Source organism: Pseudoalteromonas sp. SR43-7 (assembly GCF_014163785.1).
Classification (GTDB): Bacteria; Pseudomonadota; Gammaproteobacteria; order Enterobacterales; family Alteromonadaceae; genus Pseudoalteromonas; species Pseudoalteromonas distincta.
Genome location: NZ_JACJDY010000004.1, coordinates 57,672 through 115,342, shown reverse-complemented (window position 1 = coordinate 115,342; position 57,671 = coordinate 57,672). Strand labels below are relative to the sequence as shown.

Below are 57,671 nucleotides of genomic sequence, written 5' to 3'. Positions count from 1 at the left end.
GTGTTGATGAGCTTAACCACGGTATTATTATTCAATCAGGTAATGATGCATGTGTAGCAATGGCTGAGCATATTGCTGGAAGCGAAAGTGCATTTGCTGATTTAATGAATGCCCATGCTGCTAAATTAGGTATGAGCAACAGTCACTTTATCAACAGCCACGGCCTTGATACTGACGAGCACTTCACAACTCCACGCGATATGGCGACACTTGGTGCTGCTCTTATTCGTGATGTGCCAGATGAATATGCACTTTATAAGCAAAAATCGTTTACTTACAACGGCATTAAGCAATATAACCGTAACTCATTATTATGGGATGAAAGCTTAGATGTTGACGGCATTAAAACAGGGCATACATCAGAAGCTGGTTACAGCCTAGTTACCTCAGCAACTAAAAACGATATGCGTTTAATTGCTGTTGTTATGGGTACCTCAAGCGAACGAGCTCGTAAAGTAGAAAGTAAAAAGCTACTTAACTATGGTTTCCGTTTTTATGAAACAATTACTCCGTACAAAGCAGGCGATAGCTTTGCAGAACAACGTATTTGGATGGGTAACAAAGAGAACGTATCTTTAGGTATTTTAGAAGATACACCAATTACTATCCCACGTGGTCAGCATAAAAACCTTAAAGCTAACTTTGAGCTAGATAATACGCTTGAAGCACCACTTGCTAAAGGTACTAAAGTAGGTACGTTATTCTTACAACTAGAGGGCGAAGATATTGCTCAATACCCACTAGTTACACTTGAAGAAGTGGAAGAAGGCAGCTTCTTTAGCAAAATTTATGATTACTTACGCTTACAGATCATGCAGTAATTTATATCTCCCCTATTAACTAGGTAACTAATTTAAACGTCTCCACTGTGAGGCGTTTTTTTTTGCTTGAAAAATGTTAGAATGCGCCCCATATAAGCAAGACTGCTAATTGCCTATCTGTATTAAGCTTCAAGCTTGCATAGAGTCCACACTTTTGTATGAGGAGTCACCGTCGTGGTTCAACCTGTTAAAGATACTAAATTTGATGAGTACCTAGAGTACCCTTGCCCATTTACATTCAGAATAATGGGTTTAGCTAACGTAAACTTAACTGATCAAATTTTAGCTAAGTTACAACCAATAGCACCTGGCGATTACGCCCCTAAAGTAAAACCAAGCAGCAAAGGTAATTACGAGTCAGTAAGCCTTGTAGCAACAGTTACTAGTGGCAAACACATTGAAGAAATTTACAACGTGATCAGCAATATTGATGACGTACGCCACATGCTTTAATCCATAGTTGAGATTTGTTGTGAACGAAAACACTTTGATCGTACGCCAACTGGGTCGTCAGCGTTATATGCCAATTTGGCAAAAAATGCAGGACTTTACCGACACCCGTGATGAAAATACGCCAGATGAAATTTGGCTTGTAGAGCACGAGAGTGTATTCACCCAAGGTCAGGCTGGTAAGGACGAACACTTACTAGCTCCTGGCGACATTGAGGTGATTAAAGTTGACCGTGGCGGGCAAGTAACTTACCACGGCCCTGGCCAGCAAATGATGTATGTATTATTTAATCTACGTCGTTTAAAGATTGGTGTACGTGAACTGGTTACTTGGCTTGAAGAGTGCATTATTGAATCACTCGCCGAGTATGGTATTGAAGCTTATGCTAAAGCTGATGCACCAGGTGTATACGTTAATGACAGTAAAATTGCATCCCTTGGTTTAAGGGTTCGTCGTGGTTGCTCGTTTCATGGCTTAGCATTAAATGTTAACATGGACCTAAGTCCATTTTTACGCATTAACCCATGTGGTTATGCGGGCATGAATATGGTGCAAACTAAAGAATTAGATGGTCCTCAAAACCTAGAAAGTGCGGGTGAAGGATTGGTGAAACACATGATCAAGAAGCTTAATGCAACACAGGTTAAGCATACTGAAGGGTTTGAAAACGAATGAATAAACCAGTCAAAATGGAACCAGGTGTAAAACTACGCGACGCAGAAAAAATGGCGTTGATCCCAGTAAAAGTTTTACCTACAGAAAAAACTGAAATGTTGCGTAAGCCAGAATGGTTAAAAATTCGCTTACCTAAATCAACCGATCGTATTGACGGTATTAAAAAAGCGCTACGTAAGCATGGTTTACACTCGGTATGTGAAGAAGCTTCGTGCCCAAACCTATCTGAATGTTTTAACCACGGTACAGCTACCTTTATGATTTTAGGTGCTATTTGTACTCGTCGTTGCCCATTTTGTGATGTTGCTCATGGTCGCCCATTAAAACCTGATGCCACTGAACCTGAAAAGCTAGCACTTACTATTAAAGATATGAAGCTAAGCTACGTTGTAATCACTTCAGTTGACCGTGATGATTTACGTGATGGTGGTGCACAGCATTTTGCCGATTGTATTCGCGAGATTCGTAAACATAATCCAACTATTACTATCGAAATTTTAGTACCTGATTTTCGTGGCCGAATGGACCGCGCACTAGAGATACTAATCGAGACGCCACCAGATGTGTTTAACCACAATCTTGAAACTGCGCCACGTTTGTACAAGCTAGCTCGTCCAGGTGCTGACTATAAATGGTCTTTAGAATTACTTCGTCGCTTTAAAGAAGCTCACCCAGAAGTAAAAACTAAATCAGGCTTAATGGTTGGTTTAGGTGAGGAAATTAGCGAAATTGAAGAAGTGCTTCGCGATTTACGTGCTCACAACGTTGACATGCTAACTGTAGGCCAATACCTACAACCTTCTAAGCATCACTTACCGGTTAAGCGCTACGTGCCACCAGTAGAGTTTGACGGCTTAAAAGCGTATGCAGACGAAATTGGCTTTACTCACGCGGCTTCTGGCCCGTTTGTACGTTCAAGCTACCATGCTGATCAACAAGCAGCGGGTAAAGAAGTGAAGTAATCACTTTCTCAAAAAATTAAAAAAGCCGTTAATGATGCATAATCATTAACGGCTTTTTCATGCTAATTGATAAAATAGCTACTGCGCTATCTTACCTTTTGTAATAGAAAAATCAGCAAACCTAACACGTTCTTCATCAGCGCGAAGGCTGTCGGTTTCAACAATTGAGCGGTATATTCCCCACTTAGGACGAGCAAAATCAGCATCACTAAAGCCGCGCCACATATCTATGTTTTGCTCGCTTATATTAAATATCTCTGCATTATCGCTTAAGCGCGTTAACGTCATATCAAACTTGCCATTTTCACTAAATGTAGCTTGTACAAATACCTCGACCCATTCATCTGTAATGAGTGACCAGTCGGTTTCAATGAGGTTTTTATCAAGCCCTGTGCTGATACCGTTTTCGTCAAAGCCTGCACTATATCGCACTTGCAGCTGGTTACCTGTACTATTTTTTTGCGCACCCGAGAGCGTAATAATAGGCTGCTCGTCATTACCATTGGTGTTGTCGTTACTTTCGTTACGGGCTTTTATTTGAAAAAAATGGCTAAACTTACTCGTAAGCTCAAGCTCGCTGCTTACTTTAAATTTCCAGCTATATTGAAATGTCTCACCCTCAAACGCCAGTGTTTCTTGTGGTGATTTATCGTAGGTTTTTATTTCGTTACGTTGTCTATCACTTACGCCTTTGTCTTTATCTTGGTCATCATCTCGGTGAGCTAAAAAGACAAAATGGTTACCAATTATCGTATCGGTATCTTCAATAATATGGACAACACTTTCATGATTGCCACCATATAAGTCTGGAGATTCAATTGACCCTTCGCCGAAGGTATTTTCAATAAGCGTGTATGCGCCAAGCCCCGAATTAACGCCATCTGATCGCAATAAAACGTGTGATATTTTCTCAAAGCCATCAGCTTGAGCTATTGGTGCACCTACAATTGTTATGATAATTTGTGCGCTGGTACCATCTACAGAGTTTACTGTTATTGTATCTTGTAGTGTTTCACTTTCACTTAAAGATGTTATTGAAGCGTTTAAATCGTCAAGTGTGTATGACCAATCTCCACCAGCATTTAAGCTAAAAAAACCATAGCTTGTAGCGCTATTTTCTTGTGCTACAAAAGCAGCTTCACCTGATTGTTGATCCGTAATAGTTAACGAGCCTGTTATTGCATCATAACTATCGCTAATAACTTCACCTAGAGTGTTACCACCAATTGTTGCAGGAGTTTGTGAAGAAATCGCTTCATTATTTTGCACCGTAGGATCAGAGCCTGAGCTGCCACAACCAGTAACTAAACAAGATAGAAGTATAGCTGTAACTGTATTACAGGGTTTAAGGGTATATTTAGACATGAGTAGTTCTGCGGTTAATAGTAAGTTAATTAAATATGAATTTACCAATTTATTGTACAAATAACCACAATTCAATTACCAATTAACATTACCAATTTACTGGTATTTTAAATTTAATTATAAAATCTATTATTTTCATAGTGATACAAAAAATTATTTCTATAGAGTGTTTATTTATATTTGTTTTAAAATAAAATTAGGTTAAACCTGAGTTACTTGAGATAATTAATACTGACATAATTATTTAGGTTCATTATGAAACTATTAGTTCGTAACTTGTCTCGTGCTACCACTGAGCATGAGCTTCGTACTTTATTTGCAGAGCACGGTAAAGTGACTACCTGTAACTTGGTACTTGATAAAGAAACTGGCCAATCTAAAGGTTTTGCCTTTGTAGAAATGCCAAACGACATAGAAAGTAAAAGCGCAATTACTGCACTTAACCAATCTACTGTTGATAAAAGTAAGATCCGCGTAAAACTTGCAGACGCATAAAGCTAACTGCAACCTATGCAAAAAAACCAGCTAATGCTGGTTTTTTGCTTTTAGTGCCAAGTATTGTATTTAAGCTTTATATTTAGCTAAAAAAACTAAGCGGTTATTCAATCGCTTTTTTTATACTTATAGTGCCCAGTATTATAAAAGAAGCAGACAGCACAAAAAATGTCTCCTGCTCAGCTAATATTGCAGCAGAAAAAAATGCAATGCCACTAGCTATAAATACCCACTTTTTTACATTGGCCCATTATGTGCTCCTTTAGATTGTTCGTTATTTATACGCCTTATAAAATCAATCTGCAATTGAATGAAAAGTTCTCTATAAAAATTCGACATCGCTGCGGTGCTTCCTTTATATTGAAAGCCTAATTAAATAACAATATGAAGACTATGGCATCTACTCTTTTAAAAAGCGCTAGCCTAAGCTTGCTAGTTGCACTCTTTGGCTGCTCAGAGCCTGCAAGCGAACAAACTCCATTAGAAAATACAGCAGGTGTAAGCCTTAGCAATATTAAACAGCATATTAAAACGCTAGCCTCTGATGACTTTGAAGGCCGAGGCCCACTTACTCATGGTGAAGTAAAAACCGTAGGCTACTTAAGCGAGCAATATAAAGCGCTGGGTTTAACCGGTGCTTATAAAGGTAAATACTTACAGCCTGTAAAAATGGCAATGGTGACAGCTAATCAGGATATGCAGTTAAAGGTAGGTGATTTAAGCTTTGAATCAGGTAAAGACTTTACCGCACGTACCGAGCAACTTCAGCCATTAATTGATGTACGCAATTCTGACATTGTATTTGTTGGCTATGGTATTAATGCACCAGAATATAACTGGAATGACTATAAAAATATTGATGTAACTGGTAAAACTGTGGTTGTGCTAGTTAACGATCCAGGCTTTGCTACTCAAAACGACGCCCTTTTTACTGGTAATGCAATGACCTACTATGGTCGTTGGACTTATAAATATGAAGAAGCCGCTCGCCAAGGTGCAAAGGCTGTATTTATTGTTCATGAAACAGCACCTGCGGCATATCCTTGGGGCGTAGTTGAAAGTTCAAACACCGGCACTAAATACACGTTAATGGATAACAATTTAAACGCGTCTAAATTACCGGTTATGGGCTGGCTAACACTTGATGCGACTGAGAAAATGTTTAACGCCGCAAAGCTTAACTACCAAGATTTAAAACAAGCAGCATTAAATGATGACTTTAAAGCGACGCCACTTAACTTAAAAGCAAACCTTGCCTTTAAAAACGAAGTATCACATGCAAAATCGCATAACGTAGTTGCACAAATTACAGGTAGCGAATCACCTGACGAATACGTTGTTGTCAGCGCTCACTGGGACCACTTTGGTACTAAACAAACTGATACCGGCCCTAAGATTTATAACGGCGCGGTAGATAACGCTTCAGGCACTGCAGCAACGCTTGAAATAGCACGTATAATGAGCAAAATGAACAAGCAAAAACCATTTAAACGCTCAATTATTTTTGCTAACTTTACAGCAGAAGAAACGGGGTTAATTGGCTCTGAAGAATTTGCATCGGGTGCGGTTGTACCTACAAAACAAATGGTCGGTCTATTAAATATTGATGGCATGAACGTGCTTGATGGCACTGACTACATTTTACAATACGGTAAAGATTTATCGACAATGGAAAACTATTTAGCAAAGGCTGCAAAATCACAAGGCCGTGTTGTTAAAATGGACCCTCGCCCGCAAAATGGCTTATTTTTTAGATCTGATCATTTCTCGCTTTCTAAGCAAGGCGTGCCTAGTTTATTATTTATGAGTCTGGGTGATACCGACCCTGAGTACATTGCGCATAAATACCATAAAGAAGCAGACGACTACTCAGCTGATTGGTCGTTAGGTGGTGTTAAGCAAGATATAGATCTTATTGTTGATATAGCCACACAGCTTGCAAATAATGGCGATTGGCCAAAGTGGACGAGCGAGTCTGACTTTAAAGCCAAACGCGCGCAAGATAAGCAATAAATAGCTATTAAATAGTTATGTAATATAAAAATCCTCCTACTTGGAGGATTTTTGTTTTAAACGAGCGCGCATTAATAGCGTTTCGGCCTTTGCACCTAAATAAACATAAATAGCCAGTGCAATTAAAAGCCCCACTACTGCAAGCATCATCGCTATTGCAGGCATTAAATACTCCGATTGCCCCAACGCCGCTTTAAACATAGTTAACAGCGCCTCAATTGATATAGCAATTAACACGGTAGATATAAACCGTGTAATAGTGCGCCGCGTAGATGAGTGCCTAAAAATATCCTTATGCATAAGGATTTCTTCTTCGAGTATTGTTTTACCTAAATCGAATACTGCTAATGCTAGGGTGATGTAAATAATGATACTAAAGGGTTCAAGTGGATCTGATGAGGTATCTACATGGGTTAATAGCGCGTATATATCACTAAAAACGATATTTAGTAGAAATAATACTAAACAAAATAAGCACGCCACAATAATACCGTAACCCGCTTTGAAGTAAGGCGACATATTAGCGCGCGCAGTATCACCCATTACAAACTCAATAAGCTGCGTTAAGCTCACATCGACGACCAAGTAATGTTGATTATTAATTGGTTTTTTTAGTTCTTTAATCGCCGATATACATAAATGGTTAGTCGCTATAGAAATGTAGGGATCAGTAAAGCACACTCTATCACTTGTTTTAGCGTTCAAAAAATAGGGTCGCTCGCTTAAATCTTGTTGATTACCACTTTCACCTAGTTTTTTGCTATATGCCCGTTTAAAGCAGACATTATTACCCTGCTGCAAACCTTCTGCATTTAAACAATATTGTAATTCTAAAAATGGGTACTGCTTAATCAGGTAGCGGGTATCACGCTCTTTAGTTAACCCATCCTCAATACTCATTAAAATAGATTCAAGTAAACTGTGTATTACATGCTCATATTCGTGGTAGCGCTCAACACTACTGATATAACTCATTCGCGCCATTTTAAATACTCATTAACCTAAGTTATAAATAGATTTGCAAGTTTAAAACCAACAATAAAATAACTTAAAAATCAGTAACTTGATACTATTCAAACTCAACTTTTGCACTATTTTGGTGACTAAACAGTAATATATTAAGTTAAATGCACAAAAAAGCAGCTAAGTATTAATTACTTAGCTGCTTTGTGAGTATGACTGGTAAGGCTTTACGACTAACTTAAATATAGAGCCTGTTACTGAACCTTCGAAAACTCTTCTTTAGATAATTCGCCATTTCCATCTGCATCTAATTGATCAAAAAGCTGTACTAGTTGCGAGTTAACTTGGGCTTCTGTTTTACTAATTACGCCGTCGCCATCTGTATCAAAAGAATCAAAATCTACCGCAGCAAACGCCGCTGAAGAAGAAGCTAGGGCTACAAGAGCTAGAGTTTTATGTAAAGTTTTCATAATCGTTTCCTTAGGCTTTGGGCCTGATTAGGGGTGACCTGATTAGAGGTAAGAAGTCCTTTTCAAAGATCCTTTAGGAGTAAAGTGTTTATAAATTAATATTCAAAAAAATCATTTTCTGTCGGACCACCGCTACTTTGAACATTCAGCTCGTCAAATTGCTTTATCACTTGCGCCGATTCTTCAGCTTGGCTAATTGAAGCGTTGTCGTCTGCGTCGAGTGTTTCAAAGTCTGTGTTTGCAAATACTACTGACGAAGAAACAATAGCCATAAGTACAAATGTTGATTGTATCTTTTTCATAATTTAATCCTTCAAAAGTATGCGGTGTCCTAAATAAATTTGCTCTATAGTGCTCTCTAGTCACTTCCTGGTTATTCTTTTTAGTAGGCTCCCTTGCCTACTTAGGTTGTCTTTGGCAACTCAGAATTTAGATAACATCACAGAGCATTAACTGCTTAAGGCTTTAATTTTAGGCCTTAGAAAACTCATCTTCAGATAGCTCACCATCTTGGTTTGTATCGAGTTCTTCAAATTTGCTTAAAAGCTCAGCATCTACTGAAGCTTCGGCTTGGCTGATTGCGCCATTACCATCTACGTCTAGCGTATCAAAATCTGTTGCTGCAAAAGCCGCTGATGAAGAAGCTAGCGCCATTAGTACTAATGTTGATTGAAATGTTTTCATAATAGTATTCCTTCATTGGGTTGTTGCGATTAAGGCCTTTGGCTTTCATCACGTTTTGCTTAATACACTCTAGGTATTACAACTTCGGTGCCACTTTTTATTTATTATTTAAAAACAATAAGTTAAATGATACAAAGCGAGAAAAGCTTAATTTGGGGAGGTGTTATTGTTGCTATTTAGCAACAGTCATTTAACTAAAAAAAATAAACCCATAAAAATCAATTGGTTAAGTTTAATTAAAAAGACACACTTTTGCTAAAAAGCCAATAAGGGGGCGTTTAGGTTAGCCTTCAAAATAAACTGAATATGAACATGGAAATTACATCGGATTTATTTGCGGCTATTAAATAATTAATTTACTTATAATCAGTAAGTTACATTGTTTTTGAAATTTATTATAAAAATTTTGGAAAGATATTTTGAAATTAACTGTTTTGTTGCCAAATGGCGAATTTATTTAGGAAGGTTTCAATGCTAAAGCTAAGTTGTAGCATTCAACTCATAGTTTAATGCGCTGTAAAACATAGGTTCGCTTGAGTTAATCAAACCTACATCGTGTGCCAGCTATTGGAGTGAGGTAAATTATATAGATTTAAACTACTTCCACCCTTGCAGCCACTTTTGGTTATCTTTTAAATCTCGCCAACTAATTGGATATTGATTTTTTGACATAACAGCCTCGGTAATACATTCAATTACATTACCGTCTTCATCAAATTCCACCTCAACAATAATGAAGTGTTTTTCTTTATTTATAGCAGGTGTTGCGGTCCATTTACTATTCAATAATTTTTTAGGGTTTAGTTTATTCATTTAGTATAACGACTCCTACTCATCTATTTATACAGCTTATATAAGGCAATTATACGACCCCAACACCTACTTAGTTCAGGTTACTGAGCAACTAGCTTACCTTTGTACATTTGCATTTGGCAATGAAAGTCATACTCACCGGCTTCAAGCGCAGGTAGTTTAACCGTATTGCCATCACCCATTGTTAGCGTTTTACTTATATCAAGCTGTGGAAATACCACTGTTTCGGCGCACGGCGCGCTGTCTTTTCTATCAAAGGTAAGTACAACCTCTTTGTTGGCTGCCACTATAATATGTCCTGGCTTATAAACACCGTTATCAACGACTATCGTTACTTTGTTGTCATCACTTTGTGTTTGCTCTGGTTTGTATAGCCAAAACCAATAAATAATTGCGGCTATTAACAGTGCACCACCTATATTAATCATCAACATAATGTACTCCTTAGCTGAAATTACGATTTATTTGGTTTGAAAAAACGTAAGCGATTAGCGTTACTTACCACTGTAAGCGATGAAAGTGCCATAGCTGCACCTGCAACAACAGGGTTAAGTAGTATGCCAAAAAATGGATACAACACGCCGGCTGCAATCGGAATACCCGCCACGTTATAAATAAAGGCACCAAATAGGTTTTGTTTAATATTTGAAATAGTTGCATTACTCACTGCAATTGCATCAGCAAGGCCATGTAACGAACCACGCATTAAGGTAATGTCTGCACTTTCTATTGCAACATCGGTACCTGTACCAATTGCAAATCCTACGTCGGCTTGTGCAAGTGCGGGGGCATCGTTAATACCATCCCCTGTCATACCCACTATTTCACCATTTGCTTGGCGCTTTGTTACTTCGTTTACTTTGTCATCGGGCATTACTTCTGCAATAAAGTCATCAATACCGACTTGCTTAGCAACGGCTTGTGCAGTGGCTTTGTTGTCACCTGTTAGCATAACTAGGTGGATACCTTTATCTTGCAGGCGTTTAATAGCTTCAACTGAATCCTCTTTAATTGGATCGGCTACTGCAATAATAGCGTGGAGCTTATTATTACTTGCAAAATACATGGGTGTTTTAGCATCACTGGCAAGTGTTTGAGCTTGCTCGGTTGCATCATCAACGGCCACGTTGTATTTACCCATTAGCGCTTTATTGCCAAACAACAATGTTTGCCCGTCAACACTGCCAGTGACACCTTTACCTGTAATTGCGTTAAAGTCGGCTACTTTACTTAAAGCTAAGCCCTGCTTTTTAGCGTGTGCCGTAATTGCTTGGGCCAGTGGATGCTCTGAGCTACTTTCAAGGCTTGCAACAAGTTGCATTACTGTATTTTCATCACTGTTATTAAAGGTAACTACATCGGTAACTTGCGGTGTGCCTTGAGTAATAGTGCCTGTTTTATCTAAAATCATGGTGGTGATTTTAGATGTTGTTTGCAGCGACTCACCATTTCGAATTAATATTCCTGACTCTGCAGCTTTACCAATACCCACCATAACTGACATAGGGGTTGCGAGTCCTAACGCACAAGGACAAGCAATAATAAGTACAGTGGTAACCGCAACAACGGCATAAGCAATTGATGGCTCAGGTCCAAAGTTTAACCATGCAAGGCCCGCAAGTACTGCAATAATCATGACCGTTGGTACAAATATTCCTGATATAACATCAGCTAAGCGCCCTATTGATGGCTTTGAGTTTTGTGCACGCTTTACCATATTGATAATATTGGCAAGTGTGGTTTCGCTACCAATGTGCGTGGCTTTAAATAATAAAGTGCCACTTTTATTAATACTTCCGGCAACGACTTTGTCGCCCGTTTTTTTGCTTACAGCCATTGGCTCACCAGTAAGCATTGACTCATCAACCGTACTGCTGCCTTCAATAACATCGCCATCCACAGGGATTTTTTCACCCGGGCGTACGCGTACTTCATCATTTTTTACAACATCACTAATGTCGATGTCTTGCTCTTGACCATCGCGAATTACGCGTGCAGTTTTTGGTTGCAGGCCAATTAAGCGTTTAATTGCTTGTGAGGTGCGCCCACGTGCTTTTACTTCAAAAGCGAGCCCTAAACTAATTAAACCGATGATCATCGATGATGCTTCAAAATATACGTGTCTTGCAACTTGTGGTAATAAGTTTGGTGCTATTACCACAAACATTGAATACAGCCACGCAGTACCTGTACCAAGCGCTATTAATGTATCCATATTGGCAGCATGGTTTTTGAATGCCTGCCATGCACCGTTGTAAAATTGTTTACCTGATATAGCCATAACCACAAGCGTGACTATACCCACTAAAAACCATGCTATTCGTTGTGTGTCGGTGGTCACACTCATGTCAAAAATAAGCCCGTATATCATTAACGGCGCACCGACCCCTAACGCTAATATCATATTACGCATTAGCTTTTTATAATGTGCCTCATCCGACTTTGCTTTTTCATCAAGTGCATCTTGATCAGACTCGTTACTCATTGGCTTAGCTGAATAACCAATGTTTTCGACTGCTTTAATAAGCGTGCTTTCGCGGGCTTTACCTTCTACACGGACAGTACGCTCAGCAAAGTTCATTTCCACGTTTTGCGCGCCTTGCACGCTATTAAGAGCTTTTTCAATTTTAGCCACACAACTGCCGCAATTAGCACCCTCAATAATAAAGTTTTGCGCGGTGTCTTTTGTATTAGTCGTCATTACGCTGCTCCTTATTTGCAGAATCGTTTATTGGATCAACAAAAGATTCTATTAAACTACATACGTCACTGGCATTTGCACCATCGGCTGATGTATCCCATTGCGCCAGAGCTGCATGCATTCTGTTTCGTAATTTTAATGTTTCTTGAAATAGTGCTTCGGTTTCTTCTAGGCGTTTAGTAATGAGTTTACGCGTTAACGGACAAGGACAATTCCCCTGCTCTGACTCGCCTATAATGTGTTGAATATCTTTGAGTGAAAAACCAAGTTGACGAGAGCTAATAATAAACTTTAAACGTTGCTGGTCTTGCTTTGTATACTCTTGATAGCCATTTTCTTCACTGCGTATTGGATTAAGTAACCCAACACGTGTGTAATGACGAACAGTATCGGCAGTCACGCCCATTAACTTGGCGAGTTGTTTAACATACATAATTTAGCCCCGTCGTGTTTCAGTAGCTTCATAATAAACCTAGGTGTAACACATAGGTCAATGACTATTTTAAAACTAATAAAATAATACTAATTGGCTTAATTAAGTGCTTTATTTGAGACAATAAAATAGTGTTGATAACAGAGCAAAGGTTTCGTTATTTAGTTGTTATTATTAATTGCCCCTGCATCCATGCAGTTGTAAATAAAAATGTTTTACGCAGTTAGCGCCGAATTTAATCCCTTAAATTTATTGAGTATTGTTGCTCATTGGTATAGTGACACAAACATAATTAACTTAAGCTGATATTGGCCGTGTATTATCTGAAGGGGGCGTAATTTAGCACAGAAGCGCCTAAGTAAGGCGCGTATTAATCTAAGGGCGTGTTGATCATTGGTGATTTAATTTATGCAGACTGTTTGGTCTTTAGGCAAGCCAGAGCCTATGTAGTGTGGTTATCCCCCATAAACAGGCGATAACGCAGCATAAATACCAAACATGCGCTGCCCTAGTTTGATTCGCTACGGCTTTGCTCTAATTCGTCGCTTAGTTGCTGCGCTAAAGTTTGTATTTTAGGCATAGCATCTTTCATTAAGCTTTGTGACATTTGCATAGACTCTTGCATTACAACAGGCATTTTTTCGAGTATTTTTTGCCCTGTATCTGTTTTATAAAATGCTAACATATCGGCAATTTCTTGCTCACTAAAATGCTTGTCGTATACATTGACCATCATTGGCTGCATTTTAGCCCAACTCATCTCAGTTTTTAATACCGTCGTCATGTCGCCGTAGTACTTATCAAAAATTGCTTGATCAGAAGGCTTAACACCCATTTGGTCTGACATGCCTTTCATCATACCTTCAACCTGGCCGTACATAGAGTCAACCATTGAATCTAAATTCATTACTTTAATGAGTTCATCTATTTTTTGCTGCTTAGTATTTTGTTCAGCATATAAACTACTAGAAAAAATTAGCAACGATAAAAGTAGTACCTTACCCATAATAATATCCTTTCATATAAATAATGGATTTATAGTCACATGAATAATTTGTATTGTAAATGGTACAAGCACTCATTAAAAAGGCCGAATAAAATGAATTTATTCGGCCTTTTATAAATTAATTTTTGCGTTAGTCGTCTTCTACATTATCTAGGCCTTTAGTGCCTTCTTTGGCTTTTAGCTTATGATGAATAGCTGACTTTATTAGCATGTAACCACTAATCGGTGCTGTAATTAGTAAAAATATAGTGATGAGTATTTCTTTAACACTTAGGCCATGCTCTGAACTTGCAAAATAAACCATAGCCGCAATTAACATACTCGCCATGCCTAACGTGGTTGCTTTAGTTGGTCCATGTAAACGCATAAAAAAGTCAGGTAGTTTAATTAAACCTATTGAGCCAATTAAAATAAACGTACCACCAAATAACAATAATATTGATACAACCCATTCGCTGATCATGTTTTCACCTTATTCAATTATATCGCCACGTAGTAAATACTTACACACTGCAACCGTGCTTATAAAGCCGAGCATGGCAATAAGCAGTGCAGCTTCAAAATAAAGCCCTGTATCCATACTAATGCTGTATAAAATAATCAGTGCGATGACGTTAATGTACATAGTGTCGAGCGCTAAAACACGGTCAGGCACTGACGGACCGATGATTAATCGCCATAAATTAAGCAATAATGATAAGCCAATCATCGAAAAAACAATGAGTAATATGGTGTCTAACATTGAAATATCTCCTTTAGTGGAGCTTCGTAGCGTTGTTTTATTTGTTTGATAAGTGCTTCTTCATCTTTAAGGTCAAGCACATGTATTAATAAGTAGCGTTGCGTTGGCTCTTCACCTTCAGGTAACGACTCAGCAATTGGATAAACCTCTGCACTCACAGTACCAGGTGTAAGCGATACACAACTAGCCAATATAGTAATTGGCATGTCGTGTGTTAAATCTATAGGAACTTTTATAAAGGCCGGACGCAATTTTTTTGATGGTCCAAGTATAAGTAAAGCCACTTGTAAATTTGCAACAACAATATCGTATAGCACTATAAGTAACTGCTTAAGCGCCAAGCCTGGCTTTAAAATCAGTGGCTGAGGGTCTCGAAACGAAAAACTTAATATAGGGATAAGTATCGCAAAAATAGTCGCTAATACTAAGTGCCCTACCGATACGCTATTGTTTAACAATAACCAAACCATAAACAAAAATAAGCTACGAAATGGCGTTGGTAACCAACGAAAACGGGCTTGTAATCTCATCACATGCCTCCTTTAAGTACAGCATTAATACCGCCGCTTAGATCATGTAACTGAGTAGCAGCATTTAGCATATATTCACTTATTGGTCCGCCCAAAATAACGAGCAATGGCGAACATGCAAGTAAAGCTATGATTACAGTTACCTGCAACGGGTGTGCACTTGCACAATCGGCATTTTCGCTACTTTTGCTTCTATGCTCCCAGAACAAAGTTGTGCCAGCGCGCGAAAGCGCTACTAACAACGCAAAACTTGTTACTAAATATACTGGCCAAAATAGTAAAGCTTGCTCACTGTTTAATGTCGCTTTAAGTATCCAAATTTTACCTACAAAGCCTGATAGTGGTGGCATACCAACTACCGTCAAAGACGCAATAATAAAGCACACACCTAATAAAAATGGCTGTTTTACAGAGCGACCTGCTACTAGTCTATCGCCAACTTTACCGCGCTGGATTGAAACTAAGTCTGCTAGTAAAAATAGTGCGGCACTAACAAGTGTTGAATGCACTAAATAATATAAAAGTGCAGCAGTGGCATTTACATTTTGCAATGCTATTAGCGCAACCAGCGTACCTACCGATACTAATACTAAGTTAGAGGTGAGTTTACGTAAGTCTTGTGCTGCCATCACACCAATTGCACCTACTATAATGGTCGCAATTGCTAAGCCCCAAAGCCAAGGCTGCGCCATGTGTTCAAGCGCTCCTGCTTGTTCGCCAAATATCACCGTATAAACACGAAGCATAGCGTAAACGCCTACTTTAGTCATAATCGCAAACAATGCAGCAACCACAGGTTTAGCACTTGCGTAAGTATTTGGAAGCCATAAATGCAGAGGTAATAGTGCGCCTTTTAAAGCAAATACTATTAATAGTAGTAAGCCGCCTGCTTTTGCTAGATAGACATCATCACCTGTAAGTAGTGATACCTTTTGCGTCATATCTGCAATATTAAGCGTACCAAGCACACCGTACAAAATACCCAAACCGATTAAAAATACGCTTGAGCCAACTAAATTCAATATTACATATTGCAATGCCGCACGAGTATTTTGTTTATCACCTGCGTGCATTAACAATGCATAAGATGCAATCAGTAGCACTTCAAAAAATACAAATAGATTAAATAAATCGCCAGTTAAAAACGCGCCATTTACACCTAATATCAGAAAGTGAACAAGTGGGTGATAAAAGCTGCCTTTTTCATCATCGCCAGCACTACCATATAAAATAGCGCCCAAACCTAAAAATGAAGTTAACGTAACCAATAAGGTAGACAACATATCGGCTACTAAGACTATTCCAAATGGTGCAGACCAATTACCAATAGCGTAAACGTTAATACCCGTATTATTAATATGTACAAGTAAAAGCACACTAATGGCAAAAGTAGCTATTGCCATTACAATTGAAACTAAGCGGCGAATTTTAACGCTTTTACCACATGGCGGTAGCAATAAAATTACAGCCGTCAGCATAGGTAATAAAATAGGGAGCGAAGCTAAATGTTGGATCATTTTTGCTCCTTATTATCTGCCGAGGTGTTAGGCACATAACCATCAACATGGTCGCTACCTAAATCGGCGCGTCCACGTATTGCCAAAATAACCACGAATGCGGTCATCGCAAAACCAATAACAATAGCTGTAAGCACTAAAGCTTGAGGTAATGGGTCGGCATATTCTGTACCAGTACCAAGCACTACCGCTTTATTAATAGTAAGGCGACCTGCTGAAAACAAAAATAAGTTAACAGCATATGAAATCATAGTAAGCCCAAGTACTACAGGGAACGTACGAGCTCTTAGCAGTAAAAACACACCGCAACTGACCAATACTCCAACGCAAGATGCGTACAATAATTCCATTAAATATTTACCTCTTTTTTCTGGGTATCTGCCGTCATATTACCTAAGCTTGCCAAAATCATTAGCGTAGCGCCTACAACCGTTAAGTAAACACCTAGGTCAAATGCAATCGCGCTGGCAAGCTCTGTTTTACCGACAAACGGAATATCAAAGTAGTCAAACCAAGTTGTTAAAAATGGCTTATCAAAGAACCAGCTACCCACACCAGTGAACAGTGAAATACCAATGCCTGAAGCTATGATTTTACGATAATTAACATCAAAACGTCCGTTTATCCATGCTGTACCATGCGCCATGTATTGCAAAATAAACGCGATTGACGTTACCAGTCCTGCAATAAAGCCACCGCCAGGTAAGTTATGTCCGCGTAAGAAAATATATGCAGAAACCAATAACGCAAGCGGTAATAAACTTTGTGAAATACTCGCCAGTAAGATTGGGTGGCGCTCTCGTGCCCATGGGCGCCCTTCGCTGTCACTTGCTGGCATAAATAATGGGATTCGAGAAAGTACTTTAAATATACCTAATGCGGCAATGCCTAATACGGTAATTTCACCAAGCGTATCAAAGCCCCTAAAGTCGACTAAAATAACGTTAACTACATTAGTACCACCGCCACCAATTTTAGCGTTAGCAATAAAGAAGTCTGAGATTGAATCTAATGGACGTGTAAGTAATGCATAACAGATACTCGCTATAACTACACCTAAAGTAGAGGCAATTCCTAAATCTCGAAGTACGCGTAATGAACTTGATTCTTTTGGCGTATGCTGGGGCAAGAAAAACAATGCCAGCATTAGTAAAATAATAGTAACAACCTCAACAGTTAACTGTGTAAGCGCTAAATCTGGAGCAGAAAAACGTGTGAACACAACCGATACCATTAACCCTACGATTGAGAGCATTAACAACGATACCATTCGAGAGCGATGCCAAATAACGGTAGCAAGAGCACCAATAATCAATAAGCCTGCCCCAATTGCATTGTGCACATCAACAGGGGTAAGTGGCATGCTGCCGGCAAGTTGTTGCATTTCAAATAATGGCCAACCAGCACACAGTAAGACTACCGCTAACATAATTACTAGGTAGCGCTGCAGCGATCCATTTTCGATACTGCTTACCTTTGACTGACACCAGGCAACAACACTTAAAATTACACGTTCAAAGGTTTTTTTAGCGTTTAAAGGTGGTAATGACGCTTGAAACTGAAATAGATATTTACGATTAATATAAATAAATAAACCGCCAGCAATCGCCATTGCACTCATTAATAGAGGCAAGTTAAACCCGTGCCAAATAGCCAATTCGTAAACTGGCATTTCTTTTCCAAGTACAGCTAAAGACGCCGCAGATAAAATGCCATCAATTGTAAAGTGTGGGAACATACCCACTAGCAAACAAATCACAACTAATATTTCTATTGGTACTCGCATATAACGTGGCGGTTCGTGCGGCGTGCGAGGTAAATCGATTGGCTCACCATTAAAGAACACGTCATGAATAAAGCGTGCGGAGTACGCAACAGCTAATGCGCCTGCAACGGTTGCCAGTACTGGAATTAACCACGACATAGAACCAAGCACTTGCTGATGCAGCGTTTCTGCAAAAAACATTTCTTTAGATAAAAACCCATTAAGTAATGGAACCCCTGCCATTGCAGCCGCCGCGACCATTGCAAGCGTTGCAGTGTATGGTAAGTATCGCCACATACCATTTAATTTACGCATATCGCGCGTGCCTGTTTCATGATCGATAATACCAACGGCCATAAATAACGACGCTTTAAACGTTGCATGGTTAATTATATGAAATATAGCAGCAACAGTCGCAAGCTCAGTATCAAGCCCGAGTAATAGCGTTATTAAACCCAAATGGCTTATTGTTGAGTAGGCTAACAATCCTTTTAAATCGTGTTTGAATAACGCTATATAAGCACCAAACAACAACGTAGCTAAACCTGTTAACCCAACAAGTAAGAACCACGTATCGGTGCCAGCTAAGGCAGGATGAAAACGTGCTAATAAAAATATACCGGCTTTTACCATGGTTGCAGAATGTAAATACGCGCTCACTGGCGTAGGCGCTGCCATTGCATGAGGAAGCCAAAAATGAAATGGAAATTGTGCCGATTTAGTAAACGCACCCAATAGCACCAATACTAATGCTACTTCGTATAAATCGTGAGATTGAATTATCGCTTTACTCGCTAGGATAACATCTAGGTCATAACTACCAACAATATCACCTAATAGCATTAAGCCTGCAAGTAACGCTAAGCCGCCCGCGCCTGTTACAGCAAGAGCCATACGAGCACCCTTTCGCGCTTCAGACTTATGCCACCAAAAACTAATTAATAAAAATGAGCTGATGCTCGTTAATTCCCAAAACAACCACAGCTGAATAACATTGTTAGACATAACAATGCCAAGCATTGCGGTCATAAACAGCATTAAATAACTATATAACTTAGCCATTGAGTCGTTGGCACTGAGGTAGTAACGCGTGTAGAGGATAACGAGCAAGCCTATGCCTAAAATCATAAACATAAACAATAAACTGAGGCCGTCTAACCGCAGAGATAGGTCGAGCCCTATTGACGGGATCCAAGCGAAAGAGTAACGAATGGTTTCGCCCGCTAAAACTGCAGGTGCATGGTATAAAGTTATTCCCAAAGCCGTTAAAGGCGCAAGAGCCGTTAAACTAGTGCTTAAATTGCGGGATAACTTACCTGTGCATGCAGAAATAACACTGCCAATTAAGGATAACAAGGGTATCCAGAGCAAAGTCATAATGTAGGGCCTTTTATTATCATAAGTTTATCAGGGCATCTCTTTTTAATACTAAGGGATGCTTTTACTGCCTGTTTTTAAACGACATTAATGACTATAGTTATACTGAAAAACACTGATTTTGTCTATAAAAAGCGGTTCTGTATGGGTGTTTTTTAAACATGAACTAACAATTTATTAAGCCTACAAAAACAATTAATTAATACTGATAATTGTTAATTTAATATGGCCTTATTTGCAAATGTAAGCGCGCTGGAGTGGCGATAAGAATTACCATTGGTCATATCTAAATGCTTCAACCAAATCTCTCTATACTGCGCCGAGAGCCCTAACTGCTGATATTGCATAATAGACCAATTTTCACTAGGTTTATATGCAACACCACCTATCTGGCAACTCTTTGCTTTATGCCAGCCTATTGGGGGCGACTCATCATGAGAAATAAATAAATTAGGTGCCACAAAACCTGTTTTTGCACACAACCATGCTTGTTTAGTTTTAGGCAAAGCATATTCATCTTCAAAACCGTTAAAATGCATCAACTCATGCAAAAACACACTGTATTTTGCTTTTGAGTTTATTAGCATTGTTCCTTTAGTAACATTAGCCGTTCCATCTTTTGGCATCATTACTATAAAATCAAAATTGTTAGGAAGCTGGTTATTGAGTTTAGCTGATTGCCAGTCACACTTTGCTATTTGATTAGTGCTACTTTTACACTCAAGCATACCTGCAACGTAAACAGGTTTTGAAAAGCAAAAAATATTTTCACGGGGCTCTGGCTGTTTATTATAAGCATTAATAAACTCGGTGAGTTTATATAAGCCACTGCGATGATCGCTCATAGTCAGCACGTTAAACATACATTGCTTATTAGGTTTACTTATATTTATTAAAGATGAAAAACCGAGAGCGTGGATAAACTCACTAGATACTTTACTCTGTGGTGTTTTTAACTGAAGCTTTAGATGATTTAGCACATCCCCAGCTGGTAATTTTTTTTTACTAGCTAGTAACTTTAAATCGCTCCAACGTGAGTGCTCAAGTAACTTTGCTGCTAATATTTTACGCTCTGGGATTGTTAAATCATTTAATGCTCTGAGCCAAAATTGTTTTGCAGTATCGCTCTGACTGTTTTTAATAAGCTTAAGAGAATACATATATTGGGCTGAAGAAATTTTACTGCGGGCGAGTATAGCTAAAGAGGTATTTGGTAACTGCTCTAAGTGATCAGAAAAATAACCAGGTGATTTCCAATAACTTTGTAGCACATTAGCTTTTACGTTTAAAACATGCCAAAAGCCAATAGCGCCTAGGTGATTACTCGAGCCTGTAATTAACAAACAACATAGTAATACACCTATTAATTTAAAACGCTTAACTTGCGTCAACACCCTGCATCAACTCAAGCTCTAAACGCGCATATTTGTACTCAATAAACTCGTGTACATTAGTTGCTAGCGCAAGCCTAAAGTAGTCTGATGCTAAATACAGCTCACCTGCTGCTTGATGCATTTTAGCTAAATAAAAATAAGCTTCGCATAAACGCTGCGCATATTCTTGCTCAGTTCTAACACCATCACTAATGCCAGATAAAAATGCATGTTCACTCATATCCCCCGTATAAAGAGAAATTAACTGGTACGCCCATTGTGACTCATCAAGCGCAGTGGCATTTTGTTTAAGTGCATCAAGCGCAACGGCTTTATCCTCTTGTGCTTGTGCTAAATAAACCCATAAAACTCGGTACGGATCTTTTGGAGAGCGAGCTAAAAATTCATTAAAATCATTTTTAGCAAGGCCTGCTCTGTCGCCGTAATACAGTGCGATACCACGATTTAAATAGGCGTATTCATGCTCTTCATCAAGTTCTAGGGCAGAATCGAAAAACTCATAGGCTTTTTCATACTGCTGCATAAGCGTATGTTGAATACCTAAAAAATTATACACTTCAGCTAAATCAGGCTTAAGCTTTACTGCGCGATTAAAATCAATACGCGAAAGAGTTGTCATACCTAGACTATCAAAAAGTACACCACGGTCGTAATAAAGCTTAGCTTGTTGTTCTTCGCTTAAGTCGGCTCTATTTAATAGCTCTGAGTAGCGTGCAATAGCAATTTCACTTCTAAAGTCAGAAGCTAAAGGTGCAGTAAATGGCACATTAACAATCGGGGTAGGTTCTGATTCTGTTGTAGTTTGGCAAGCGCTTAAAGACAAAATAGCAAAAGATGCCAAAGCTAAATGTTTGAGTATCATTAAAATCCTTAATACCAAGATATATCGCGATTAATATAAGACAGACCTTGTCCAATAAGGTTTCATTAAAGCATAAAAAAAAGGGGCTAAACAGCCCCTTTTTTACTATCTAGCTAATATAACTAGATTAATAAGTTAGCAATTACGCGTCAGTTGGCGCGTCAGCTGCAGGTGCTGCTGATTCCATTGCTTCTTTAATACTTAGACGTACACGGCCTTGGCGATCTACTTCTAGTACTTTAACTTTAACTTCTTGACCTTCAGAAAGGTGATCAGCCACGTTATTAACGCGCTCAGTACTAATTTGAGAAATATGTACTAGACCATCTTTGCCAGGAAGAATGTTTACAAACGCACCGAAGTCTACGATACGTACAACTTTACCTTCGTAGATAGTACCTACTTCAAGTTCAGCTGTTAATTGCTCAATACGGCTAATTGCATTAGCTGCACTTTCGCCATCTGTAGCGGCAATTTTAATTGTACCGTCGTCACCGATTTCAATCGTTGTACCAGTTTCTTCAGTAAGCTGACGAATAGTTGCTCCACCTTTACCAATAACTTCAGCGATTTTCTTCTGTGGGATTTTCATTGTGTATATGCGAGGAGCAAACATCGATAGCTCTTCAGAAGGAGCAGAAATCGCTTCATCCATCACTTCTAAGATATGTAAACGTGCAGCTTTTGCTTGTTTAAGCGCAATTTGCATGATTTCTTGAGTGATACCTTCGATTTTGATATCCATTTGAAGTGCAGTAATACCCGCAGCAGTACCGGCAACTTTAAAGTCCATGTCACCTAAGTGATCTTCATCACCTAAAATGTCAGAAAGAACAACGAATTTATCGTCTTCTTTAACTAGACCCATCGCAATACCGGCAACAGATGCTCTAATTGGTACACCCGCGTTCATAAGTGCTAGAGAAGTACCACAAACAGACGCCATTGAAGAAGAACCGTTTGATTCAGTAATTTCAGATACCACACGGATTGAGTAAGGGAACTCAGTAAGTGTAGGCATTACAGCTGAAATACCACGCTTAGCAAGGTTACCATGGCCGATTTCACGACGCTTAGGAGAACCAACAAAACCAGTTTCACCTACACAGAATGGAGGGAAGTTGTAGTTAAGCATAAAGTGGTTTTTATGAGTACCAGTTAAATCGTCGATTAACTGTGAATCACGTTCTGTACCAAGTGTCGCTGTTACTAACGCTTGAGTTTCACCACGTGTAAAGATAGCAGAACCGTGAGTACGCGGTAATACGCCAGTCATTACGTCTAGTGCACGAATCATATCTGGTTCACGACCATCGATACGTTTTTCGCCAGCAGCGATACGGCCACGAACGATTTTCTTCTCAAGTGAACCGAAGATTTTGCCAATTTCTTGCTTGTCTAAAGACTCGCCTTCAGCAAGTTCAGCTGTTAATACTGCAACAACTTCATCTTTAGCTTCACCAAGAGCTTCTTTACGCGCTACTTTATCAGTGATTAAGTAAGCTGCGCCTACTTTTTCAGCAGCAATAGTTGCTACTTTATCTTCTAGTGCAACATTTTTCTCAGGTGCAGTCCAATCCCAAGTAGGCTTGCCTGCTTGCGCTTTAAATTCTTCGATTGCAGTAATGATCGCTTGAGATTGCTCATGACCATATACAACAGCGCCAAGCATTACGTCTTCTGCAAGTACGTTAGCTTCTGATTCAACCATAAGTACCGCTTTATCAGTACCGGCTACCACTAAATCAAGTTGGCTTTCTTCAAGCTCTTTTAATGTAGGGTTAAGTACGTATTCGCCGTTGATGTAACCAACACGAGATGCACCAATTGGACCACTGAATGGAATACCAGAGATAGCAAGTGCTGCTGAAGTACCAATCATCGCAACCATATCAGGTTGGATTTCAGGGTTAACAGAAACAACAGTAGCAATAACTTGTACTTCGTTTACAAAGCCGCTTGGGAAAAGTGGACGAATTGGACGGTCAATAAGACGTGCAATAAGAGTTTCGCCATCGTTAGGACGGCCTTCACGCTTTAAGAAACCACCAGGGATACGACCAGCAGCGTACATACGCTCTTGGTAGTTAACTGTTAGTGGGAAAAAGTCTTGACCAGGTTGTGCTTCACGCTTACCAACAACAGTTACTAAAACTGAAGTGTCGCCAATGCTTGCAAGTACAGCGCCGTCTGCTTGACGAGCGATTGCACCAGTTTCTAGAGTCACTGTATGTTGACCTAGTTTGAATTCTTTAATAATTGCTTGCACTTAAAATATTCCTTAAATGTATTCTAATAAGTTGTCATCAAAGTACCAATTACAGTACATAATTGTATTCAGTTGGAAATCAATTAAGTACTACAATTGGCAATGATGTGAATAATTGCAGATAAACCTTTTTACCTACGCGCATAGTATATACCAAAGCTACTTCAAAATGCGAGTCTAGGGTGTGTTGTTCTTTGTGGATTGAAATTTGTTCATCCTAGGGCAGCGCATGTTTGGCATTTATGCTGCGTTATCGCCTATTTATGGGGAATAACCACACTACATAGGCGCTGCCTTGCCTAAAGACCAAACATACAGCTGCAAAATTAATCACGAAAGGTCAACACACACTAGCTACTAGATTTAAGTTGGGCTAATGAGTGGGTAAATACAACGATGCTTGATAAGCTATGAAATAGGAGTTTTACAATATAATTCAATAAGTTTATAAATTTGCTTTATTTTCAAACACAAATTTTAGGCACAAAAAAAGGAGCTAAAAAGCTCCCATTTCTATAATCTAGTTCTTAACGACGTAGGCCAAGTTCTTTGATTAGTGCAGTATAACTAGTGATATCTTTACCTTTAAGGTAATCAAGTAGTTTACGGCGAGTGCTTACTTTACGAAGCAGACCACGACGTGAGTGGAAGTCATGCTTGTGATCAGCAAAGTGACCTTGAAGCTTGTTGATATCATAAGTAAGTAATGCTACTTGTACTTCTGATGAACCTGTATCGCCTTCTGCACGTGCAAATTTAGCAATGATATCGATTTTTTCTTGATTGCTTAGTGACATAGTAACTCCAAAAATTAAATTTAAAAGGTGTCTTAGCCGATCACTAATTCAGCCAAAACGATTAAGCCGGCGTATTCTACCAACTGTGGGAATAACTACAAGTTAATTATTCCCATCTACAACTAATAAGCCACTGCTGGGCACACTAATTGCTTATTCAGGCTTTACGTAATCATCTTGCTGGCTAGCAAGACCACGTTTAACCTTTAAATGGCCACTTGAGTTGCGCTCGCCAGTACCAATAAACACACCATCCGCAACAACTTTAATTGCCCCCTCAGGTAAAGCTTCAGGTAACTCGACTGCTTGCCCATGACTAAATACTTTGCCCTGCTCTTTCGAAATTTCAATAACAGGTAAATCAGTTAAAGCAGTGTCTATAGGTAATAACAACGAGTCTAAATAAGTAGAAGGCGCAAGCTCTTCTGCTTTTGCTTTAGCAAGCAACGCTTCAATTTCATCAAGCGAAACCATTTTATCTGCCGGATACTGACCAACAGCAGTTCTGTGAAGCATTATAACGTGTGCGCCACACCCTAGGTTTTCGCCCAAATCATCAACGATTGTACGAATATACGTCCCTTTTGATACATGAGCCGTCATTTGTAATACGTTGTTTTGTTCATCAAATTCGTCAAACGATAAGCTAAACACATTTATTTTTCTGCATTTACGAGGGACTTCAATACCCTCTCGTGCGTACTTATATAATGGTCTACCTTGATACTTAAGTGCTGAGTACATTGATGGATATTGATCTGACTCACCAACAAAAGCTGCAATTTCTTTTGTTAACTGCTCACGCGTTACGTTCACATCTTTAGTACTAACAATTTCGCCATCAGAATCTGATGTTGTTGTACGCTCACCCAGTTTTGCTCGAACGATATAGGTTTTATCTGTATCGAGTAAAAACTGCGTAAACTTAGTCGCTTCACCAAAACAAATTGGTAGCATACCTGTAGCAAGTGGATCTAAAGCACCAGTGTGTCCTGCTTTTTGTGCAAAATAAACACCTTTCGCTTGCTGCAGAGCTTTATTTGATGAAATGCCTTGCGGTTTGTTTAACAACAAAATACCGTCAACTGCACGGCCTTTACTGCGCTTTGCCATCTGTATCAGTGCCTTCTTCGCTATCTGTATCTTCTACGTGCTTAGTACTTTGTTCACTATCTGAAGTATCAGCATCAACACTTTCTACATCTTCATCTACATGCTTTGCGTTATCTTCGCGGATAATAGAATCCACTAAATTAGAAATACGCATACCTTCCATTAAAGAGTTATCAACTACAAACTTTAACTCAGGCATTATACGTGCACGAATACGCTTACCAAGTAACGAGCGAATATAACCCGTTGCTTCATTAAGTACTTTTGCGCTTTGCTTTGCTGCATCTTCGTCTTGTGTGTTAAACACAGTGATGAAGATTTTGGCATAAGATAAATCACGCGATACTTCTACCGCTGACACTGTCACCATACCTAAGCGTGGATCTTTAATTTCGCGTTGTAAAATTACAGCAATTTCTTTTTGGATTTGCTGTGCAACACGATCAGTGCGAGAAAATTCTCTCATTGCATTTGTCCTAAAATCATAACTTATTGAAATTTAATAATAAGCTAATTAAATAATGGATACACAAATGGGGGCTAAGCCCCCATTTATTAGTTTAGCGAGCTAACAATTAAAGAGTACGTTGTACTTCAACTGTTTCAAATACTTCGATTTGGTCACCAACACGTACGTCATTGTAGTTCTTAACGCCGATACCACATTCCATGCCGTTACGAACATCAGCAACATCGTCTTTAAAGCGACGAAGTGACTCAAGTTCACCTTCATAGATAACCACGTTTTCACGTAGTACACGGATTGGAGCGCTACGTTTAATAACACCTTCAGTAACCATACAACCAGCGATTGCGCCAATTTTTGGAGACTTGAATACGTCACGAACTTGAGCAAGACCGATGATTTCTTGTTTAAACTCAGGTGCTAGCATGCCTGACATGGCTTGCTTAACTTCTTCGATTAAGGCATAAATTACGCTGTAATAACGAAGGTCTAAGTTTTCAGTATCAATCACTTTACGAGCAGAAGCATCAGCACGAACGTTAAAGCCAACTACAATTGCGTTAGACGCTGCAGCTAGTGTCGCATCAGTCTCAGTAATACCACCAACACCAGAGCCTACAATCTTCACTTTTACTTCATCAGTAGAAAGTTTAGTTAGTGAATCAGAGATTGCTTCGATAGAACCTTGAACGTCTGCTTTAAGTACCACGTTAACTTCAGAAACATCACCTTCAGTCATGTTAGTAAACATGTTTTCAAGCTTAGCTTTTTGCTGACGTGCTAGTTTAACATCGCGGAACTTACCTTGACGGTATAAAGCAACTTCACGCGCTTTACGCTCATCTTTAACTACAGTTGCTTCGTCGCCTGCAGCTGGAATACCAGAAAGACCTAAAATTTCCACTGGAATAGATGGACCTGCCGACTTGATATCTTTACCGTTTTCATCGCGCATTGCACGAACACGGCCATACTCAAGACCACATAATACAATGTCACCTTGGTTAAGCGTACCAGATTGAACAAGTACTGATGCAACTGGACCACGGCCTTTATCAAGACGAGATTCAATTACAACACCTGCAGCCATACCTTCGGTAGGGGCTGAAAGCTCTAAAAGCTCAGATTGCATAAGTACGGCTTCAAGAAGGTCATCAATACCTAGACCAGTTTTAGCTGAGATATGAACGTACTGCGTATCGCCGCCCCATTCTTCAGGGATAACGTCTAGCTGAGCTAGTTCGTTTTTAACGCGATCTGGATCTGCGCCTTCTTTATCCATTTTGTTTACAGCAATGATTAAAGGAACGCCAGCTGCACGTGCGTGCTGTACCGCTTCTTTGGTTTGTGGCATAACGCCATCATCTGCTGCAACCACTAAGATTACGATATCTGTCGCTTTAGCACCACGAGCACGCATTGATGTAAATGCAGCATGTCCTGGAGTATCTAAGAAGGTAATCATATTGCCGTTTACATCAACATGGTATGCACCAATATGCTGTGTAATACCACCGGCTTCGCCAGAAGCAACCTTCGCAGAACGAATGTAATCTAGAGTCGATGTTTTACCATGGTCAACGTGACCCATTACAGTTACTACTGGAGCACGAGGCTCTGACTTACCATCTTCATGGCGGTCGTTAAGTACTGTTTGCTCTAATTCGTTTTCTTTAACAATGATAACCTTGTGACCCATTTCTTCTGCAACTAGTTGTGCAGCTTCTTGGTCGATCACTTGGTTAATAGTAACCATGTCACCCATTTTCATCATTGTTTTAACAACTTCAGCGCCTTTAACAGCCATGCGTGATGCAAGCTCAGCTACTGTAATTGTTTCGCTAATACGCACTTCATTTTTAACATCAACAGTTGGTTTTTGGAAACCATGCTGCAGCGATGCTGGTGCTTTTAATTTAGACTTGTTACGGCCTCTTGACGCTGCAAATTTATCTTTTGCTGGCGCTTTTTTCTTTTTCTTAGCACGGCGAGTGCCTTGCTCATCACGAGCATCGGCAACATCTTCTGCTTCACGTGCATAAGTTGAAGTCGTAAGATGGTGATCCGCTGTTTCTTCGCGTTTCTTACGTTCTTCTTCTTCTTTTTTCCAGCGTGCTGAATTCTCTTCAGCTAGCTTTCTTGCCTCTTCTGCTTGACGTTTCGCTTCTTCTTCAGCTTTCTTCAATGCGGCCTCTTCTGCTTCTTTTTGCAGACGCTCAGCTTCTATGCGATCTTTCTCAGACTTAGCACTTTGCTCTGGGGTCATCTGCTTTTGTTTCGCTTTACGCTCTGCATCAGCTTTGCGTTTAGCTTCTTCTTTGGCTTTACGGTCAGCTTCTTCTTTCGCTTTACGTTCTGCCTCTTGTTTCGCTTTTAATTCTGCGGCTTCTTGTTCAGCTTTTTGTTGCTGTTCAAGACGGGCTTTTTCTTCAGCGGCTAAGCGTGCTTGCTCTTGTTCTTGTTCCATTGCGCTTTTCTTCACGTAGGTACGTGTTTTGCGAACTTCAACTTGAACATCTTTAGCTTTACCCGTAGAACCAGTCACACTTAATGTGCTTTTGCTCTTACGTTGTAAAGTCATACGCGCTGGGCCATCTGAACCTGTACCACCATGATGCTTGCTTAAATGATCAAGTAACGTTGCTTTTTCAGCTTCTGTTACGTTATCAGTTGCTTGCTTAGTGATACCTGCTTGTGAAAACTGCTGTAGCAATTTATCAACAGTTGTACCTATATCGCCGGCTAGTTTTTCAACATTTACTTCTGCCATAGTGTGTAATACCTCCGTTAATAAATTACTCGTCTGCAAACCAACAAATGTTTCGTGCAGCCATAATCAGTTCACCCGCTTTTTCAGATGAAAGTTCTGTGATATCAACTAATTCGTCAATACCTTGCTCTGCCAAGTCTTCAAGTGTAACAACACCTTTGCTTGCCATAACAAATGCTAAGTGACGCTCTAAGCCTTCAAGCGCAAGTAAGTCTTCAGCAGGCTCTGCGCCATCTAAGCTTTCTTCCGTTTTAAGTGCTTTAGTTGTCAATGCATCTTTTGCGCGTGAACGCAATAAATCTACAGTATCTTCATCAAGACCATCAATTTCTAAAAATTCAGACGCAGGTACATACGCCACTTCTTCAAGTGTCGAGAAACCTTCGTTAATAAGTAATGATGCAAACTCATCATCTATATCTAAATTTTCAGTGAATAAGTTAAGTAACTTATCAGATTCAGCTTCATTTTTAGTACGCATGTCTTCAACAGTCATTACGTTCAGTTCCCAGCCAGTTAATTGGCTTGCTAAACGAACATTCTGACCATTACGACCAATTGCTTGTGCTAGGTTATCGGCTTCTACAGCGATATCCATTGAGTGAGTGTCTTCATCCATTACGATTGAAGCAACTTCTGCTGGCGCCATTGCATTGATAACAAATTGTGCTGGGTTGTCATCGTAAAGTACGATATCAACACGCTCACCACCAAGCTCAGACGATACAGCTTGAACTCGTGCGCCACGCATACCAACACATGCACCAATTGGATCAATGCGTTTGTCGTTAGATTTAACAGCAATTTTAGCGCGTGAACCTGGATCACGTGCAGCTGCACGTAACTCAATCATCTCTTCGCCAATTTCTGGCACCTCAATGCGGAATAATTCCATTAGCATTTCAGGTTTAGAGCGCGTTACAAATAATTGTGCACCGCGTGCTTCAGGTTTAACTTCATATAAAAGACCACGGATTCGATCACCCGGGCGGAAGTTTTCACGTGGCAACATGTCATCACGGTAAATTACCGCTTCTGCGTTGTTACCTAAATCAAGTACGATTGCATCGCGAGTTGCTTTTTTAACAACACCCGTTACCAGCTCGCCTTCTTGATCTTTGTATGCTTCAACAACTAAAGCGCGCTCAGCTTCACGTACTTTTTGTACGATAACTTGCTTAGCCATTTGTGTTGTAATACGGTCAAATTTGATTGAGTCAATTTGCTCTTCAACATAATCACCCATTTGCAAATCAGGTTCTTCAACCTGTGCTGCTTCTAGAGTGATTTCGCTGTATGGGTTCTCTAAAGAACCATCTTCTAATACAGCGGCAATTTGCCAGCGACGGAACGTATCGTAATCACCGGTTTTACGGTCAATTGCTACACGTACTTCAATTTCGCCATCGTGTTTTTTCTTTGTCGCTGTCGCTAGAGCGAACTCTAGAGCTTCAAAAATCTTTTCTTTTGGAACCGCTTTCTCATTGGAAACGGCTTCAGCAACCAATAATATCTCTTTTGCCATGGGTAATGCCTCGCTTGCCCTATTCCTTCGCACTCGAATTTAAAACTTCGCGATTAAATTCGCACGTTCGATGTTACTAAGCATGATCAGATGCTCTGCACCATCGCTAGATAGTGTGATCATATCGCTGCTAACTGCTACTAAGTCGCCTTTAAAATTACGACGACCATCCTGTGGAAGTTTAGTACGCACGCGTACTTCCTCTCCTTGCGCCTGCTCGTAGTGATCTTGTTTGAATAATAGACGATCAACACCAGGAGACGATACTTCCAAATCATATTCATTTGTAATTGGGTCTTCGACGTCTAAAATCGCACTAATTTGGCGACTGGCATCCGCACAGTTATCAACTGAGATCCCATCCTCATGAGCAATATATACTCTTAAGGTAGAATGGCGACCCGCTTGTACAAATTCAAGACCATGCAACTCAAAGCCTAACATTTCTACCGCAGGCGTTAACATGGTTACTAAATCTTGTTCAAGTTTTGTCACGAAAATCCTCCATACAAACAAAAAAAGGGCTTATAGCCCTAAAATACTGAGTTTAAATTTTAATTTGATAGCAATTGCCACAAATCGTAAGGTGCAGATACAACAACGCCCCGAACCAAGCGGGGCGTCACACCAATAAAGCATAAAACTGTGTGGCCGAGGGCCAAGCTTGGTTGCGAGTCAGTAAACTGACCTAATTAAACTACATAGCCTAAAACGCAAAACGCGCATTACTTAGAATGCGCGATATAAATTAGTAAGGTAATACCTACTAGTAGAATTGGTTGCGGGAGCCGGATTTGAACCGACGACCTTCGGGTTATGAGCCCGACGAGCTACCAGACTGCTCCATCCCGCGCCAATAGATATCAAACCTTAAATTTAATATCGCTGTTAGCTGTTATACAACACGCTAAACAATGGCCGCTATTATAAGGATGTACAGGATAATTAGCAACTATAATACGCAATTAGTTTATAAAATTTGCAATTCGTCAAGATGCTAATTTAATGTATATGTAAGTAACATAAGTAATCAGCCAACTTTATAAAATGCCCATACATGAGTCATAAAATGTAGTAGCTTATTATTTCAGGAAAAAAATCAGATAAACTGAAGTTTAATAACTCTTAAAATACGTTTTAAAGGCTCACTAATTACCAGAAAGTAAATAGATATAACAAAAAGCCATACTTTCACACTAAAAAACGTGCAGAATTTGAACTGCCCGCTATAATCAACATTATTCCTACTTGATAATAATAGTTATTACTCACTGCAACGAGATAAAAATGAATCAACAACAATCAGCATTATTAAATAACTTAACAATTATTAAGCCTAACTTTCATGCGTTTACGGCTAAATTTCATAGTAAATTAGCCCAATCTAGTATTGAGATGAATTACCCGACGGCCTTACAGTTTAACGAAAAGAGCTTTACCCTCTTTTGCGTATTAGAACGAATTGTTAAGCATTTAGATAAACCAGCATCGGTAGCTCCTTTTTTAGCTCACCATTTAATGTATCTAAAAAAAAGCGGCGCTTCACACAGTGACATTGCCCTTTTATCTAACGCTTTTTACGAAACCCTTGAAGAGCACCTTGGTAAACATTTTACTACTGAGAGTCAGCTCGCTTGGAAAAAAGCGCTTAGGTACTTTGAAAGCTTTGCAAGCAATGTTCTTTTCAACGTTACCAATGTGGTTTCGTTACAACAAAGAATGCAGCAAAAGCAAAGTAATAAAATTTAGATATTCAATTGGGGGGGAGACTTAATTTACTTAATCTCCCCTTAATCAGGAACGCCTTGATATGCGGTTAAACTTTTTTGCCCTATTGCTAACAGCACAATGTATTGCGTTATTTACCGCCTCTATTCGTTTTACTAATCTATTATTAAACTCAAGAAACAACTAATCCCCAGCATTAAAAACAGCAAACTATTGTCGTTATGCACTTAATTACTCCTATTTGCTTGTTGTAAAATATTAAAACGATCGTTTAATTAACTATGCCCGTATAAAAAAATTTGGCTTTACTATGACCCATCATAAAACACTTAGATTAATACTAGGCGATCAGCTAAACCCATCTCATTCATGGTATAAACAAAAAGACGACGACACGCTTTATCTCATCGCAGAATTAAAACAAGAAACCGACTACGTTAAGCATCACATTCAAAAACTGTGTGCTTTTTTTAATGCTATGGAAAACTTTGCAACTGCATTAAAAACGGCAGGTTTTAATGTTTTGCATTTGACACTTGACGATACCTCTGACGACAAAGACTTAATTGAATTACTTAAGCGAATTGCCGATAAATACCAATGCGAAACTATTGAATATCAATATCCTGATGAGTTTAGGCTTAAGTCTCAATTAGCTAAGTTTAAAAGTGATGGCTCATTTGATGTAATTGCCACAGATACTGAACATTTTTTATTACCGTTCACCGATATAAAAACACGCTTTACAAAAAACAAGCATGTGACAATGGAGCACTTCTATCGTGCTATGCGTAAGCAGTTTAATATATTAGTTGATGATACTAAGCCAACCGGTGGCAAATGGAATTTTGACAGTAATAATCGTAATAAATTTTCCAAAGCTGACTTAGCGTGTATACCAAAACCTAAGCTATTCAATAATAATGTCAAGAGCATCATTTCTCGCTTAAATAAGCACAAGATCGTTTACTTTGGCGAAATAGCCGATCAGAGACTAGAGTGGCCAACAACGCGTAAACAAGCTATTGAATCTCTAGAATACTTTTGCGAGCATTTACTTAGTTGCTTTGGTCACTTTCAAGATGCGATGACAGATCAAAGTAAAAATAATACCAGCTTGTACCATAGCCGATTATCGTTTGCCCTAAACGCAAAAATACTCCACCCGTTATATGTAATCAAACGTGTAATAAGAGAATACGAACAAAGACCAAGTGAAATATTCCCCTCGCAAGTAGAGGGCTTTACTAGGCAAATATTAGGTTGGAGAGAATATGTACGTGCCATTTATTGGATTAACATGCCCGACTACGCTGTTAAAAATCAATTACAAGCCAAAAACACACTACCATCTTATTTTTGGAACAGCTCAACAAAAATGAATTGCCTAAGCCACTCATTAAAACAAAGCCTTGAAACCGCTTATGCCCACCATATTCAACGCCTAATGGTTATTGGAAACTTTTGCATGCTTACAGGAATAAACCCTGATGACGTAGATAACTGGTACCTAGGTGTTTATATCGATGCCATAGAGTGGGTAGAGATGCCCAACACCCGAGGAATGAGCCAGTTTGCCGATGATGGAATAATTGCGACTAAACCTTATGCTGCAAGCGGTAACTACATTAATAAGATGAGCGATTACTGCAAAAGCTGTCAGTACGATGTTAAACAAAAAGTAGGTGATAAAGCTTGCCCGCTAAATAGCCTGTACTGGCATTTCATGAATAAACACAGAGACAGACTAGAAAAGAACCCACGTATTGGTATGGTATATAAAAACTGGGATAAACAAGAAAAAACACTCCAAGAACAAACGCTGCAACAAGCAACCTACTACCTTAATAATTTAGAAGCGCTGTAAACAAAAAAGCCGCCTCGAATGAGGCGGCTAAGTAATCAGGGAAATATGTACTTTAGAAGATTATTTACCTTCTATTAGATTGCTATTACCAATTTCAATTTTGCGTGGTTTTAGCGCTTCAGGGATTTCACGTTCTAAGTCAATACTTAGTAAGCCATTGGCTAAATCTGCGCCGAGTACTTTTACGTGATCTCCTAACTGGAATTTACGTTCAAAGTTACGCTCAGCAATACCTTGATGAATAAATTTACGCTCTGCGTTTTCATCTTTATTTGCTTTAGTACCTGTAACTTTTAATGTGTTATTTTCTGACTCAATGGTTAATTCGTTATCGCTAAAACCGGCAACGGCCATAGTGATTCTGTATTTGTCTTTATCGAGTGCTTCTATGTTGTAAGGAGGAAAACTTGGCTGCTTATCTGTATTAGCTGCCGCATCCATAAGTGATGCTAAATGTTCAAAGCCGATAAATGAACGATAAAGTGGTGATAAGTCTACTGTACGCATAATAATATCCTCATATTTAAGCGATATTTTGCATGTGCTCTTCTATTGAACAAGCTCAAGCAAAGTTTAATTAATAATATAAATTTCAATTATTTAAGTTTAATTTAGGACCCATCAGGCGTCCTACCAAACTATATATGGACGGTAAAATTGTTTTCAAGAGATTAATTTTAAAAAAATTAAAAATAAATAAAAAAAGGCACTAAAAAGTGCCTTTTGAAACCATGAAAATGAATGTTATTTAATAAATGTGCCTCGGATTGGATAGTCGTTTTCTCTAGAAAACTTAATCCCACCTAGCAGTTGCTCTAAATCAGGACGAACAAATGGGCTGTTTGATATATCGACCATTTGAAGCTGATTTTTTTCATTAAGTACAAAAATGCCTGGCTCAGCAAATGGATGATCAGTTTCTGCATCACTGCGAGGCTCGCTGATATGTAGCCCTAAATCGGTCATTTGTTCGATTGTTAAACCATAGTAAATTGGGAAGTTAACATCTATTTTTTCAAGATGTTTATCAAGCTGCTCATGGCTATCACCACTTACCGCAACCACTTCAACACCAGCATCTTTAAAGTCTTTATGAACTTTAGCAAGCTCGTTAAGTTGCGCAGTACATTTAGGGCAGTGCTGGCCTCGATAAACAACAATCATTTTCCAAGGAGAGTCACTTACTCTATCAACTAAATCTACCTTGTTCTCATCAACATCACTCACGACTAGTGATGGCATAATATCCGCAGGTTTTAAACTAGTGTTACTCATTGCGATCTCCTTTTACTGTGTCAGATTAAAAATTAATTTGCTCTTACCCATAAAGCTTAGGGTAACTTTTATTAATTCGACCTGAAAAGTGTAATTAAAAATCGATTATAACTTTAAGACCATCCCTTTATTTTTCTATAAATGGTAGATGCACTAACCCCTAGATAAGCAGCAGCAAGAGGAATATTGTCTTCACAGCTTTTAATTGCATTTTCAATCGCCCTTTTTTCAACTTGCCACAAAGGTTCTATATCATGAACAGACATAGGCGATAGTTGAACACTCTGCTCGTTTGTATTGTGAACTGACTTAGCGGATATCGAGTGCTTCACAGCGCCTAATCCAAATGAGCTTGGTAGCATGTCTTTTTCAATTACATCGCCATCATTAATAACAACGGTGTTTTCAATTACATTTTGTAGTTCGCGAATATTTCCTGGCCAATCGTAATTACAAAAAAGCGCCTTAACTTCATCAGAAAAACCAGTGAAATGCTTTGCATTACTATCGCTTTTTTGTTTCAAAATATACTCAGCAAGCAGTAATATATCGCCTCCGCGTTCTCTTAAAGGGGGGAGCTTTACGGGGATAACATTTAAACGGTAATATAAATCTTCTCTAAAACGCCCCTCTGCAACCTCTATGATTGGGTTTCTGTTTGTTGCACAGACTAAACGAACATCGCTGTGTAATACTTCACTACTACCCACCTTACTAAAAATGCCTGTCTGTAAAAAGCGTAATAACTTTGCTTGTAAGTTAAGTTCCATTTCACATAATTCATCTAAAAATAAGGTACCGCCGTTGGCCACTTCAACAGCCCCTTTTCGATCGCTTAATGCCCCACTAAACGCACCTTTAACATGACCAAAAAATTCTGATTCAAATAGCTCAGCAGGAATAGCTGCACAGTTTATGGCAATAAATGGTCCTGTATTTCTCGGGCTTGTATCATGAAGGGTTTGTGCGCAAACTTCTTTACCGGTTCCACTTTCACCTGTGATAAATACACACGCTTTGCTTCTAGCTGCACTATCAAGTAATCTAAAAACGGTTTTCATTGCCAGAGATTCACCAACAAAATCTTGATTTTTATCCCTGTTTTTAACCAATGGTTGAACTTTAACTTGCTCTTTTGGCGTCAAGGCACTTTCTACTGAACTAATGAGTCGTTGACTTGTGAAAGGTTTTTCTAAAAAATCAAAACCGCCTAAACGCATTGCTTCCACTGCAATATCAATAGAGCTGTTTGAAGTGATCATGACTACATTAGCAGGATTTTTCTGCTTATTTACAAATTGTAATACCTCAAGCCCACTTATATCTGGCAAGCATACGTCTTGTACTATGACCGCTGGCATTTTTTCTTTAATACCGACTAAAGCAGAGTACCCATCTGTAAAGTGTTTGCATTGGAAACCAGCCTGCTCAAGCTGACTTGCATATAAAGCACCACTGGCAATGCTATCTTCAACAATATAAACAAGACCTTTATCAATTATATCTGACACAGCTTTCTCCTAGATAGCTATACTATTACTCATTATTTGATACGCATCTCGGGTTTTATCCAAGTTGTGTTTAATAACAAGCGCTGCGTGCAAGTTTTCTTGTGTAGTTGACGGTGGCGAATCGTGTAATTGTGTTGCTAACGCGGCTAAAGCAGATGCACCATATAAAGCTGCTGAATTTTTTAAGACATGCATTACTTCTTTAATTTTTATAGTATCTTCACTACTAATTGCCGTATCTAATTGGTTAGCCATAGTAACTAATTCATCAATAAATAATTTAATTAAACGAGCTAACACGGTTGTCCCAACATCCTTTTCGAGTTGAGTTAATACATTTAGCTCGGTAATACTTTTATCGACAAACTGCTCTGATATGGGCATAGATAACCTTTGTGTAAGTTAAAACTTCTTACACTAATCAAATGTAAGAGTTGTAGTTTAAGAGTAATTTGTTTTTTGCATTTTGCAAATCAAAATGAATATAAACATTTACAAAGTCCAAGTATCAATACTTTTAGTTAACGTTTGCGGCTTATCTAGCAGGTACCCCTGAGCTATATCGCAACCAAGTTGTTCTAATATTTGTAATTGCTCATTCTCTTCAATACCCTCTGCTACCGTTTGTAAACCCAATCGTTGAGCCATCGCAATAATTGCGCTACATAACGTAAAGTCTTCATTATTAGTTGCAATACCACTTACAAAACTGCGATCAATTTTTAAACCATCAATATCAAATTGACGAAGTAAACCTAAAGAGGCATACCCAGTGCCAAAATCATCAATCCACACCTTTACGCCTTCTTTATGGAAGTTTTCAAACGCCTTAGCTATTTTATCAGGACTATGAATGAGCGCTGTTTCCGTTAATTCGACTTTAATAGCCTGTGGTGGTATTTGGTGCTTTTCTAGCAAAGACATTACTTTTGAAAACACATCACCATCTAAGATTTGTAACGGTGAAATATTTAATGAAACAGCAATATCTGTCATACCAAACTGCCGCATATGCTTTAAATCAGACAAGCATTGCTCAAAAATCCAGTCACCTAATTCTAAAATCATTCCCGATTGCTCTACATGAGGGATAAACTCATCAGGGCCAACAATGCCAAAGCGCGGTGATTGGCACCTTACTAGCGACTCAAAGCCGACCAGCTTTCCAGATCCCAATGATACAAGCGGTTGATAAACCATTTTAAAATAATTATTTTGCATTGAATCAGACATGATCCTCTCTAACTCATGCCATCTTGCTAGATTGACTGGTTTTTCCGATTCTAGGTATTTAAACGCACTCATGATTTTGCCCCGGTTTCACTCTTAGTGACTTATTATATTAAAGAGCAATTTACAGGCCATTTTAAATACAAAAAACAGAAATAAAAACCAATATATTCAGGTAGTTAAATTAGAAGATTAAATGGATTTACTTCTCCCATTTCATTCGCATTTTGCAATTCAGTTTGCAATGCAGCTAAATTGGCAAGTGAGCGCTTAATCGAGCTTATAAAACACAGATAAGCCAGTTAATAGATACTGACCAAAGCTAATATTAGCAATTGTATATGAGAAAAGAGAAAGTTTTGATAAAACCCTGTTTAGGTTAAGCACCATCTAAATTTAAGAGAATATAAATAATTTTATGGGGAGGGATTAAAAAGTTAAATTGGTGGTAGGAACATAAAAAAACGCAGGCAACTATAAATAGTTACCTGCGCAAAAGTCTCTAGTTTGGAAGAGTGTCGTTATTTTCGTTTTTAGAAGAAGTTACATGTTGTGCATAGTTGGTATTTTGCGAGTCAAACGTATTACTCATCAACTGAGCGTTTTCAACATCAGCTTGTGTAAAAGTAATTGGCTGAATATCTGCCAGCGGTTCAATCGAATCGCTACCTCGTAAAACTGTTATACCTATTACTAAAGTGGCAACAAGCAAAATTGACAAAACCATAATTTCAGGTGTTAGTACCCAATTGTTACCTTTAGGCTGTTGTTTGGCTTTTGTGTTTGTTTGCATATTGCACCCCTTAAAAATTTAACTAAATTCGTCTTGATTTGATATTTAATATATTGCGAAAGTCGTGCCAACCAGATAACAACTTTACAAAAAAGTAAAAACCTTACAAAATCAAGTCGTTAAAATAAATTAAAGGTATGATTGAGTATTTAAATAAAGTTCATAACATTTTATTTTTATTTTGAATTGCAATTTGCGAATCAAATTAAAAAAACACACACTAAAAACACTCATTAATTACTAAAAAATAAATTTAACTTACCCCTAAAATACTAGGTTGATTTCTCCGTTTATCAAGTTTTATGCAACACAAACCCACTTTTTATATTGTCTGTTGATCTTTGCGGATTAAAATTCGTTCAAACTACAGGCGGTTTAATCCCGGCGCGAGGTTTATAACCCAGCGGGTTCTGTAACAGCTCCTGCGTTACCCTACTAACTTACATCGATGTAAAACCGAGCAAAGCTTCTGCGTCCTGCTCACGCCCCTTAACTACATCCATGTTGGCAACAAAGAGTAAATAGCCTCTAGGAAGATCCCTTTGGGCAGCGCCTGTTTGGCATTAATGCTACGTTATCGCCCATTTATGGAAAATAACCACACTGCTGCAAATTTAACCCTAAACGTTTAACAAACCCTAGCCTTCATTGCTCAACTCAGCTTTTCCCACACTTGCGCTAAACGAGAGAGCTTTAAATGTTTAGATTCAATAACCTGCTCTGGGGCATATTTATCAAGTAATAAATAAAGTGTCTCACTTACAATTGGCTTAGCTAAATAGTCATTCATCCCCGCGTCTATAAATCGCTCTTTATCACCATGAATCGCATTTGCAGTGAGTGCTATTATAGGAGTGGTTATACCTAACTTTCTGATTGCTTTAGTTGCAGAAATCCCATCGAGTATTGGCATTTGGATATCCATAAAAATAATATCAATTTCACCGCTTTGCGCCTTTATTATTGCCTCTTGACCATCACTAACAATATGCACACGGCAACCTTTTTGTTCTAAAAACTGCCGAATTACAATTTGATTATTCGTATTATCTTCAGCAACCAATACATTGGTTCCGCTTAACTGAGTTAACCCTAAGGGGCTTTCTAAAGTTTCTTTTTGCTCACGATTGGTAAATATAATATCCAAATGAAACAACTGCTCTTCTAATAAACTAATTGCTCGTAGTACATGGGATACTTTATAAGGGCCATTTAACCTGAGCTCTCTGTCGTTAATATTTTGCGGTAATAAGCTTTTACCTAGCAAATCTAGGATGAGTAAACACGGTGAATTAAGGGAGTTGTATGTATTTATACGCTCGCGTGTTTGGGCTAACATTTGAGGATCAGTTAGTACAATTGCATCAGGAAAACTATCGTACTTGGGTATATCTGGGCATACTTCGTAGTGTTCAAAAGTGATAGAAAACCGAGTGAGCGTATGCTCCAAGGCTGTTTTTAGAATTTCGTGATTTCCTACTATCCATACTTTTGGCTTTTTACTTCGTGCTGCAAACCCTTCTCTTAAAATTGAGTCAGTTGTGTCTATTTGCAGCGGGTAATTAACTACAAACTCGCTTCCTTTATTAAACTCAGAACTAACCGAAATATCTCCACCGACTACATCACAAATTTGCCTACATATCGCAAGCCCTAAACCACTCCCACCATGCTTTCGAGTAATTGAATTATCGGATTGAATAAAAGGCATAAACATACTGTCAATTTTATTTTTTGCAATTCCCATACCCGTGTCTTTTACAGATATATAAAGGTTTAAATTATTACCTTCAATATGAGTGCACTTAACAGTAACCGTTATTACACCATGTTGAGTGAACTTAATCGCATTGGCTAATAAATTTATGACTATTTGTCTTATACGGGCATGATCACCAATTACTTGAGCTGGTACATCAGGATAAAAATCAAAAATAACCTCAAGCCCTTTTTGTAAAGCGCTTTGGGAAATTATATCTATTGCCTCTTCAATACACGTATCAATACTAAATGGCTGATTATTTAGTGTTATGGCTTGTGCTTCAAAACGTGAGTACGTTAATACATCGTCCAATACACTTAATAGCGCGTCAGAACTTGTTTTAATCATTTGTGTATAGCGCATTTGTTCAGAAGTTAAACCGGTATGATGCAAAATATCTGCAGATCCAATCACAGCATTTAATGGTGTGCGAATTTCATGACTAATATTTGCCATGAATCGGCTTTTTGACTCCGCTAGGGTTTCTGCCTGATGTTTAGCTTCAAGTAATATTTGCTCGCTTTCAATACGCTCTTGTATATCCACAAGTGTCGCAGCAATTGATGATAAATCACTTTCGTAGCCACCAACAATTGGAGTAAGTGTAATTTCGACCCAGTTATTTATACCTTGTGCATTAATTAAACGTATATCAAAGCGACGTATATCACGCTTACCTTGTTTATAATCAAGTAAAGTGCTACTAATTTTTTCTACATCTTCTTTTGCTATAAACTTAATTATAGGTAAACCAAGGCTCTCATCTACCCTGCTGTGTAGCACTCGCTGCCATGCTTGATTTATAAATAATAGATTGCCAAATGTATCAAGGCGTAAAACAATATCAGGGATATTATCAACGACAGAGTGATAATTATATTCTATCTCTGCCATTGCTTGTTCGGCTTTAACTCGCTGCGTAATATTAGTTTCTATAGCGATAAAGTGCTTTACTTGGCCTTCATCATCTCGCACTGGGTTTGCATCAATAGCAACCCAATAAATATTACCGTTTTTATCGTAATTTGTAGTTTCAACTTGAAAAGGAAGTCCATTTTTTACGGCATGAGACATGACCTTACGGCTTTTTTCACATGTTTTTGGCCCTTGCAGTAAATGACCAGGACTGGTGCCTATAACCTCATCACAGGTGTAACCTGTAAGTACTTCAAAACTATTGTTAACCCACTCAATTACGCCAAATTTATCTGTAATTATTACTAAGTTATTTGTATGACTCGCAACAAGCGATAAGCGCTTTACATATTTTTGCTGTTGCGTTAGTAAGAATTGAGAATCTTTATGGCGTTGAATGTCATAGAGTGAACCTATAAAACCGCTTTTTTCATCATAAACTAGCCTCAACTCAAACCAGTTTAAGAGTCCATGACTATTTTTTATTTGTATTTCTACACTAGGAGTCTGCTTTCCTTCAAGCAAACAACAACTGTATGCAACAAAATGCATAATATCATCGCAATTCATTAACTTAGTAATATTAGAACCAATTAATGAATCGCTTGAGTAACCTAGTTTCTTCTCCCATGCTTCGTTAATATAGGTAAGATTTAAATGTTTATCACACTCAAAAATACATTCATCTAAAATAGCTAATAGCTTTGCTTGACGTCGATTACTATTGGAGAGCTTTTCGACCAATGCATATTGGATTTGCACTTGTAGTTCATCGTTGTTATCCATGCTCTCTCCAATGCTTAATAAAAGTTTTACTATCACAAACTCGCGCATAAAGAGGAAAAACCTCTTCACAGTAAAAAGTTTGTTCAAAAGGAGTGCGACTCGATGTGCAGTCACTTAAAATAGTGACGTTAAAACCAAGTTCAACAGCCGTACGCGCAGTTGAGTCAATACAAATAGAAGTCACCGTACCGGCTAAAATTACATTAGTGACACCATGTTCTTTGAGCTTTTGCGCTAGAGCAGTATGTGTAAAAGCATTTAAACCTCTTTTCCCAGGCACCACTTCTATAATATTGCTAAAAAAATCTAGCTGCTCAATGGTTTGAGCGCCGTACGAACCTGCTTTAAATGCGCCCACATCTGCAATAGCTTTTAATATGCCAATCGGATTTTTAAGCTCACTGTAGTTTTGTGTAAAATGAATGGGTGTATTAACAACTAACGCAAATTGCTCTGCACAGGCGGCCAATAAAGAGAGTGTATTTTCTACCACGCCAGTAATTCTTGACGACTCTTCAACCACGCCATACAAAATACCTTTTGGTGAAAAGTAATCATTTTGAAAACCAATCAAAATAAGCGCTGTTTTAGAAAAGTCATGCATCATTGCCACCTTATTAACCAATTTAAGACGCTAATTGCCATGGTTTAATAAACTTTTCGAGCACTGCTTTGGTCACTGGTTTTTGTAAATAGTGCGTAATACCTTTTTCAAATAACTCAGCTATCTGTTCATCCCCTGTTAGCCCCGTTAAAATAACTTTGGGTGTATCATTATTAGGGGTATTTTGACGCACTAATTGCTGTGCTACGTCACTGCCAAACATTCCTGGCATGCGCTCATCTAAGAGCAGTAAATCAAATGGTTCATTTTGAGCAAGCGTTAAAGCACTAGCGCCATTTTCTGCACATGTTACTAAGCAGCCCAGCATTTCGAGCATCACTTTTGTTGCAATTTGGCTTGGTAAGCTATCATCCGCCACTAATACAGATAAACGTGTTTGCGAATGAAATGTTGTTAAAATAGCAATGAGGTCAGTATCAAAAAATGGCCAACCTAATATTTTTTTAGATAGTTTATTCTCTTGGCTCAGCTCACTAATGTCGCTAATAGTGCATAACTTTATGTGTCTATTTATGCTGTCACCATTTAGTTTATCAGTTAGCGCATCACCACTAAGGTGACGTAAATCTTCAATCTGTACCGTTTCCTTAAAAGTGCTATTGAATAATTTAAAATTTAAGCCAAAGCGCTCATGGGTATTATCCGATGTTATTAAACAACTTTTAAATAACGCCTCACAATCAGTTAGAACGTCTATATTTTGGCTAATATCAAGTGCCAAACTAACAGACTCTTTTGTTGCTAAAAGCCCATGAAAATCCAGCGTGCTTACTTGCTCAGAATCATCAATCTGGTAATGAAGACTAACCCCTTGCATATTTGCTTCTAGGTTAAGTAAAAAGCTCTGCTTAACAGATGCTAGCGCTGGAATCAGAAATTCCTCGCATTGCGCAATCATTTGCTCAAGAGGAATTTGCAAACAAACGTAGTTACATTGCAACTTGTTAATTAAAGTAATTGAAAAATTTCGATTTTGGGTTTCACAATATTTACCGATTACCCCTTGGATAATTTCTAAAACGTGACTATTAATATTCATAATGTATTCTCATTAACCCAATGTATAGCTCTTAATCATCAAGTTATGTGCCACAAATTAATTCTTGTAAACACACTTGCATTCATATACTTAAGTATTAGACAGACAGCGCTTTAGTTTCTCATTCGCATTTTGCAAATCATATTACTATGCAATATATGATTTATAGTTTTTATTAGAATGGTGTAATCGATTTTTTTTGCTTTAAATAATTTTTCAATCATTTAAACTGATTTTAATCAAATTGAGGAGAAAGCTATGTTAACTGTAATTTTTGGCCGTGAAGGTTGTCCATATTGTGTTCGTGCAAAAGATGTTGCGCAGCAACTATCAAATGAACGTGATGACTTTAAATTTCGTTACATCGATATAATTAAAGAAGGCATTAGTAAAGCCGACCTTGAAAAGTCAGCTGGTAAACCTTGCCCTACCGTTCCACAAATTTTTGTGGATCAAAATCACATCGGTGGATTTACAGAATTTGAAGCTTACGCAAAAGAAAACCTAGGCTTGTACAAATAAGCGTTGTATTAAATATGTTAACCAGTTTAATAAACCCCAAATTAAACTGGTTAAATTTCGACCAACATCAAACACATAGAAATTAGTTTCAATTTATACAAGCATTTGCCTCGCGAATCCTATATAATGCGCGCCTCTTTAAATTCGTTGAGGCGTATTAATGTCAGAACCAGTCACGTTTGAATCTCTAAATCTTTCTCCTGCAATTTTGAAGGCAGTTGAAGAGTTGGGTTACAAGACACCATCTGAAATCCAAGCTCAATGTATACCGTTATTGCTAGAAAGAAAGGACGTACTGGGACTAGCTCAAACGGGTACAGGTAAAACCGCAGCATTTGCACTGCCATTACTAAATAATATTGACCCGTCTGTGAAACAGCCACAGATCCTTGTACTCACACCAACACGTGAGCTTGCGATCCAAGTTGCTGAGGCATTCGAACAATATGCTAAACATGTTCGTGGTATTGAAGTATTGGCACTCTATGGTGGCCAAAGCTACAGTATCCAATTAAGCGCACTTCGTCGTGGCGCTCAGGTTATTGTTGCAACTCCAGGTCGTTTAATCGATCACATTAACCGTGGCACTATCAAGTTTGATGCTCTACAAGCACTTGTACTTGATGAAGCCGATGAAATGTTACGTATGGGCTTTATCGATGATGTAGAAAGCATCATGGAAAAAACACCGCGCGAAAAGCAAACATGTCTTTTCTCTGCGACTATGCCTAAGCAAATTCAAAACATCAGCAGCAAGTATATGAACAATCCTGAACAGGTTCATATTTCTGCGCGTAACTCGACAGTATCATCTGTTGAGCAAGTGTTTTGGAATGCAAGCGTACATAAAAATAAAGCAATTGTTCGCTTCTTAGAAGCTGAGCAATATGAAGGTGCTATTGTTTTCGTACGTACGCGTAACGATACAGTACAACTTGCTGAGTTATTAGAGCGCGAAGGTTTCTCTGCTGCTCCACTGAACGGTGACATGAACCAGCAAGCACGTGAACGCACTGTAGATCGCTTAAAAAGTGGCATGCTAAACATTGTTATTGCAACAGATGTAGCGGCACGTGGTCTAGATGTTGACCGTTTAAGCTTAGTTATCAACTACGATATCCCACAAGATTCTGAAGCCTACGTTCACCGTATCGGCCGTACAGGTCGTGCTGGTCGTACTGGTAAAGCAATCTTATTCGTAAAACATAACGAACGTTATTTACTTAAAAATATCATTCGTCATACGAAGTCTGAAATTGCTCAAGTTGAATTACCTACAGCAAAAATTGTTGAAGAAAAACGTATCGAAGCGTTACAAGCAAAATTAACTATTGCGCTTGAAAACAAAGACATCACGTTCTTCAATGAAGTAGCTACTAACATGGCTGAAAAACTTGATCTTCCTCTTGAAAGCTTAGCGGGTGCGTTACTGTGTTTAGCACAGCAACAGTCGCCAATTAAAGTTGAAGAAGTTAAGATTCAACCTCGTGAACGTAACGAGCGTAACGACCGCAATTCACGCAACGATCGTGGTGACCGTGGACGTCGTAACGAACGTGGCGGCGAACGTGGTGGTGAACGCGCTGAGCGTAAACCTCGCGAACGTAACAGCCGTGATGCAGGTCCTATGGATACTTACCGTATCGAAGTAGGTCGTGAACATGGTGTTCAGGTTAAAAATATTGTTGGCGCCATCGCTAACGAAGCTGACATCTCAAGCAAGTTTATTGGTGATATTCGTCTACACGACAATCACAGCACGGTTCAATTACCGCAAAACATGCCTAAAGATGTACTTGATCACTTCCAAAAAGTGTTTATTTGTAAACGCCCTATGGGCTTAACAATTACAACTGATCAAGGTCCTGCTGAACCACGTGGCGAACGCTCTGAGCGTCCAGCTGGTGATAAGAAACGCAGCTTTAATAAAGATGACGGCGCACGCGGTGATAAGCGCAGCGGTCCTCGTAAAGAACGTCGCCCTGTAAGCTTCACAGCTAAATAAGCAACGACTCTTTAATAAAAAAAACCTTGCCACGAAAGTGACAAGGTTTTTTTGTTTTTAAGCTGCTGCTACAGTGAAAACAAAGTAAACTTTCGCGTCAATTCAATAGCGGCTTGAGATAGTTTTTTTATCCTGAGTTCGGGTTGCTTAATGCCTATAAATACATTTCTCTGATTTTTAAAATAACAAAAATTCTGTAAACTAGACAAAGGCTATAGTTCACGGACGAATTAAAAATTGAAAAAGATTTACGACAACTTGCTCCTTGTAGCAATAATACTCCCCATTTTATTATGCATCACTCTTCCTATTTTAATGGACTTTACAGATCCACCATTCATCTCAAATGAACTATACGACGTTGTTTTCTTTATAACCCTCCCTATTATCTGTTGTGCGCTATTTATCTATCTAAATATACTTATATTTAATGAATATAAACGCTGCAGTAAATATAGAGAATCACTTAAATACAATTTCTCAGATACTAAAATAAAATTAGCATCCATTTTCATGTACCCATTATCCCCTTTATTAATCTATGGAATACTCTATATTTTTATCTCTGATCCTATTAAATTATGGGCTTACTACACGCAAGGCGACTATTGGTATAAAGAATACATCCTGACCGATGTACAAGAGTGTGGCACTGAGTATGAAGATAGCTGTACTCGTTTATACTTCAAAGAGCCTAAAACGAATAAGATTCATGATTTTAGGTGGTATGACGATAAGTCTACAATAATGAACAATAAAAATGATCATGTGTATATTGTTGGAGAGGCCAGCTTATTTGGCTATATAGTGAGAGATTTAGAAAGGTAACTTAGACTTACTTTTACATTACAGAACTTTTATTTAAAAACCTCACTCAAGTGAGTGAGGTTCATAAAGGTTAAGGCTAAGGCAATGCTGGATAAATGTAGCTTGCATCTAAACCTAAAGGAATACCAAGTGCCCAGTAACCTAATAAAAAGATACTCCAGCCAATCATAAAGGCAATTGAGTACGGCAGCATAATAGCAATTAAAGTGCCTATACCTGTGCCTTTGACATACTTTTGACAGTACACCACCACTAATGGGAAGTATGGCATTAACGGTGTAATAATATTAGAGCTTGAGTCACCTACACGATAAGCGGCTTGAGTTAAGTCTGGCGAAATGCCAAGTTGCATTAACATCGGTACAAAAATGGGGCCAAGTAACGCCCATTTTGCTGAACTTGAACCTACAAACAAGTTAACAAAGCCAGTTAAAAAGATAATGCCTACAACCGTTACTGCACTTGGCAATTCCATCGCCTTTAATAACTGCGCACCTTCAATTGCGAGCAGTGCACCTAAATTTGATTTACTAAATGCAGCAATAAATAGCGAACAGAAAAACGCCATGACGATATAATATGCCATACCGCTCATCGCTTTACTCATAGCATCAATCATATCTTTTGAAGTTTTAAAAGTGCCTACCGTAAATCCATATACAGTGCCTGGAATCCAAAAAAGTAAAAATATTAGTGGCACAATTGATTGCATTAAAGGAGAGCTAAAATTAGTAAGGGATCCGTCACTACTGCGCATTGCAGAATCGTCTGGAGCAGAGACAAATGCTAATAACGCAAGTCCTGCAATCATCACGGTACTGGCTATATAAAAGGCCCGTTTTTCATCACTACGTGCATCTTCAAATACAGGTAAATCCTCTTTAGCACCATCAATCGCTGTTTTTTGTAAACGTGGTTCAATAATTTTATCGGTAATGTACCAGCCTAATGCCACAATAAATAAGCTAGATGCTGAAGCAAATGCCCAGTTATTTAACGGGTTAATTGTTATTGCAGGATTAATTATTTGCGCCGCACTTTGGGTAAAACTTTGTAGTAATGGATCAATCCCTGATGGAATAAAGTTAGCCCCAAAACCACCACTGACTCCTGCAAATGCAGCTGCAATACCCGCAAGTGGATGGCGTCCTGCTGCATAAAATATAACACCGGCAAGTGGAATAACTAATACATAACCTGCGTCAGTAGCGGTATGGCTCACAATGGCCACTAAAATGATTGAAGGCGTTAATAGCTTTTTAGGAGTAACTTTAAGCATTAACTTAAGGCCGGTATTAATAAAGCCCGAATGCTCTGCAACACCGACACCTAACATAGCTACTAAAACGACACCTAAGGGAGCGAAGCCGGTAAAAGTTTTTACCATAGAGGATAAAAAAGTAGCGAGCGAATCACTTGCCAGCATATTATTAATAATAATCGCTTCACCGGTACGTGGGTCTATTGCATCAAAGCTCACGCCTGAAAACCACCACGACAAAAACCAAATTAATAACATTGCAAATAGAAATATTACGGCTGGATCTGGAAGCTTATTTCCTACTCGCTCAACAAAGTTTAAAAAACGCGCTACAACCCCTGAAGGTAAAGCATCTTGATTATTATTCATTTTTATTGTTCCTAAAATTTATTTTAGTAACAATATCGCATAAAAACAAAACAGTAAATTAACATGGAAATCTGCTTTAAAAGTTTTGGGCACAAAAAAACACGATAGTGATAAACAAATCGTGTTTTTTTGCCACTTAGGGTTAAGCGAGGGCTTTAACTTCATCCCACAAGCGTGCAACTAATGCCTTGTCTTCTTCGTTAAGCTCGCCGTTGCGATATGCTTTAACTAAGCTTTGCTCTACAGTTTCGTTTAGCTCATCTATACTGATTGTCAGCTTTTCTACTTCGGCATAACCAACTGCAAGATCAAAATGACCTCGTAAATAGCCGCCAGCAAATAACTCATCGTCAGTTGCTTTTATTACTAAATCATCGAAGTACTGCTGGGCTGCATCGATATAGTTCACTAAACTCATTTATTAATCTCCTGGTTTTGCAAAGCACCTGTATTTTCAATGTTGTGGTGCCCTACTGCATACATAATATGGTCGTTAAATCCGGTGGTTACTTTAATATAACCCGTTAATTCATCATCTAATTCGCCATCGCCTGTATCACAAATAAGGGGGCGACCATTAAGCGCTTGTAGTTTTGTTTTAGTTGCTACTACAATAATGTTTTCTTTTCCAATTACGCGTATAAGCGCAGGGCTCAATTGCTGATTACCACGGCCAAATATATGCCCTTGCCCGCCAATGAGCGTAATGACTAACTTAGTACTTTGATCATGTGTAAGCTCAAGTAATTGCTTCGCCGTTAAATCTTGAGCAACTAAGGTTTGATCTTTTATTAAATCAACACCAAGTAACGTATTCTCAAGACCCATTTCTTCCATTATGGCTTCAACCGTTGAGCCGCTACCCATTATATAAAATGTGTCTTCATCCATTTGCGATACAACATACGCTGCAATGTCGGCAAGTACGAGTTCGTCGGTTTCTTTGCCGCCATTTTTAACCGCTTGCATATAGCGCACTTCGCTAGGTGTTTGCATTTCGCCGTAGCGTTTGGCTTTTACTGTGCCTTGTCTAAAGGCATCTTCATCTATATCCATTACATCTACATCGGCTAAGGTAACTAACTCCCCCTTAACCAGCATTTCGACTACGCGCCCTGCAGCTTTTGGTGTAATGGCGTATACACCAGAATGAATTTTACAGCCTGCAGGAATACCAAGTACGGGAATGGTATCCTCTATTGCATGGCAAATATTACGCGCTGTACCATCGCCTCCAGCAAATAAAACTAAATCAACACCAAAGTCTTTAAGTACTTTTGCTGCTTGTTCTGTGTCATCTGGGGTTGTTATTGCTGCAGTGTTATATACAACCTCTACATTAAAGCCCAAGGCTTTTGCTGTTTGCTCACCCATGTCACTGTTAACGGTGTAAATGGTTAAGCGCTCTTTATAAGGCAATAGCACCTCAAGCGCTGCTTTTGTGCGGCTATTTGCTTTGGGTTCTGCACCTAATTCGATTGCTTTAGCAGCTGTGTGTGCGCCATCACTACCTTTTAAAGCAACTGTTCCGCCTAAACCCGCTACTGGGTTTACAATTAAACCTAATTTAAACGCCATTACAAAGCTCCTTCGGATGTTGCCAATTAAATTGCTGCGCTGTTAATGGCCACTGTGTATTATAAAAATCAGAGAGTGCTTTTAAAAGTGACTCTGTACGAGAGTTAAAGCCATTTTCGATTAAGGATAATACACGTGCATGTACTCGCTGCTGAAAATCAAACCGACATGTTTGCTCGCCGTTTAAGTTATCCACCGACACATTAAAATTAAACCCTGCTGCGGTGCTTAATAACCACTCTATAGCTTGGGGCTTTACTTCTACGTTTTCAAACTCAGCTTGTTTTTGTTTATCGCGCCCGTCTGGGCAGTACCAATAGCCGTAATCTTCTAATAACCGACGTGCATCACCGGCCACCAGCCAGTGTGCTATTTCATGTAATGCACTGGCATAAAAACCATGCGCAAATACAACTTGGTGATATGGCACCTGCTCTGTTGCTGGTAAATACACAGGCTCACAATCGCCTTTTATCAGTCGTGTATTGTGACTTTGATAAAAAGTGCGCTCAAAAATTGAAATTAGATCAGCTATTTGATGCATAAAAATTGATTAATTCGTCTCGGTTACAGCGCCATATTAGCGCACTAAAAACGAGACGAATTGTACGGGCTTTTACAACTAAAGTAAAAATAAGGCGGGATAGTAAAATATAAGCGGATTAATCTTTCACTTTATTGATATTTTTAATAATACCTAAACAGTAAAGCGTATTGGCAAGTTCTTTACGCTGTGTTTTTTCACTTGAGGTTTTATTGGCTAAGCTAGTTAACATATCGTACCGTTTACGTAGAGTTAGTATATATCTGGCATGCTTACGGCATTCAAAACAACGTGTACAGTGTGAATCAACCCAAAAATCAAGTACCTCAAACCAATATTGCTGCTCTTGAGCAAAAAAAATAAATGCCTTAGAGCAACTTTCGCACTTCTCTTCAATATCAACATAAAGTGCCCGAGGGTCAATGGCATAGTTTTGCTTTTTTATATCTACCAATATTACCGTATCAGGGAAGTATTTAAGCCTCGAGTAACGCCAGTGCGCATTCTCTATAGCTTCTATTGTCACTGAGGTATTGGTAGTTATCGGTTTATTGCCATACCTAGGGTGATTTAGATACATGAGCTGCCTAGTTTAAACTTATGATTTTAAGGCATAGAACATGCCATATGAAAAACAATAATTATACAGGCGTTCCTGCTTCATCACACTCTACAATATCGGTTTCGGTTAATGCCTGAGTGATCCATACTTGTAATACTGGGCAACGCATAACAAAGTCACAATATTGTTGCGCCTCTGTCGATAACGTAATTTGATATGTTTTTAAACGCAATACAATAGGTACGTACATAGCATCAGCAATACTAAAGTCACCAAAAAACCACTCATTTGGAAACACATCTTGTTGCTGTGCAAATATCTCGTCTATACGGGCTATGTCTTTTAATGCTTCGCTCGATAGGTCTACTTTACGGGTAGCTCTTATATTCATTGGCATTTCGCTGCGCAGCGCCATAAAGCCTGAATGCATTTCAGCGCTTAGCGCACGCGCTTTAGCTCTTTGGGTAATATATTTTGGCCATGCAGCGCCCGATAAGTAAGCATCGTTAATATATTCACAAATTGCTAGTGAATCCCAAACCTGTAAAACACCATCGATTAACGCTGGAACTTTTTGCACAGCAAAGGTCTTTTTTAGTTCATTGTAAAAATCAGGGGTGTCGAGTACCAGCTGGGTTTCACTAAACTCAACATCAAACCTACTCATTAAATACCATGCGCGTAATGACCAGCTGGAGTAGTTTTTATTACCGATGAATAATTGCATATTGTAAATACCAAAGTGAATAGACGATCCTACCTTACTAGGTGATTAAACAACCAACAACACTTTGTTTAAAGTCTCTTTGCTAACGATTACTTAAAGCTATTAATTACTCACTTAACTGCTTGTTTAAATGATTTTTTAATAGTTGTGTATTACGCGTGTTAGCTTTAAAAAACGCATCGAATATATCGCCAAAAAATGGCACTAAGCCGCCCACAAAATCTATGAGCATATTAATGATCATCTTAGTCTTTATACGTTTACTCACACCTAAACGCTGCGCTTCTATAAGCACATAGCTTGATAAAATTAGCCCTGCGGCATCACCTATAACAGGGACTAAGCCAATCACAGCCTCCAAACCTATATTAAATTTAGTAAAAGGAATACCAATGCTGCTATCCGTTAACTTACTGAAACGTTCTAAGCGGGCTATTGCAGCTTGGGCTTTTATTTGTGAGTGTTCATTAATATTATCGTTCATGATTACTACCCTCCTTCTTGCAGTATATAGTGCTTACTTGAACAACTCCTGAAAGGCTCCTAACTAAATTACAGACATAAAAAAACGCGGTAATCCGCGTTTTTTTATAATTAAGGGCGCTTAAACAGAGCCGTTAATTGGCCCATGTTCGTGGTTTACATGTGGATTTTGTCCGCGTTGACGCAGTAAGTGGTCCATTAAGGTAATGGCCATCATTGCCTCAGCAATCGGGATTGCACGAATACCCACACACGGGTCGTGACGACCTTTAGTGATCATCTCTACCGCTTCGTTGCTTGTATTAATGCTGTTACCTGGAATAGTAATACTCGACGTTGGCTTAAGCGCAATAGAAGCAATAATATCTTGCCCTGTCGAAATACCCGCAAGTACGCCACCTGCATGATTTGATGTAAAACCTTCAGGGGTCAGCTCGTCGCGATGCTCAGAGCCTTTTTGCTCAACTACGTCAAAGCCATCACCAATTTCAACGCCTTTAACTGCGTTAATACTCATTAATGAGTGTGCAAGTTCGGCGTCAAGGCGGTCAAATACTGGCTCACCAAGACCAACAGGTACATTGCTTGCCACTACTTTTACTTTAGCGCCAACTGAGTCACCTTGCTTTTTAAGGTCACGCATATATTCGTCAAGCGCTTCAAGCTTACTTGCATCAGGGAAGAAAAATAAGTTATTTTCCACTTCATCCCAGTCAAACGTTTCCGCCTTAATAGGGCCAAGCTGACTTAAACATGCTTTAACTTCAATACCATGAAATTGCTTTAAGTATTTTTTAGCAATAGCACCTGCCGCTACGCGAATCGCGGTTTCGCGAGCAGATGAACGACCGCCACCGCGATAATCGCGCAAGCCGTACTTATGCCAATACGTGTAATCGCCATGACCTGGGCGAAATACATCTTTAATTTTACCGTAATCTTGCGAGCGTTGATCGGTATTTTCAATCAATAAACCAATGCTGGTACCTGTGGTTTTACCTTCAAAAACGCCTGCTAATATTTTTATTTGATCGCTTTCACGGCGCTGCGTTGTATAACGGCTTTGGCCTGGTTTTCGGCGATCTAAATCAATTTGTAAGTCGGCCTCTGTGATTTCAAGACCTGCGGGAGTACCATCAACAACGCCGCCTAATGCAACGCCGTGGCTCTCACCAAAGGTGGACACTTTAAATAACTGCCCAATGCTATTACCTGCCATTAACTTTCCTCATTCCTAATGACTACCAATAGCCAAGCACTGGGCTTGGCTATTCATTTTTTACTTATTTTGCAAAATACTCATCTAGCTGCTTTTTGCTAATTACAAATACACCTAAGCCGCCTTGTTCAAATTCAATCCATTCAAACGGCGCGCCCGGATACAGTGCATCCATATGTACCATAGAGTTACCAACTTCTACAAATAACAAACCGTTATCAGTTAGATGTTCACTCGCTTCGCTCAATATAGTACGGGTTACATCTAAACCATCGTGGCCTGATGCAAGCCCAAGCTCTGGTTCATGATGAAACTCACGTGGCAGGTCAGCCATATCTTCTGCATCAACATACGGTGGGTTTGCTACTATTAGGTCGTATTTTTGACCTGGTACACCGCTAAATACATCAGACTGAATCGGTAACACGCGATCACTCAACATGTAATCGTTAATGTTAATGTCTGTCACTTCAAGCGCTTCATACGATATATCTACCGCATCAACTTGTGCCTGCTCAAAAGCTTGCGCAAGTGCAATTGCGATACAACCCGAACCCGTACATAAATCTAATATACGGTTTACCGATTGTGGCTCTTCAAGCCACGGCGTAAAGCGGTTACTAATAAGCTCGGCGAATGGTGAGCGAGGTATAAGTACACGTTCATCAACATAAAACGGCATACCCGCAAACCATGCAATGTTTGTTAAGTAAGGTACTGGTGTGCAGTCGTTAATACGTTCTGCAATAAGACCCGCAAGTCGGTTTTTTTCTGTGCTTGTTAAACGCGCGTGCATTAATTCTTTTGGCGCATCAACAGGCAAGCTAAGCGCAGGCAGTAATAAGCTTACAGCTTCATCCCATGCGTTATCTGTACCGTGTCCAAAAAATATACTACTACTTGCAAATTGGCTTGTAGTCCAACGTAACCAGTCATGTAAAGTTGACAGTTCTGCAACGGCTTCTTCGAGTGTTGCTTCTTCTATTTGTAAATCGCTCATATATTTTTACCTGTATTAGCTTACTGACTGTTTTGAGTCTTTAAGACGATTGCATTGCCTATCTGCGCTGGGCAAATTACAATTGCCCCTCATTTAAGTATTGTACCGCCTTTTGCGCTGCGTTTTTACGTTTTTTTGTTTAGGTAATAGTTATGAAAAAAGACACTCCATCACATTCGTCCCTAAGCAATGACGACATAAGCTTATTTCGTCAAACGATCACAGGCGCCAAAGTATTTAAACAAGATACTCATCGTTTTGATACAAAGCCTAAGGTGTCACAAGCTAAGCAATTTGCCCAGCAAAAAAAGCAGGCTCAATCTGAATTTTTCTTCTCAGACGTTTATATTCCCGATATAGACACCCACGGCACGGTTAAATATGTAAAACCTGGCCAAGATACTTTCCTAGCTAAACAGCTTCGCCGTGGTGACTTTGCACCCGATTTGACGCTAGATTTACACGGCTTAAATAAAGAACTTGCTAAAGACGAACTCGCTGGACTCATTCACGAATGTAAAAAGCAGCATTATTATTGTGCATGTGTAGTGCACGGTATTGGTGGCGGCGTACTAAAGCACAAAGTGCCTCAGTACTTAGTACAGCACCCTGACGTAATAGCGATGCACCAAGCCCCTCTCGAATATGGTGGAAGAGGCGCTGTACTTATTTTAATTAATTTACCGCAAAGTGATGAATTTAGACGCTAACTTTAGCTATTACTAGGATGTAACTACGTGCATATTTTTTCAATTATTTTTCCGCTCATTTTTATTGTTGCGCTTGGTTATAGCTGTTGCCGATTAAAATTTTTCGAAAAGCAGCATATCGCAGGCCTGAGTAAGTTTACTTTTTATATTAGTTTGCCTGCTTTTTTATTATTAAATATGTCGCAAATTAACTTACAGCAAAGCATTAGCCTTTTTGCATTTTTGAGCTTTTACATACCTGTTCTGAGTGTATTTTGGGTGGGTATTTTAATTGACCGCTTTTATTTAAGTAAAAAACATTTAAAAAATTACCAACAACACGGTGTCTTTGGACTTGCTTCTAGCTATTCAAATATGGTGTTAGTGGGTATTCCTATTGTTATTGCCTCGCTTGGCAAAGAGATGATAGCCATTGCATTTATGATCATTACTTTTCATAGCACATTGTTATTTGCACTTACTTTTTTAATAGGCGCTAAAGGTAGTAGCGATAAATTTTCGTGGTCGCACTTTGGAAAAAGTATGGTGTTAAACCCAATAGTACTAAGTATTGGGTGCGGGCTTATATTAAACATATTAGGAGTTACACTGTTTACCGACTTAGCAAATAGTTTGGAGCTATTAGCTAAACCAGCAATTGCCTGTGCGCTATTTGTACTTGGTGCAAATTTAGCTTTTTATAAAATAGCTGCAAATTGGCAACCGGCGTTAATAGCATCAATTTTAAAAATATTTTTATTGCCTGCGTTAGTTTTATTGGTAGGCACTTATGTATTTAAGCTAGACACGCAAATACTTAATGTATTGGTATTTTTAAGTGCGTCCCCTGTTGGCGTAAATGCTTATCTTATTGCGACTCAAATAAAGCAACATGAAGCTACTCTTGCTGGGGCTGTCGTACTTTCTACTATCTTAAGTGTTATTAGCTTTACGTTTTGGCTAGCTTTACTACTTTAGCTTACAAACCGCCGGCTACATCAACAAAGCTACCCGTTGTAAAAGAAGCGTGCTCGGAAGCTAAAAAGTAAATTGCTGCAGCAACCTCTTCGGGTGTACCGCCTCTGCCAAGGGGGAGTTTACTTTTAAGACGATCGACTCGATTTTTTTCACCGCCATCGCTATGTATATCAGTGTAAATAAGCCCAGGTCTAACCGAGTTAACTCGAATACCTTTACTTGCCACCTCTTTTGCCAAGCCAATAGTAAATGTGTCCATTGCACCTTTAGATGCTGCATAATCAATGTACTCATTAGGAGAGCCCGTTTTAGCGGCCCCCGATGAAACATTAACAATACTACCGCCATTTCCCATTCGCTTTATTGCCTCTCGGCTACATAAAAAAGCACTGGTAA

The 57,671-nt window shown here is 38.9% G+C and carries 57 protein-coding genes and 1 tRNA gene (2 of these 58 cut by a window edge); 13 read left to right on the top strand and 45 right to left on the bottom strand.

Annotation, left to right across the window (positions count from 1 at the left end):
* The 4 genes from H5087_RS04490 to lipA all read left to right on the top strand — a co-directional run.
* Positions 1-821, top strand: partial view of a serine hydrolase gene (locus tag H5087_RS04490; RefSeq protein ID WP_002958518.1) — the 3' portion only. 343 nt of this gene lie to the left of the window's left edge; only the last 821 of its 1,164 coding nucleotides appear in the window; its start codon lies off the left edge, out of view; the stop codon is at positions 819-821.
* A gap of 174 nt (positions 822-995) precedes the next feature.
* Entirely contained in the window at positions 996-1,274 is a 279-nt protein-coding gene (ybeD, locus tag H5087_RS04485; RefSeq protein WP_002958517.1) for a DUF493 family protein YbeD, read from the top strand.
* 19 nt (positions 1,275-1,293) lie between these two features.
* Positions 1,294-1,947 (top strand): lipoyl(octanoyl) transferase LipB, encoded by a 654-nt coding sequence (gene lipB / locus H5087_RS04480; RefSeq protein WP_010554695.1) that lies wholly within the window; start codon positions 1,294-1,296, stop codon positions 1,945-1,947.
* Positions 1,944-2,909: a lipoyl synthase gene (gene lipA, locus H5087_RS04475; RefSeq protein WP_002958515.1), complete on the top strand. Its 966-nt coding sequence runs from the start codon at positions 1,944-1,946 to the stop codon at positions 2,907-2,909. The genes lipB and lipA overlap by 4 nt, the downstream gene beginning before the upstream one ends.
* Positions 2,910-2,987: 78 nt before the next feature.
* Here lipA and H5087_RS04470 read toward each other — a convergent pair whose 3' ends face one another.
* Positions 2,988-4,274, bottom strand: a complete 1,287-nt coding sequence (locus H5087_RS04470) for a VCBS domain-containing protein (RefSeq protein ID WP_182671321.1) — start codon at positions 4,272-4,274, stop codon at positions 2,988-2,990.
* A gap of 255 nt (positions 4,275-4,529) precedes the next feature.
* Here H5087_RS04470 and H5087_RS04465 point away from each other — a divergent pair, with 255 nt between their 5' ends.
* Entirely contained in the window at positions 4,530-4,769 is a 240-nt protein-coding gene (locus H5087_RS04465) for an RNA-binding protein (protein ID WP_002958513.1), read from the top strand.
* A 393-nt stretch (positions 4,770-5,162) separates the two neighbouring features.
* A complete protein-coding gene (locus tag H5087_RS04460) occupies positions 5,163-6,782 on the top strand; it encodes a M28 family metallopeptidase (RefSeq protein ID WP_182671320.1) in 1,620 nt (539 codons plus the stop codon).
* Positions 6,783-6,818: 36 nt separating this feature from the next.
* On the opposite strand, the gene H5087_RS04455 is transcribed toward H5087_RS04460, so the two are convergent.
* The 25 genes from H5087_RS04455 to H5087_RS04335 form a co-directional block, all read right to left on the bottom strand.
* A complete protein-coding gene (locus H5087_RS04455) occupies positions 6,819-7,766 on the bottom strand; it encodes a PDC sensor domain-containing protein (RefSeq protein ID WP_024605575.1) in 948 nt (315 codons plus the stop codon).
* A gap of 233 nt (positions 7,767-7,999) precedes the next feature.
* Positions 8,000-8,215 carry an EF-hand domain-containing protein gene (locus H5087_RS04450; RefSeq protein WP_002958509.1) on the bottom strand — a complete coding sequence of 72 codons (216 nt, stop codon included), beginning with the start codon at positions 8,213-8,215 and terminating at the stop codon, positions 8,000-8,002.
* A 95-nt stretch (positions 8,216-8,310) separates the two neighbouring features.
* A complete protein-coding gene (locus H5087_RS04445; RefSeq protein ID WP_182671319.1) occupies positions 8,311-8,517 on the bottom strand; it encodes a calmodulin in 207 nt (68 codons plus the stop codon).
* A 169-nt stretch (positions 8,518-8,686) separates the two neighbouring features.
* Positions 8,687-8,899 carry a calmodulin gene (locus tag H5087_RS04440; protein WP_007585535.1) on the bottom strand — a complete coding sequence of 71 codons (213 nt, stop codon included), beginning with the start codon at positions 8,897-8,899 and terminating at the stop codon, positions 8,687-8,689.
* Positions 8,900-9,496: 597 nt separating this feature from the next.
* Positions 9,497-9,712 (bottom strand): TIGR02450 family Trp-rich protein, encoded by a 216-nt coding sequence (locus tag H5087_RS04435; protein WP_002958506.1) that lies wholly within the window; start codon positions 9,710-9,712, stop codon positions 9,497-9,499.
* 80 nt (positions 9,713-9,792) lie between these two features.
* Positions 9,793-10,146 (bottom strand): cupredoxin domain-containing protein, encoded by a 354-nt coding sequence (locus tag H5087_RS04430; protein ID WP_182671318.1) that lies wholly within the window; start codon positions 10,144-10,146, stop codon positions 9,793-9,795.
* 20 nt (positions 10,147-10,166) lie between these two features.
* The gene (locus H5087_RS04425; protein ID WP_182671317.1) at positions 10,167-12,413 is read right to left on the bottom strand and encodes a heavy metal translocating P-type ATPase; all 2,247 of its coding nucleotides are present in this window, start codon (positions 12,411-12,413) and stop codon (positions 10,167-10,169) included.
* Entirely contained in the window at positions 12,403-12,846 is a 444-nt protein-coding gene (locus tag H5087_RS04420; RefSeq protein WP_010554688.1) for a MerR family transcriptional regulator, read from the bottom strand. Before H5087_RS04420 ends, H5087_RS04425 begins: the two co-directional genes overlap by 11 nt.
* 508 nt (positions 12,847-13,354) lie before the next feature.
* The gene (locus tag H5087_RS04415; protein WP_182671316.1) at positions 13,355-13,852 is read right to left on the bottom strand and encodes a DUF2059 domain-containing protein; all 498 of its coding nucleotides are present in this window, start codon (positions 13,850-13,852) and stop codon (positions 13,355-13,357) included.
* 130 nt (positions 13,853-13,982) lie between these two features.
* Complete coding sequence (locus tag H5087_RS04410) at positions 13,983-14,315, bottom strand: Na+/H+ antiporter subunit G (protein ID WP_002958501.1); 333 nt, start codon at positions 14,313-14,315, stop codon at positions 13,983-13,985.
* A gap of 9 nt (positions 14,316-14,324) precedes the next feature.
* Positions 14,325-14,594: a K+/H+ antiporter subunit F gene (locus H5087_RS04405; RefSeq protein ID WP_182671315.1), complete on the bottom strand. Its 270-nt coding sequence runs from the start codon at positions 14,592-14,594 to the stop codon at positions 14,325-14,327.
* A complete protein-coding gene (locus H5087_RS04400) occupies positions 14,588-15,124 on the bottom strand; it encodes a Na+/H+ antiporter subunit E (protein WP_002958499.1) in 537 nt (178 codons plus the stop codon). Before H5087_RS04400 ends, H5087_RS04405 begins: the two co-directional genes overlap by 7 nt.
* Positions 15,124-16,641: a monovalent cation/H+ antiporter subunit D gene (locus H5087_RS04395; protein WP_182671314.1), complete on the bottom strand. Its 1,518-nt coding sequence runs from the start codon at positions 16,639-16,641 to the stop codon at positions 15,124-15,126. Before H5087_RS04395 ends, H5087_RS04400 begins: the two co-directional genes overlap by 1 nt.
* On the bottom strand, positions 16,638-16,991 hold the full coding sequence (locus tag H5087_RS04390; protein WP_010554685.1) for a Na+/H+ antiporter subunit C: 354 nt from the start codon (positions 16,989-16,991) through the stop codon (positions 16,638-16,640). The genes H5087_RS04395 and H5087_RS04390 overlap by 4 nt, the downstream gene beginning before the upstream one ends.
* A complete protein-coding gene (locus H5087_RS04385; RefSeq protein WP_024603510.1) occupies positions 16,991-19,783 on the bottom strand; it encodes a monovalent cation/H+ antiporter subunit A in 2,793 nt (930 codons plus the stop codon). The genes H5087_RS04390 and H5087_RS04385 overlap by 1 nt, the downstream gene beginning before the upstream one ends.
* Positions 19,784-19,998: 215 nt before the next feature.
* Positions 19,999-21,174 carry a hypothetical protein gene (locus tag H5087_RS04380; protein WP_182671382.1) on the bottom strand — a complete coding sequence of 392 codons (1,176 nt, stop codon included), beginning with the start codon at positions 21,172-21,174 and terminating at the stop codon, positions 19,999-20,001.
* Complete coding sequence (nlpI, locus tag H5087_RS04375) at positions 21,161-22,039, bottom strand: lipoprotein NlpI (protein ID WP_002958493.1); 879 nt, start codon at positions 22,037-22,039, stop codon at positions 21,161-21,163. Before nlpI ends, H5087_RS04380 begins: the two co-directional genes overlap by 14 nt.
* Positions 22,040-22,181: 142 nt before the next feature.
* Complete coding sequence (pnp, locus tag H5087_RS04370; protein ID WP_182671313.1) at positions 22,182-24,308, bottom strand: polyribonucleotide nucleotidyltransferase; 2,127 nt, start codon at positions 24,306-24,308, stop codon at positions 22,182-22,184.
* A gap of 527 nt (positions 24,309-24,835) precedes the next feature.
* Positions 24,836-25,105 (bottom strand): 30S ribosomal protein S15, encoded by a 270-nt coding sequence (gene rpsO / locus H5087_RS04365; RefSeq protein WP_002958490.1) that lies wholly within the window; start codon positions 25,103-25,105, stop codon positions 24,836-24,838.
* Between the two features lie 153 nt (positions 25,106-25,258).
* Entirely contained in the window at positions 25,259-26,218 is a 960-nt protein-coding gene (gene truB, locus H5087_RS04360; protein ID WP_002958489.1) for a tRNA pseudouridine(55) synthase TruB, read from the bottom strand.
* Positions 26,202-26,684 carry a 30S ribosome-binding factor RbfA gene (gene rbfA, locus H5087_RS04355; protein WP_182671312.1) on the bottom strand — a complete coding sequence of 161 codons (483 nt, stop codon included), beginning with the start codon at positions 26,682-26,684 and terminating at the stop codon, positions 26,202-26,204. Before rbfA ends, truB begins: the two co-directional genes overlap by 17 nt.
* A 109-nt stretch (positions 26,685-26,793) precedes the next feature.
* The gene (gene infB / locus H5087_RS04350; RefSeq protein WP_002958484.1) at positions 26,794-29,454 is read right to left on the bottom strand and encodes a translation initiation factor IF-2; all 2,661 of its coding nucleotides are present in this window, start codon (positions 29,452-29,454) and stop codon (positions 26,794-26,796) included.
* A 25-nt stretch (positions 29,455-29,479) separates the two neighbouring features.
* Positions 29,480-30,979, bottom strand: a complete 1,500-nt coding sequence (gene nusA, locus H5087_RS04345) for a transcription termination factor NusA (RefSeq protein ID WP_182671311.1) — start codon at positions 30,977-30,979, stop codon at positions 29,480-29,482.
* 39 nt (positions 30,980-31,018) lie between these two features.
* On the bottom strand, positions 31,019-31,474 hold the full coding sequence (gene rimP / locus H5087_RS04340) for a ribosome maturation factor RimP (protein ID WP_002958482.1): 456 nt from the start codon (positions 31,472-31,474) through the stop codon (positions 31,019-31,021).
* Between the two features lie 281 nt (positions 31,475-31,755).
* A tRNA-Met gene (locus H5087_RS04335) sits at positions 31,756-31,832 on the bottom strand.
* Positions 31,833-32,266: 434 nt separating this feature from the next.
* On the opposite strand from H5087_RS04335, the gene H5087_RS04330 reads away from it, so the two are divergent.
* Both H5087_RS04330 and H5087_RS04325 read left to right on the top strand, forming a co-directional pair.
* Positions 32,267-32,728: a globin domain-containing protein gene (locus H5087_RS04330; RefSeq protein ID WP_002958480.1), complete on the top strand. Its 462-nt coding sequence runs from the start codon at positions 32,267-32,269 to the stop codon at positions 32,726-32,728.
* A 289-nt stretch (positions 32,729-33,017) separates the two neighbouring features.
* Entirely contained in the window at positions 33,018-34,574 is a 1,557-nt protein-coding gene (locus tag H5087_RS04325; protein ID WP_182671310.1) for a cryptochrome/photolyase family protein, read from the top strand.
* Positions 34,575-34,634: 60 nt separating this feature from the next.
* Here H5087_RS04325 and H5087_RS04320 read toward each other — a convergent pair whose 3' ends face one another.
* The 9 genes from H5087_RS04320 to H5087_RS04280 all read right to left on the bottom strand — a co-directional run bounded on the left by H5087_RS04320 (position 34,635) and on the right by H5087_RS04280 (position 44,510).
* Positions 34,635-35,081 carry an Hsp20 family protein gene (locus H5087_RS04320; RefSeq protein WP_024595972.1) on the bottom strand — a complete coding sequence of 149 codons (447 nt, stop codon included), beginning with the start codon at positions 35,079-35,081 and terminating at the stop codon, positions 34,635-34,637.
* A gap of 237 nt (positions 35,082-35,318) precedes the next feature.
* On the bottom strand, positions 35,319-35,849 hold the full coding sequence (locus H5087_RS04315; RefSeq protein ID WP_182671309.1) for a peroxiredoxin-like family protein: 531 nt from the start codon (positions 35,847-35,849) through the stop codon (positions 35,319-35,321).
* A gap of 113 nt (positions 35,850-35,962) precedes the next feature.
* Positions 35,963-37,360 (bottom strand): sigma-54 dependent transcriptional regulator, encoded by a 1,398-nt coding sequence (locus tag H5087_RS04310; RefSeq protein ID WP_082007326.1) that lies wholly within the window; start codon positions 37,358-37,360, stop codon positions 35,963-35,965.
* Between the two features lie 9 nt (positions 37,361-37,369).
* The gene (locus H5087_RS04305) at positions 37,370-37,744 is read right to left on the bottom strand and encodes an Hpt domain-containing protein (RefSeq protein ID WP_039489282.1); all 375 of its coding nucleotides are present in this window, start codon (positions 37,742-37,744) and stop codon (positions 37,370-37,372) included.
* Positions 37,745-37,852: 108 nt separating this feature from the next.
* Entirely contained in the window at positions 37,853-38,665 is an 813-nt protein-coding gene (locus H5087_RS04300; RefSeq protein WP_259397734.1) for a bifunctional diguanylate cyclase/phosphodiesterase, read from the bottom strand.
* A 427-nt stretch (positions 38,666-39,092) separates the two neighbouring features.
* Positions 39,093-39,383: a hypothetical protein gene (locus tag H5087_RS04295; protein ID WP_182671308.1), complete on the bottom strand. Its 291-nt coding sequence runs from the start codon at positions 39,381-39,383 to the stop codon at positions 39,093-39,095.
* Positions 39,384-40,035: 652 nt separating this feature from the next.
* Entirely contained in the window at positions 40,036-42,846 is a 2,811-nt protein-coding gene (locus H5087_RS04290) for a PAS domain-containing hybrid sensor histidine kinase/response regulator (protein WP_182671307.1), read from the bottom strand.
* Positions 42,839-43,453: an isochorismatase family cysteine hydrolase gene (locus H5087_RS04285; protein ID WP_259397733.1), complete on the bottom strand. Its 615-nt coding sequence runs from the start codon at positions 43,451-43,453 to the stop codon at positions 42,839-42,841. Before H5087_RS04285 ends, H5087_RS04290 begins: the two co-directional genes overlap by 8 nt.
* 19 nt (positions 43,454-43,472) lie before the next feature.
* Positions 43,473-44,510: a response regulator gene (locus H5087_RS04280; RefSeq protein WP_182671306.1), complete on the bottom strand. Its 1,038-nt coding sequence runs from the start codon at positions 44,508-44,510 to the stop codon at positions 43,473-43,475.
* 258 nt (positions 44,511-44,768) lie between these two features.
* Here H5087_RS04280 and H5087_RS04275 point away from each other — a divergent pair, with 258 nt between their 5' ends.
* The 3 genes from H5087_RS04275 to H5087_RS20130 all read left to right on the top strand — a co-directional run bounded on the left by H5087_RS04275 (position 44,769) and on the right by H5087_RS20130 (position 47,865).
* Positions 44,769-45,032: a GrxA family glutaredoxin gene (locus H5087_RS04275; RefSeq protein ID WP_024605333.1), complete on the top strand. Its 264-nt coding sequence runs from the start codon at positions 44,769-44,771 to the stop codon at positions 45,030-45,032.
* Positions 45,033-45,192: 160 nt separating this feature from the next.
* A complete protein-coding gene (locus tag H5087_RS04270) occupies positions 45,193-47,037 on the top strand; it encodes a DEAD/DEAH box helicase (RefSeq protein ID WP_024606656.1) in 1,845 nt (614 codons plus the stop codon).
* Positions 47,038-47,550: 513 nt separating this feature from the next.
* Positions 47,551-47,865: a hypothetical protein gene (locus tag H5087_RS20130; RefSeq protein ID WP_259397732.1), complete on the top strand. Its 315-nt coding sequence runs from the start codon at positions 47,551-47,553 to the stop codon at positions 47,863-47,865.
* Positions 47,866-47,941: 76 nt separating this feature from the next.
* Here the strand turns inward: H5087_RS20130 and H5087_RS04260 are convergent, their stop codons facing one another.
* The 9 genes from H5087_RS04260 to prmB form a co-directional block, all read right to left on the bottom strand.
* Entirely contained in the window at positions 47,942-49,495 is a 1,554-nt protein-coding gene (locus tag H5087_RS04260; RefSeq protein ID WP_182671302.1) for an AbgT family transporter, read from the bottom strand.
* Between the two features lie 142 nt (positions 49,496-49,637).
* A complete protein-coding gene (locus H5087_RS04255) occupies positions 49,638-49,913 on the bottom strand; it encodes a YfcL family protein (RefSeq protein WP_024596509.1) in 276 nt (91 codons plus the stop codon).
* Positions 49,910-51,073 (bottom strand): ATP-NAD kinase family protein, encoded by a 1,164-nt coding sequence (locus H5087_RS04250; protein WP_182671300.1) that lies wholly within the window; start codon positions 51,071-51,073, stop codon positions 49,910-49,912. Before H5087_RS04250 ends, H5087_RS04255 begins: the two co-directional genes overlap by 4 nt.
* The gene (locus H5087_RS04245) at positions 51,063-51,617 is read right to left on the bottom strand and encodes an elongation factor P hydroxylase (RefSeq protein ID WP_007583364.1); all 555 of its coding nucleotides are present in this window, start codon (positions 51,615-51,617) and stop codon (positions 51,063-51,065) included. Before H5087_RS04245 ends, H5087_RS04250 begins: the two co-directional genes overlap by 11 nt.
* A gap of 118 nt (positions 51,618-51,735) precedes the next feature.
* Positions 51,736-52,197 (bottom strand): zinc-ribbon domain containing protein, encoded by a 462-nt coding sequence (locus H5087_RS04240; protein ID WP_182671298.1) that lies wholly within the window; start codon positions 52,195-52,197, stop codon positions 51,736-51,738.
* Between the two features lie 61 nt (positions 52,198-52,258).
* Positions 52,259-52,906 carry a glutathione S-transferase family protein gene (locus H5087_RS04235; RefSeq protein WP_182671296.1) on the bottom strand — a complete coding sequence of 216 codons (648 nt, stop codon included), beginning with the start codon at positions 52,904-52,906 and terminating at the stop codon, positions 52,259-52,261.
* A 106-nt stretch (positions 52,907-53,012) separates the two neighbouring features.
* Positions 53,013-53,390 carry a DUF4112 domain-containing protein gene (locus H5087_RS04230; RefSeq protein ID WP_182671294.1) on the bottom strand — a complete coding sequence of 126 codons (378 nt, stop codon included), beginning with the start codon at positions 53,388-53,390 and terminating at the stop codon, positions 53,013-53,015.
* A 120-nt stretch (positions 53,391-53,510) separates the two neighbouring features.
* Complete coding sequence (gene aroC / locus H5087_RS04225; protein ID WP_008138551.1) at positions 53,511-54,608, bottom strand: chorismate synthase; 1,098 nt, start codon at positions 54,606-54,608, stop codon at positions 53,511-53,513.
* Between the two features lie 64 nt (positions 54,609-54,672).
* Entirely contained in the window at positions 54,673-55,608 is a 936-nt protein-coding gene (prmB, locus tag H5087_RS04220; RefSeq protein ID WP_007377743.1) for a 50S ribosomal protein L3 N(5)-glutamine methyltransferase, read from the bottom strand.
* A 152-nt stretch (positions 55,609-55,760) separates the two neighbouring features.
* On the opposite strand from prmB, the gene smrB reads away from it, so the two are divergent.
* Positions 55,761-56,318 (top strand): endonuclease SmrB, encoded by a 558-nt coding sequence (gene smrB, locus H5087_RS04215; protein WP_007377742.1) that lies wholly within the window; start codon positions 55,761-55,763, stop codon positions 56,316-56,318.
* Between the two features lie 27 nt (positions 56,319-56,345).
* The gene (locus H5087_RS04210; protein ID WP_182671292.1) at positions 56,346-57,275 is read left to right on the top strand and encodes an AEC family transporter; all 930 of its coding nucleotides are present in this window, start codon (positions 56,346-56,348) and stop codon (positions 57,273-57,275) included.
* Between the two features lies 1 nt (position 57,276).
* On the opposite strand, the gene H5087_RS04205 is transcribed toward H5087_RS04210, so the two are convergent.
* Positions 57,277-57,671: the 3' portion of an SDR family oxidoreductase gene (locus tag H5087_RS04205; RefSeq protein WP_182671290.1), read on the bottom strand. Its footprint extends 343 nt past the window's final position; the window shows 395 of its 738 coding nt (coding positions 344-738); its start codon lies beyond the right edge, outside the window; its stop codon occupies positions 57,277-57,279.

Bases quoted from the DNA above. Each gene is read 5' to 3' on its own strand.
- H5087_RS04280 (WP_182671306.1), bottom strand. From the start codon at position 44,510: ATGAATATTAATAGTCACGTTTTAGAAATTATCCAAGGGGTAATCGGT.
- H5087_RS04270 (WP_024606656.1), top strand. From the start codon at position 45,193: ATGTCAGAACCAGTCACGTTTGAATCTCTAAATCTTTCTCCTGCAATT.
- H5087_RS04420 (WP_010554688.1), bottom strand. From the start codon at position 12,846: ATGTATGTTAAACAACTCGCCAAGTTAATGGGCGTGACTGCCGATACT.
- H5087_RS04285 (WP_259397733.1), bottom strand. From the start codon at position 43,453: ATGATGCATGACTTTTCTAAAACAGCGCTTATTTTGATTGGTTTTCAA.
- nlpI (WP_002958493.1), bottom strand. From the start codon at position 22,039: ATGATACTCAAACATTTAGCTTTGGCATCTTTTGCTATTTTGTCTTTA.
- H5087_RS04450 (WP_002958509.1), bottom strand. From the start codon at position 8,215: ATGAAAACTTTACATAAAACTCTAGCTCTTGTAGCCCTAGCTTCTTCT.
- H5087_RS20130 (WP_259397732.1), top strand. From the start codon at position 47,551: ATGTACCCATTATCCCCTTTATTAATCTATGGAATACTCTATATTTTT.
- H5087_RS04260 (WP_182671302.1), bottom strand. From the start codon at position 49,495: ATGAATAATAATCAAGATGCTTTACCTTCAGGGGTTGTAGCGCGTTTT.
- H5087_RS04240 (WP_182671298.1), bottom strand. From the start codon at position 52,197: ATGTATCTAAATCACCCTAGGTATGGCAATAAACCGATAACTACCAAT.
- H5087_RS04460 (WP_182671320.1), top strand. From the start codon at position 5,163: ATGGCATCTACTCTTTTAAAAAGCGCTAGCCTAAGCTTGCTAGTTGCA.
- H5087_RS04300 (WP_259397734.1), bottom strand. From the start codon at position 38,665: ATGAGTGCGTTTAAATACCTAGAATCGGAAAAACCAGTCAATCTAGCA.
- aroC (WP_008138551.1), bottom strand. From the start codon at position 54,608: ATGGCAGGTAATAGCATTGGGCAGTTATTTAAAGTGTCCACCTTTGGT.
- H5087_RS04410 (WP_002958501.1), bottom strand. From the start codon at position 14,315: ATGATCAGCGAATGGGTTGTATCAATATTATTGTTATTTGGTGGTACG.
- H5087_RS04390 (WP_010554685.1), bottom strand. From the start codon at position 16,991: ATGGAATTATTGTACGCATCTTGCGTTGGAGTATTGGTCAGTTGCGGT.
- H5087_RS04295 (WP_182671308.1), bottom strand. From the start codon at position 39,383: ATGCAAACAAACACAAAAGCCAAACAACAGCCTAAAGGTAACAATTGG.
- smrB (WP_007377742.1), top strand. From the start codon at position 55,761: ATGAAAAAAGACACTCCATCACATTCGTCCCTAAGCAATGACGACATA.
- infB (WP_002958484.1), bottom strand. From the start codon at position 29,454: ATGGCAGAAGTAAATGTTGAAAAACTAGCCGGCGATATAGGTACAACT.
- prmB (WP_007377743.1), bottom strand. From the start codon at position 55,608: ATGAGCGATTTACAAATAGAAGAAGCAACACTCGAAGAAGCCGTTGCA.
- H5087_RS04315 (WP_182671309.1), bottom strand. From the start codon at position 35,849: ATGAGTAACACTAGTTTAAAACCTGCGGATATTATGCCATCACTAGTC.
- rpsO (WP_002958490.1), bottom strand. From the start codon at position 25,105: ATGTCACTAAGCAATCAAGAAAAAATCGATATCATTGCTAAATTTGCA.
- H5087_RS04470 (WP_182671321.1), bottom strand. From the start codon at position 4,274: ATGTCTAAATATACCCTTAAACCCTGTAATACAGTTACAGCTATACTT.
- truB (WP_002958489.1), bottom strand. From the start codon at position 26,218: ATGGCAAAGCGCAGTAAAGGCCGTGCAGTTGACGGTATTTTGTTGTTA.
- H5087_RS04255 (WP_024596509.1), bottom strand. From the start codon at position 49,913: ATGAGTTTAGTGAACTATATCGATGCAGCCCAGCAGTACTTCGATGAT.
- nusA (WP_182671311.1), bottom strand. From the start codon at position 30,979: ATGGCAAAAGAGATATTATTGGTTGCTGAAGCCGTTTCCAATGAGAAA.
- rbfA (WP_182671312.1), bottom strand. From the start codon at position 26,684: ATGAGAGAATTTTCTCGCACTGATCGTGTTGCACAGCAAATCCAAAAA.
- H5087_RS04395 (WP_182671314.1), bottom strand. From the start codon at position 16,641: ATGATCCAACATTTAGCTTCGCTCCCTATTTTATTACCTATGCTGACG.
- H5087_RS04385 (WP_024603510.1), bottom strand. From the start codon at position 19,783: ATGACTTTGCTCTGGATACCCTTGTTATCCTTAATTGGCAGTGTTATT.
- H5087_RS04290 (WP_182671307.1), bottom strand. From the start codon at position 42,846: ATGGATAACAACGATGAACTACAAGTGCAAATCCAATATGCATTGGTC.
- H5087_RS04465 (WP_002958513.1), top strand. From the start codon at position 4,530: ATGAAACTATTAGTTCGTAACTTGTCTCGTGCTACCACTGAGCATGAG.
- H5087_RS04305 (WP_039489282.1), bottom strand. From the start codon at position 37,744: ATGCCCATATCAGAGCAGTTTGTCGATAAAAGTATTACCGAGCTAAAT.
- H5087_RS04455 (WP_024605575.1), bottom strand. From the start codon at position 7,766: ATGGCGCGAATGAGTTATATCAGTAGTGTTGAGCGCTACCACGAATAT.
- H5087_RS04425 (WP_182671317.1), bottom strand. From the start codon at position 12,413: ATGACGACTAATACAAAAGACACCGCGCAAAACTTTATTATTGAGGGT.
- H5087_RS04430 (WP_182671318.1), bottom strand. From the start codon at position 10,146: ATGTTGATGATTAATATAGGTGGTGCACTGTTAATAGCCGCAATTATT.
- H5087_RS04250 (WP_182671300.1), bottom strand. From the start codon at position 51,073: ATGGCGTTTAAATTAGGTTTAATTGTAAACCCAGTAGCGGGTTTAGGC.
- H5087_RS04435 (WP_002958506.1), bottom strand. From the start codon at position 9,712: ATGAATAAACTAAACCCTAAAAAATTATTGAATAGTAAATGGACCGCA.
- H5087_RS04330 (WP_002958480.1), top strand. From the start codon at position 32,267: ATGAATCAACAACAATCAGCATTATTAAATAACTTAACAATTATTAAG.
- H5087_RS04440 (WP_007585535.1), bottom strand. From the start codon at position 8,899: ATGAAAACATTTCAATCAACATTAGTACTAATGGCGCTAGCTTCTTCA.
- H5087_RS04235 (WP_182671296.1), bottom strand. From the start codon at position 52,906: ATGCAATTATTCATCGGTAATAAAAACTACTCCAGCTGGTCATTACGC.
- lipA (WP_002958515.1), top strand. From the start codon at position 1,944: ATGAATAAACCAGTCAAAATGGAACCAGGTGTAAAACTACGCGACGCA.
- H5087_RS04275 (WP_024605333.1), top strand. From the start codon at position 44,769: ATGTTAACTGTAATTTTTGGCCGTGAAGGTTGTCCATATTGTGTTCGT.
- H5087_RS04230 (WP_182671294.1), bottom strand. From the start codon at position 53,390: ATGAACGATAATATTAATGAACACTCACAAATAAAAGCCCAAGCTGCA.
- H5087_RS04245 (WP_007583364.1), bottom strand. From the start codon at position 51,617: ATGCATCAAATAGCTGATCTAATTTCAATTTTTGAGCGCACTTTTTAT.
- H5087_RS04445 (WP_182671319.1), bottom strand. From the start codon at position 8,517: ATGAAAAAGATACAATCAACATTTGTACTTATGGCTATTGTTTCTTCG.
- H5087_RS04400 (WP_002958499.1), bottom strand. From the start codon at position 15,124: ATGAGATTACAAGCCCGTTTTCGTTGGTTACCAACGCCATTTCGTAGC.
- H5087_RS04325 (WP_182671310.1), top strand. From the start codon at position 33,018: ATGACCCATCATAAAACACTTAGATTAATACTAGGCGATCAGCTAAAC.
- H5087_RS04415 (WP_182671316.1), bottom strand. From the start codon at position 13,852: ATGGGTAAGGTACTACTTTTATCGTTGCTAATTTTTTCTAGTAGTTTA.
- H5087_RS04320 (WP_024595972.1), bottom strand. From the start codon at position 35,081: ATGCGTACAGTAGACTTATCACCACTTTATCGTTCATTTATCGGCTTT.
- H5087_RS04405 (WP_182671315.1), bottom strand. From the start codon at position 14,594: ATGTTAGACACCATATTACTCATTGTTTTTTCGATGATTGGCTTATCA.